Here is a 57,671-nt window from a genome sequence, read left to right on the forward strand (position 1 = left end):
CCATTCGACGACACCATTCCAGATGATCACTGTACAACCAGGCACAAACTCTGTCCGCAACCGTGCGGCTCCGGGCATCCTCATTTCACCCGATCATTCACTCATCCAGGAGAATGATAACAACGATGTGCCAGCCGACTCAGATAAGAAGACAAAAGCCGACTTTGTTGCTGTGGACATACTGGAAGATTTTCTCATCGGTTACGGTACTCAGGCCAGGAAGTAAAGATAAGTGAGATTCTCCCAGGAGCCTGTGAGGAAGGTTACATTAAAGCGGCCTTGCCCGGGAACTATCACCAATAAACCCGGTCCGACGATCTGGAAAACTGGAGTTAACGAACCATGAATACTGTAATCAATTACCAGCCCGGACCACAGGCCGTGTGGGGAAACAATGTTCAGCACTGTGACTTCTGTGAGAAAGAACGTGACAATTTGCAGCAGGTTGTCTGTATGGCATACAGCACGGCAATGTGCGTAACAGGATGCTGTACTCTGGGATGTGTTACTCCCGCCCCGAAGGCCTGTTTATACAGTGCAGCATTTACCGGCGCTTGCGCAGTACGTTGCTTGAACAAGGCCGAAAGTACGGTGGACAAGTGCCTGAAAGAACGGAAGTGTTGTCATTCTGATCATTTGCCATATCAATCTCATGCCCGCGAGTGGGATAATTATGGCTTTGGTGAAACTGATGTCATTGAAAAGCCTGTAGTTGACATCTATCCACCTACACAATTCCAGGTGCTCACGTTACAACCAGGCGCAAGTTCTGTCCGAAACCGTGCTGCCCAGGGCTGCCTCACTCCACCCGGGCAGGGCAATGGCACAGGTTCCTAATCGTTTCATCATGCCCGGTGGCCGACGAATCGGTCATGAACATTTGTGACACTCAGCATTGCTGCTAAGCTGATTGAAGTCTCCAGCCTTGCAGGCGGCCCGGTGTGGCCGATAGCCGAAATGCCTCCCCTGATCTGTATCCCCATGGGTGACCCTGCCGGTATCGGCGCAGAAATCATTATCAAATCACTATGTGACCCGGAGCTTGCCGGAACCTGTCGGCCAGTGGTGATGGGGGATGTTCGATGGCTGGAACAGGCCGCCAGCCTGTGCAGGGAGAAGGTCAGCTTCCGGTTGCTTCAACAAACGACTCCTGACTTGCATCAGCCCGGACAAATCAACCTGCTTGACTGCCCGATCACGAATATCGACCACATTATGTTCGGAAAAATCTCTGCAGAAACCGGAGTGGCAGCATACAAGTTTATTGAGCAGGCGGTTCACTATGTTCAACAGCAGAAAAAAAGTGCCATCGTTACCCCACCCATCAATAAGCTGTCGCTCAAAGCGGCAAAGATTCCTCATATCGGCCATACGGAAATACTGGCATCACTGACTCACACCCATGACCCTATTACGCTCTTCCAGGTTGCCGGGCTCAGGGTTTTCTTTCTTACCCGCCATCTGTCGCTCAGACAGGCCTGTGATGCCATTGTTGAAGACAGGGTTTTCAAGGGCATTGTCAAGTCTTACCAGATTCTCAAGTCCCTGGGCGTCCCTTCGCCATCACTGGCTGTGGCCGGTTTGAACCCCCACTGTGGCGAGAACGGGCTGTTTGGAGATGAAGAAGTCTGCGCCATTGAGCCTGCGGTGATGCGGGCCAGGAAGGAAGGGTGGAATATCACTGGCCCCATTCCCGCTGATTCCGTGTTCCATCAGGCGCTTAACGGCGATTATGATGGGGTGCTGTCCATGTATCATGACCAGGGCCATATCGCCACCAAGATGGTGGACTTTCAACGTACGGTTTCCATTACCTGTGGCCTGCCATTTCTGAGAACCTCGGTGGATCACGGAACCGCCTATGATATCGCCGGTACCGGTCAGGCCAGCGAAGTCAGCCTGACGGAAGCGATCAAAGTCGCCATACAATATACCGATGGAACCCACCGGAATCAGTAATCCGCCTTATGCTTCAGGATCTCACGACGCTGCTTTTTATCCGGACGGTGATCGGGTCTGGGCATGGCACCTCGCAGGGCTTTTCGATTCTCGGCGGCCTCTTCCCGGGCCTGAAGGCTCTCAGGTGTTTCTTCATAGAGCTGCTGGGCCAGTTCAGCCTTCTGCCGCTTATCACTGAGCTGCTTAACGATAACAATGCGCTCATCCCAGCCAGCACGAAGTTTTATCACATCACCCACCCGAGGCTCTTTGCCTGGCTTGCACCGCTGACCATTCAAGTGCACCTTGCCACCGTCTATGGCTTCCTTGGCGATACTGCGGGTCTTATAAAAGCGGGCTGCCCATAACCATTTATCAAGTCTGATCTTTTCACTATTACTCATTCGGTCCCCCCTTGGAGCCTGTCGGGATAACGGATGGCCAGCAGCTCGGCAATACCATAGGTTGAAAGTCTCATACTGACAAGTACTATGGATCTACTTTATTAGGAAATGGGATGACATTGCCGTTATGACCGCTGATCTTGGCTCGATAGGTGACCGACAGAAGCCGCCAGCCCTTATCAAACCAGTCGCTCTGGATTAAAGACCTGAGCGTTAGAATCCCTTGGCCTCCCGGATTTCTCCACCGCATTCCCGAACATTTCATGCGCTGAGTAACCAGTGTTTTGCATGCTGCTTCAATCACTCCGGAGCCGATGGGAAGACTTTTTGACAAATGCTCTACGTACTTCATCCGTAGGCTATTTTTTCTGAAGTATTCCAGTTCGGTCTTAAGCTTGGATCGGCGCGGGTGTTTTTTGTGTTGGTAAGCCAGGGCCTTGATGACTTTATCAATTCCGCCAGTTTCTTCTTTCAGAATATGCCGGTACGTTTTGAACTTCTCTTTAGCCTTTGGACTATTTTCACCGTACGACAGATCAAAGGCTTTCTTCAGGTGCTCTGCCGCATGGTAAAAGTCGATAATTTCATGACCTTCAGGTAAATCGCTGGAGAGATATGTCCAGTTGTCTTTGGCTCCATCTGCGACTTTCACCAATGTCAGACCCGGCTTTTGTTCAAGGACCTTATTCAGGTGATTTTTGATGGACTGTTTCAATGTCTCCTTCTTGCTCTCGGGCATTCGCCCCATCCTTATGGTGGATAGACGATTACCCAGATCATCATAAAACGACAGCGTCCCACAACTGGCTTCCTGACAACCCGCAGGGCCTCTGGTACGCTTGCCTTCAGCTGCTCCCTTGTCCCGTTTTTCCTGACGCTTTCCGTCCTTCATAGGCAGCATTACACCATCAAGAGAGGCCGCTACCGTCGCAGCATTGGCTGGAACCTGAAAGTTGTCTGCCAGACATATACTCAAAAGGTTCAAGATACTGTTCCCACCGTTCACTGAGTTTTGCAGGAAGACGAGCCAAAGTACTGGCCGACGGTTTCATATTTCCCAGCAACTCAAGAAGGCTTGCCACTTCGGTTGGTGGCAACTGAGCCACCATCCATGCCGCTTGCTTTGCCGCCCTGGGTAACCAGAACCCTTCAACAATCCCTGCCTGGAGTTCCAGGGGGACTATACATTTGCTTCCTGAGCCGGATCGATACAGGGTTCGCTTTACCCGGACAGAGCCAGCAGCAGATTGGTATGTTTGATGATTTTGAGCCACCCTGCGATAAACGGTGCCCTTGACCTCAATAGAAGGTTCATTGACGTCCAGTTTTTGGAGGTCTTCAGAGAGAATCTCCTGCTCTGCAAGAGCCATGAGGTTATGCAGTTCATTTTCGTAATCCTCCCAGTGGAGCTCATGGCATGACTGGCGAAGAAGAGATAACCGATGTTGCAGCATCTCGATTGCAGGGCAGTGATTACTAGCGGGAATGGTCAGTGGGTGACATACTTCCATGGAGGGCGGCCTCTCGCAGATGATTCTTTTGTCACATGAAAATCATAGCTGCGTTTGGTCGCCTTTCTTGTTCGGGTATTTTGGCTCTGGGACGTAAATTCTATGCTCCAGGGTCTGTAGTTGTGCTCAGTATGAGACTTTCACCCATTCCATTCCTGTTGGCAATATACGAAATCAGCCGCAACCCCCCCGATAAACCCCCCGGAAGCAGCACCGATGATCCCGGCAGCAGCCCCGACAACACATGCATCCCCGATACCCCCGGAAGCAGCCCCGACAACCCCGGCAGCAGCAACAGCAAGCCCGCCAATCACGACAGCAGCGCCGGCAGCAGCGCCGGCAGCAGTCCCGATATTCCTGGCAACCCCGGCAGCAGCTGTGACAGCCCCGGCAACAGCCCCGGCAGTAATCAAGGCGGTCGGGACAGTAATCAAGACAACCCCGGCAACAGCCCCGTCTTCAGCCCCGACAGCAGCCCATAAAGCAGCCCCTAAGAAAGCACCACAGACAGCAAACGCGGGGGCGAACTCCAAAATAGTTCGGCCAGTAAGTTTAATCGTTTTTTCCGAAATAATGACCACACGCTCCTGCAATGGGATATTTTTTATCTCTTTTAACTTGTTATCAGTTAATTGATTTGTACAGATAGGGCATTTTTTTTGGTTGGAACTTTCCACCCATTTCCGCATGCATGATTTACCAAAAGCATGTCCGCATATTAGCTCGATGCTTTTGTATTTTGTTGAGTCACAACATATTGAGTCATAACATATTGCACATTTAATAAGACCGTTAGCACTATTCATATCAAAACCGAACCATAAAAGGATTTTTTTCAATAGAACATTGGATAATAATATTTGGTTTTGGTTCCCTATGAATACTTAGACTTCAAGGGAAAAAAGTCATTAGATGAGACGTTTTCATTTGATCAGTTAATGACGCTGTGTGCCCGGCCGGACTTTACGGAAGCAAGAGTGATCGCAGCCCTGTTTATGGTTCGCGAGCAACTTCAAGCCGGGTTACTGGGTTGACCATTAACCGGCCTGATCCACCTTTGCCAGAGTGCGAGATATGAGCAATCCTGAGTCTTTAATTCCTGAGTTAGTACACATTGCCCGAGAGGCAGGAAAAGGTATTCTTGCCGTCTATCAGCAGGATGATCTCGGGGTACAAACCAAGGCGGATACCACGCCTGTCACCAAGGCTGATCTGGCGGCCAATGCAGTCATCGTTAATGGCCTGGAAGGTTTGCCGGTAACATACCCTCTGCTTTCTGAAGAGTCGGATCATCCCTCCTGGCAGGAAAGAAGAAACTGGCAGCGTTACTGGCTGATTGACCCTCTGGATGGAACCAAAGAGTTTATTAACCGCAATGGTGAATTCTCAGTCAATATTGCCCTGATTGAGAATAACTACCCGCTCCTTGGCATCGTGCATATTCCCGCGACGGATACCACTTACTGGGGAGGTAAAAGTCTGGGCGCGTGGAAACAGGTTAACGATGGTGTTGCTTATGAAATCCGCCCCAGAAAGTTCGCTCCCCAGAAGGAAGTCATCGTTCTTGGCAGCCGCAGTTATGGCACAGAACAGGCCAGTCACTACCTTAACGCACTGAAAGCGGTGTATCCGGGCCTGATATCCAGGAAAGTTGGCAGTGCATTAAAAAGCTGCCTGATTGCTGAGGGTCAGGCTGATATCTATCCCAGACTTGGCCCTACATCGGAATGGGATACCGGAGCTGTTCAGGCAGTTGTTGAAGGGGCAGGCGGATTGTTTCTTAATCCGGATGGCCAGCGGTTCAGTTATAACCTGAAAGAAAGCCTGATTAATCCAGACTTTCTCGTACTGGCTGATAAAACGATTCAATGGAATAATTTCTGGCCGCCGCGTTCCTGAGGGACTGTATGAGCGGCAGATAGCTATCAAAAGACATAATGAATATCATCCACCTCAACCCTGGGGGCTCTGTCGGGTGGATTATCCACCTCACCTTTAATAATGGTGGGAGAGTTCAGCTTAACCTCCTGATCGGGCAGGGCTGAATCATCAATAAGTACTTTAATCTCACCGGTTTCACCACGAAACAGGTATATTTTCCCTTTGATTTTCTTAACAATTTCACCGGAAATCCGAACCAGTTCTTCATCGTCTGAGGTGTTCAGAATTTCTTCAACACTTTGCTTGTGATACATGGGATTTTCGGACGTATCGCTCTGGTCAAGATTAAAACGTGTTTCCTGAGAGCAGGCCGAGGCAATAAAACCTGACAGGATTACTCCTGCTAACTTTCCTTTCGTCATAAGTCTTATCTCTATTCAATCCTTATGTGATTATTCGGCAGTGCCGGATTATGATGCAATATCCATTTAACCCTGTTAAAAACGCTATTTATTTTCGTAGCTATTTTTTCTGTAGCTAATCATAAATAAGATCCATGCTAATTAAGACCCAATTCATAATAGCAAATGCTTTCCGGGTTTGTTCAAAGCCAATAATTATCTATCGAAATAGTTAAACAAACGAAGACGGAACCGTTCAAAAAGAGCACAAAGAAAAGATTTCTTTGTGCTCTTTTTGAACTTCGTGGTTATCCAATTCCAAAACCCATTAAAAATATTGGGGTACCATTACAGTAAATTCGATCCTTTTTTGTGCAGTTCTTTCTGAACGCAACGGGATAATTATGCTAACTTGGGTACCTTGTTGCTGAAAAAAGCATCAAGCACCTTTTGAGTTTCCTCCAGGGGACCTAAATTCCCCAGGTCTTTTGCAATGATGGGTTTCAGTAGCTGCCTGGTATCTGCATCGAAGTAGTCTTTGTCATTCCATTGGAAACTATCCACAACCGAACGAGGGCCACCCCTTAAATTCTCACATGGCTGATCAATATAGTTGATAATATCTTGCAGAAAGTGCAAGGTTTTGATGGTCTTAGGAATAAACATTGACTCTACCCAATGACTGACCTGCATTTGCTGAACGCGACCCTCCGTCCATTGGTCATAACCTCTCATTAGCTCGCTTTTCTCACTTGAAAGTTCAAGGCTGATCAACTGCTGGAAAATATCTTTATAGTTTTCCTCCCATTTATCAGGGGCCGTAGCCAGCTGAAAGGCTAAAATTAACAAATCCTCATATCCCAATTTATGAGAATGGGCGCTACTTAACTGGTCGTCCAGAGAGTCGTGGTGTTTGGGTTTGGAACGATATTCAGACATTTTGTGTAAGACCTTCGTATACGACACCATCAAATGACTGACCCTTTCCATGGTTCCGGTATTATCAGTCGATAATGCGTCAAGCCAGATATCCTTGACCAGACGGAAAAAGACCGGATACTCCAGGAATGAACATTCCTCGATTTTGGGAAAATCTGGCGGAGGGTTATTAACCAACTCCTGAACTTGTTGGGCAAACTCACCAAAATAGTGTTGATAGTCATCTGAAGAATAATTCTTATAGTTGTTTGGATCAAAACTATGATAATGAAGATTTGTATGACCAGGAAATATCCGCGGATGGGCACCCGGGTATGATTCACGGTAGTGAGTGCAGACTTCTTTGGCAGACCCGAAGTCACATAAAAACTGTTGATTATAACCAATAGCCAGAACTGGCCAGCCATAACGGATGTAGGTTGCTGACTCCTTGAGGAACTCTGGCCAATTGCTGACAATCTCGGCCACTTTTTGCTGCTCCGGCCACGCAGAGGTAAGGTGTTCGTCAATTTTTTTGTCCAGACTTTTTTTCAGTGACTCGGCAAACCTGACGACCTCTTGGACTATTTGAGATTGATTACGGAAGCCGAGAGTCTTGTCCATCGCCTCTTTGATGTTGTGAAATGCGGAGGTTGTATCAACGCGTTTGCCGGCAAGCTCCTGGATAATATCAGCCGGAGTTGGTTTAATTGCCCGTTCATATAGCGCCATCTCTCCAGTAATAATATCCTTCTCAGAATACCCAAGCATCTTCAGTTGAAGGCGCTCAGATGAGGTGGTGGTGTGCCGGGAATCAAACGTCCCGGCTACTGCAGGTGTAGTGCCGAACGATAATTGATCAGCACCGCCGACGGCAGTGCGCTGGATAGATGTTTGTGGCTGGATGGAATTCGCCATGTAAACTCCTGAACGTAGAATGAAAACGAAATTCTTGTGATTGACCAGATTAAAAGCTGATATGTTGACTGACTGATCAGTTTTATGGACAACAGGACTAGAATTTTGTTCCCAAACTCTCCCGGTTGGCAGCAGTTCAGTTATAAAAAGCCTGATAAATCCAGACTTTCTCGTACTGGCTGATAAGACGATTCAATGGAATAATTTTGGCCACCGCGTTCATGAAGGACTGTTTGACGGGCAGATGACCATCAAAAAACATAATGGATATCATCCACCTCACCTTTCTCTCCTCAATGTTTGTTCAAATCCAACCATCATCTGTCGATATATTTTTAACCTTTTCATAGTGTTAGTTAATTAAAATTGATTTGGACATCATAACAGTCACTTCGCAATAATATGAGGCCCATTATGCCCCACCTTACCATCCGGAATGCATTCAAGAGCCTGATCTCTCTCGTTCTGGGCATAGTGTTCATGAATCAATGCCTGGCTTCAGAACAAGACTGCACCAACCTGCATGAACTCCAACACTACTCTGAACAACTATTGCCTCTGTGTGAAGCCGATGATTCGGCCACACCGATCCAACTGGCCTCCGATCAGGCTCTGGAAGTCTGTGATGAACCGGATGGCAGTGGCATGTGCAGAACCTATTTCAACGCTACCGGCAATGTGGCAGATGCGCTGGAAGACAATTTTTCCTATGCGCGGTTGATTCCGTTCAACCATCACGATTTTTATATGGCATTTATGTCAGACCCTCAGTACCCATGGTCATGTCAATCATCAAAGGAAAATTGTGATGACCAGGACAAAGCCTGGCAGGAAAATATGAATTATGTGCAAAGCCTGAATGCATTAATGGATGACCTGGGTAAAGAACAACTGGCCGGCGTCGTCATCAATGGCGACCTGACCGCGTTTGGTTATGACTGGCAGTTCGATGCCTACTACCGGCTATACCACAACGAATTAAAAATGAACGTCTATCCGGGCCTGGGAAATCATGATATTTCCAACAATGTTGATGGCTGCTTTTTGAATAACTGTGCTTCCAGAATGATGCTGTATTTACGAGATCATGTGCGTACGTTGAATGTCCGCAGTTTTGACTATCACAGCACGGGGACTTATTTCGAGTTTCCATCACTGAAAAAAAAATTCAGTAAAAGCTTTGCTTATTCCTGGGATATTGGTGACATCCATTTCGTTCAACTCAATAATTACCCAACCTATACGGCACAATGGGATGGCTGGAACTTTGCCCGGACCCGAAGGGATTATTTTGATATCCAATCCGCCAGAGAGTGGCTGGCCAATGACCTGGAACAGGCCAGCAGTGAAGGCAAACATATTATCCTGAACTACCACATATCCGGTTTTACCAATGAGATAAGAGATATCTTGCGGCGATATAAAATTTCTGCCATTTTTGCCGGTCACCTGCACTCTTTTGTAGGCCAGGTTGATTTTCACACCCTGTGGGATTTCTACGGACCAGGTGAGCATCTCCCTGTGTTTCTGGGAGGCGCAACGGTGTTCCAGAAATACATGCTGGTTCGATTTGAAGAAGATCAATTTGAGGTCAGTATTGTGAAAAGTAATCAGAGCGCAAGTTACGAGTTGGAGAGTGAGGGTGTATATCCCCTTTATTAAGTCGTTATTCGTAATGTGTCTACATCCTGATGATTTTAACGGTTTTCTCTTTTTTCAGTACCTGGTAAACCAGCCGGTGCTGAATATTAATTTTCCGCGATAATGCGCCGCTCAGGTCGCCCAATAGTGGCACTGCCCAAAATGGATCGGCCTGCTGTTCAAAAGTGACCACCTCTGCTGCTGATGGCACACCGTGCTGCAATGTGTCCATTCAGAAAAAATTTGTATCACTCGACTCTAAAGTTTTTGCCTGACCATTAAGTTAAATTTGAGCAGGTCTCACTGCTGCTACTCGGGCTTCACGGCTGCGCAAAGCCTTCATCGTGGCAACAGGAGGCCTGCTGTACCAAGCTTGGTTGCAAAGTAATGTATTGGCAACTTTTATATGACCATGCTTATACGTGTTCTTCCCTGCGCTACCCAATTTATTGATCATCTTGACCAGGCTTTACGTCAGGCTTCGCATGCTCAGCGACTGACTATGAAGCAACGCTATTTTTTAGCATTTGTCATTTCAGCAATGATTCTGACTCAGAAGCTCTGCTGGGCAACCATGGAACGTCGAAGTCTTGGCCAATACACATCAGCCGCCTTATGGTGGATGTTTTATCGATCCGAAATTGTCTGGCATCTACTGCTACGCATCAGTGTTCTGGTCATCATTGATCGTTATGGCTTATCAGAGGGAAATCTTCTTATTGACGACACTGGGCGCTCACGATCCAAGCGGACCAAAAAGATTGGCAAAACCCACAAGATCAAGGAGAAAAAGACCAATGGGTATATCAACGGTCAGGAGCTGGTCTTTCTGGTTTTACAGACTCCGCTGGTAACCGTTCCTGTTGACTTCAGGTTCTACATGCCCGACCCGGAGATGACCGAATGGCGGAAAACAAGAGACTTGTTAAAAAAACAGGGGATTCCTCCAAAGGATCGGCCCCCCAAGCCAAAGCCCAACAGTGAGTACCCAACAAAACAGCTGCTGGCACTGGATATGATCCAGGCTTACCAGCGACACTTTCCCAATATAAACGTCACTGGCATTCTGGCGGATGCTCTTTATGGGGATGCCAATTTTATGGATAGAGCTTCTTCGGTCTTCTCGGGAATACAGGTGGTTAGCCAGTTACGCTGGAACCAGTTGGTGATCTACAAAAACAAAGAAGTGAAGCTGAAGGCCTATTTTGACAGTTACCTTGGGCCTGGTGTCAAAAAAACGCTGGTTATACGAGGTGGAAAAGAGCAAAAGGTGACGGTGCTGTCTGCCCGGCTCAAGGTCAAAGCCCATGGGCAGAAGCGATTTATTGTTGCCTTGAAATATGAGGGAGAGGACGACTATCGCTATCTGGCCGCCACGGATGTTTCCTGGCGTCATGATGATATTGCCCGGCTTCACACGCTGAGGTGGTTGATCGAGGTGTTCTTTGAGGACTGGAAACTTCATGAGGGCTGGTGCAACAGAGCCTTGCAGCAAGGCATTGAAGGGTCTGAGCGTGGCGTGATCCTGAGCGTGCTGTGTGACCATATGTTGCTCCTTCATCCTGAACAATCTGCCCGCCTGGAACACAAACAGCCCCGGGCGGGTAGCCAGCGCTTACCGTTGGCTGCCTGGTCGAGAAACTCAGAATTGATGCGTTGCTGGATATCATCAAGATAGTTGTGGAGTCAGAAAATCCTCAAGAGAAGCTCAAGAAACTGACGGAGTCTCTCGAAGACTATCGCCCGTTGAGAATATCCAGCAAGCATATGGCAGGCAGGGAGCTGGGGAGAATGATGCCAACTGCCTCACTCAAGTACCGTTTGCCGGAGTATCAAACACTCGTGCATTAAAAACTTGAGAGTCGAGTAATAAAGTACGTCTTATTTGATTGTGCCAAGGTTGGGAGCCAATTTTTGCTCAGATCAACTCCGAGAAAAACAACCTGACCTTTCTGGTTTGCTCCTGATTTGTTAACCTCATGCGGCTGTCATTAAGAGTGGTGGTCGTGAGCGCCCAGCGGCCTTCAGGCCAAACCAGGCACAGGGAACTTTCTGACATTTTGGAGTTCTAAGATATGGCATAAACTAATGTCGTTCGGTCTGCTCTTTTATAAATGCCATCATCACTCACACCAAAAGCAGCAACCATTTAATATAGGAAAGTTCTAAGCAGGTTAAGTTCAATTCACTACATTGCTTATTTACACTCAGCGATGTACGCAGCCATTCAGAGAAAAGCAGGGACTTATGGATATATCCGCAGCAAAGCAGGATTTTTTCACTCCACAAGCCTCTCAGAAAAAAAAGCCTGGGGGTCGACAGGGGAAAAAAAAATCCACAATGGGTTATGCACTAGAGTGCAATAATGTGACCAATCCAAGAAAACGTCACAACACCTCTCAGGACTCAGACCAACTCCCCCACCCTGCAAAGATATTGAAAACACGTAAAATTACCCCGCCCATAACAATGCAGGCAAACAATCTCCATGACCAGATTTTTACAGATCTGACCGAAGACCCCAAACAAGGCAAGGGTAAGAAAATTTTTGGGGATTTCTGGGGTGCTTTTAAAAGTATTCTGGATGCATTCTGTAACCAATACCATGGTGATGATACCCCCATAATTGAAGAAAATATCCTGGCAGCATGGATGCCCTGCAAAGATATAACCAGAGAAAATGACAAGAAGTTAGTCAAAATTGTCTGGGGTGATCGTTATTGCAAAATCACAACGGTTAATTATTTTTGGGATCAGGCAAAGAATATGGTTTTACGAGGCATCAAGGAAGGTGTAAATTACTTCTCTTATGAAACTGAATACAAAACCGGTAAAAAACCAATAACTGCATGGGAATGTCTGGACATATTTTTAACACAATTCATAAGCCGGAAAGGATGGAAAGGATCAGCAGCATTGCTCAGAGAGAAACTGACTTCATCGTTGAAAGACCCAAAGCCAACCGAATCAGACAAGAAAAAAATCAGTATTAGACACTGTGACCAATTTCTCAAACCTGAAGACATTGACAGCAAGGGTCTGCAGCTTTTTGGTAAATATCAATGGCGAGCAATCACTAAACTGATTGCAACATCCTACAATGGTTATAGACCATCCCAACAGGAAAACTGTACACCCGAGGTTCATGATATTTTCCACCAGGCATTAAAAGACTTTATTCAGATAATGCCAGAAATGCCCGGTATGGATGAAGTAGATGATCTTCATCCTGAAACTGGAGCGCCTATAAGAAGGACAATCGCAACGACTGAATTTAACATAAGTTCATCAGCTAATAAGCTTAATTCTGAACAAACGTTTGCTACATTGATCTATCCATTTATTCATGCTGAAAAATACGATCTGATGACAAAGGATATTGAGAAATATGAGTTCCTGCTAGCGGCGGTAATGAATTTAAAGCACTACTACTTTATCGTGGTAGACCCCAGAAACACCAGTAAAGAAGAATTTAGAAATGATGAATTATGGAAAAAAGAGCATAAGTACCATAGTATTTTTCCTTTTCTACTTTCATTTAAACCAGGTGTTAGCTCTATACCCAGCAGTGAAAATCCTGAAATTGGAGAAGATATAAATTATGATGCTTTAAAAAATTGTTTTTCTTCAGAAAATGAATTATCCACAGTAAAAAATATAAATCTTGAACTTGAATCAAGACTTACTAACTCTGAAAAAAATATATCAAATCTTATAAACGAAAAAAAATATCTGGAAGAAAAAATAGAGTTACTTTCTTCAGATAATACAGACATAAAAGATGAAAACAAAAAATTAACTGATCAACTACAAAATCACAAGAAAGAAATCTCTGAATATAAAAAACAAATACAATCAACAGAAGGAAAACTGCAAGAAGCCAATCAATTACTGTTAAAAAAAGAAGAGGAAATTAAAGAAAAACTCACATTAACTAAAGAAAATCAACACCTGACAGAAGAGCTAAAACTATCAAAAGAGTCAGCAATATCGTTAGAGGGTGAAGTAAAATCACTGACAGATACCATAGGATTTCTAAAAGACAAACTAGGCAAACTTGAAGAAGAACATAAAAGCATTGAAGAACAATGCAAGAAAAACATAAGTGAAATATACCCGCAAAAAAAAGAAACAAAAAAAAATAAATCAGGAGATAAAGAGCCGCCCACCCCATTAAGATCAATGAAAAACATGGTAGAATCCATGTGCTTGATAACAAGAGAAACACAGGAAGAGGCTGCCTATCTGCAACAAAAATTAATGAAAGAAAAAATCACAAGCCAAAAGTCAATTAAAGAAGCAAAATCATTTAGAGATACCCTTTCTGACAGGGAAAAACAGATTAAAAAACTGGAAAAGGAGATCCAATCAGCAAGAGAAGAAAGTATAGCTTCCAATGATACATTACTTGAAAGCAGTACAAAGATAAAGGAGTTAAAAATTCACCATCAAAATGAAATAAAAACAAGAACAAAAAAAATAGAAGAACTAAAACAAAATTACACCAAAAAAATAAATCATCTGGAAGAAGAAATCAACAACCTTAAAAAGCAGAAAAAAACAAACCAGGATGAATTAAAAAACCTGAAACAGTATCTCAATGAAGCAAATTCAAAATTAAAAAGAAACAATGATATTTTGTACAAAAGTTTAAGGAACAAAATCACAGAACTCTCAAAAAAGATCAAAGAAAAAGAAAAAGATATTAAAGAGAAAGATAAAGGGCTGACATCTATAAAAGACCAGATTACAGAACACAGAACAAACTCAGAACAATTAGTAGGTAAAGTTAATGTTCTGGAAAGCAATATTAAAACTTTAGAAAAAGAGAGAGAACTTCTTTGTCAATTACTCAGAGAATCCAGCAACCAGGATGAAAAAATCAAGTTTGAATCCGAAATCAATCACCTTAAAAAAGAGCTATTAAGTTCTAAGGAAAGCATCAAAGTGTATGAGAGTGATTTGAAAAAAATGAAAGACAAGCAAGACTCTCTGTTATCCGAATTAGAAAATATTAAACACGAACTAGCCAGAAAAGAAACAGAGGAACGTGAACAACTAATAAAAAAAAAGAATCTAGAAGATAAATTGAAATTGACTGAGGTAAGTGCTTTACAGTCACAATCGGAAGTAAGTAGCCTGAAAAAGGAATATGAAAGACGTATTAAAGCATATGAGAGTGATTTAAAAACATTAAAAGACAAACAAAGTTCTCTTTTGTCTGAATTAGAAAATATTAAATCTGAGCTTACCAATAAAGAATCAAATGAACGTGAACAGCTAATAGAGAAAAATAATCTGATAGATAGCCTGAAAGAGAGTAAAGCAAGTATTTTACAACTGCAAACAGAAGTCACTTCCCTGAAAAGACATGAAGATTGTTTAAGTACAGAAAATAAAAAACTTAATACCTGGTTGACTGAGATCAGATCAGATCTTAAACAGTCAATATTGGAAAAAGAAGCTGTTGGGCAAGACCTGAGTCTTGCCCAAGATGCACTGACCAAGCAAACAGAACTCATTAAAATAATACGTCAAGAGTCTAGCCATACACAAAATGAATTGGAAAGAACTCAAGATAAAAACAGCCAATTGAAAGACCAGGACATCCTTTTTATCCAGCAACAGGCATTACTGCTGGATGAAGACCAACGTTTAGAACAAGTACAGAGAGAACTCATTTGCACAAAAGCTCTGGCAGACGCGAAATGTCGTGAAGTCGATGAATTAAAGAAAGAAATGAATAACCTGAAAACAAATGTTCCTGCAATCAATCATACTGTTAATCAGCAGCTCAATATTCTCCAGATGACGCCTGATCAACTACTGGACTACCAAACGGGAATGGAAACACTCCTCAGGCAGAAAGATATTACCATTGATCTATTACATGAGATGTTGGCTGCAAATGCACAGACAGCAAAAATCCAACCCGGGCCTTCTCAACTGGCACCGTTAAATCCTGAGGCCGTTGTTCCTGTCGGGACCAGCACCAACCCAGCTAAGGTGAATAGCCCTACTGGCATTAGTAATGAAACCGGTATTGCATTTTCTGTCCTATGCCAACAATTATTGCAAGACGAAAACCCGACATCTGAGCCTGACATCGTTCAGCCACCATTGACCTCAGCAGGTACAGAGTCAGCACGAGCAGTGGCAACAGTCACACCTCAACAACTATCAATGTGTGGTCCGGGGACTTTCAATTCAGGTTCACAGTGGCCCGTACCCGGAGGACAACTCTCAACTATATCGATGAGCACTCCTGTGCAGGAGAGCACCGGGTCAGCCCCAAATACCAACGAATTACAATACAGAAGGTCAGCTTTAAATACCTCCGGATTACCATTCCCCAGGCTAGAAACCACATCCCTTCGCACTTCAGATGCTGACACACCATGGAACTTTGAATCTATTCCCTCCCTGCTTGGCATTATCACTGATTTAGACGATATGTCCTCTGTAGAGCCTATATTTAACGCACCAGTCCCTGACCAACCCGCATCGCCAAAGTCCAGAGATAGTTTTCCTTTCAATAATAATTCCCGGGAGCTTGTCAGACTTAAGCATCTGTAGCGAGGATTGCGAGAAATTGAGCCTAAAAATTTCAGATTCTGAGGAGAATAGCGGGGCTATTTAATGAAGAAGCAGGGATTTTAGACCAATTTCGCAACCGCACGACTGCATGGATGCAGGAGCTCGGAGCAGTTGCCGCGTAGGACAGTCTTAAGTCCGACAGGACGTCTAACTCCTTGAGGGCCATGCCGGTATCAGGAATAATACTTCTCTCAATCACCTGAGGTTACCACCACGAACAGGATTGAATGAGCATATGGACGCAGTTGCGAAAAAATACCGTCCCGGGAAAATCCGGGAAAATAATAAAAAAAGCATTCTGGCCGCTGCCGAACAGGAGTTTGTGACCCATGGCTTCAAAGGCACTACCATGCAGCGCATCGCGGAACGGGCAAACCTGCCCAAAGCCAACGTTCACTACTACTTCAGCAATAAGCTCTCGCTCTATGCTGCCGTTCTGTCGCATATCCTCAAGCTATGGGATCAGAGCTTTAACAGCCTCAGTCCTGAGGATGACCCGGAAGAGGCGCTGGCCGCCTACATCCATACCAAAATCATGTTCTCCCGGAAGAATCCCCTGGCCTCCAGACTCTTTGCCCAGGAAATCATCAATGGCGGTCCGCACCTGACAGAGTATTTTGGCGAGGACTATCAGATGTGGTTTCGGGGACGGGCACAGGTGTTCAAGGCATGGTCTGACCAGGGAAAAATGGATGCGGTCGATCCTGTGCATCTTATCTTTCTGCTCTGGTCATCCACACAGCATTATGCAGACTTCTCTTACCAGATAGCCCGGGCCATTGGAAAAGATACGCTTGAGCAGTCTGACTATGACCAGGCAACAGAGACATTAACCCGGATAGTCCTGAAAGGTCTGGGTATTACTCCAAACCAGCGTTAAACCTAACTGGCAACATCGACCTTTTCTCTCCTCATTCCAGCGATGAAAGGTTGATATCATTGAAAGCCAGAAGAGGAACCTAATAATCATTTTGAGGTCAAACTGCGGTATTTATAGTTGCAGGGTTTTATTCTGAAAGCATCCCCATCAAGCCACCCCCATCGAAGGCCTGCTGGCCGGGTTAGTCACCAAGCCGGATCAAGTGGAATTCCAAACCGCTCCACAAGTACATTTAATGGTCAGAGAGTATCAAAACTGCAGTCCCATAGAGATAAAGCCTCCACCACGGATCATGGCAAGCAACTTGAAGACGACTTCTGGAATAATAAACCATTACAAGGACGAAAAATCACCCCGGCTCAAGTGCTCAGAGCCTATGGAAATGACAGGACTTCTCTGAGACGTGGCTTCTTCCTGCAAAAGCTCTGCTTACAGAACATTTTACAGGGCAATAGAAAAGTTACCCCGGAGCAGGTCATTCAGGAATTCAACCGGCAACCAGGCCAATATAATAAGCACAAATTACCAATAGCACGCTTCAAGGCGGAATGCTGCCTGAAGGGCCTGACGCTAAATGGTCATAAGGTCTCAACGGATGCGGTGGTCAAGAATTTTCAGGCACTCAAAGCCCCCCTGGAGCTGGCGCGTTTTAAAGAACAATGTTGCCTGAAAGACCTGACAGTAAATGGCCAGCGGGTCACACCGGAGGCGGTGGTTCACGATTATCAGGTGACCAATGCAACACTGGAACTGGTGCGCTTTAAGGAAATGTGTTGCCTGAAGGGCCTGTTGTTGAATGGCCATCACGTCACACCGGAGGCGCTGGCCAGGGATTATCAGGCAATCAACGCAACACAGGAGTTGGCATACTTTAAGGAACTGTGTTGCGTGAAGGGCATAATGTTGAATGGCCAGCCGGTTACACCGGATGATGTGATTAAGGGGTTCAGGGGTACCCCGGAAAGCAAACTGTCAATAGCACGCTTCAAAGCGGAATGTTGCCTGAATTGCCTGCCGTTGCGTGGCCAGCCGGTTACGCCGGAGGCGGTGGTTAAGGATTTTCAGGCAGTCGGCGTCCTCCTTGATCTGGCGCACTTTAAGGAACAATGCTGCCTGAAAGGCATGACATTGAATGGTCAGCTGGTTGCACCGGAAACGGTGGTTAAGGATTTTCAGGCCGCCGGAGCAACCCTGGGGCTGGCGCGCTTTAAGGAACATTGCTGCCTGAAAGGCATAACATTGAATGGTCGTCTGATCACACCGGAGGCGGTACTTAAGGATTATCAGGCAGCTAACGCAACACTTGAGTTGGCGTGCTTTACCGAACTCTGTTGGCAGACAGGCCTGCCGATACATGGCCAGCACGTCACACCGGAGGTGGTGGTTAAGCATTATCAGATGGCCAGCGCCACACTGGAGCTGTCCCGTTTCAGGGAGCAATGTTTCCTGAAAGGCATAATGCTGAATGGCCAGCCGGTCACACCGGATGCGGTGGTTAAGGGTTATCAGGTTGCCAATGCACAACTGGAGCTGACCCGGTTTAAGGAACAATGCTGCCTGAAGGGCCTGAGGTTAAATGGCCAGTGGGTAACATCGGATGAAGTGGTGAATGACTATCAGGCAGCCAGAGCAACAACGGAGCTGGCGCTCTTTAAAGAACGATGTTGCCTGAAGGGTCTGCCATTGAATGGCCAGCCAGTCATACCAGACACCGTGGTTAAGGATTATCTGGCCGCCAGGGCAACACTGGAGCTGGCTCGCTTTAAGGAACAATGCTGCCTGACAGGCTTGTTGTTAAATGGGCGGCCGGTCACGCCAGAGGCGGTGGTTAAGGCCTTCCCGACTACTCTCGATGGCAAACTGGGAATAGCACGCTTTAAGGAACAATGTTGCCTGACAGGCTTGATGTTGAATGGCCAGCCAGTGAAACAGGATGCGGTGGTTAAGGATTTTCAGGCCGCCAGGGCACCACTGGGGCTGGCACGTTTCAAGGAACAATGTTGCGTGATGGGCCTGGCATTAGCCGGTCGGCAGGTCACACCCGATGAGGTGGCCAGGGATTTTCAGGCAGCCAGAGCCACTCTGGAGCTGGCACGCTTTAAGGAACTATGTTGTCTCAGGAACCTGGCATTGAATGGCCAGCCGGTCACACCGGATGCAGTGGTTAAGGATTTTCAGGCCGCCAGGGCAACACTGGAGCTGGCACACTTCAAGGAACTGTGTTGCCTGAAGGGCCTGGCATTGAAGGGTCAGCAGGTCACAGCGGATACGGTGGTTGAGGCGTATCCCGATAGTCCGGAGGGCAAACTGGGGAAAGCGCGCTTCAAAGCGGAATGTTGTCTGAAGGGCATGGCGTTGAATGGCCAGCCGGTCTCACCGGATGCGGTGATTGAGGATCTTCAGGCAGCCAGGGCAACACTGGAGCTGGGTCGCTTTAAGGAAGAATGTTGCCTCAGGGGCATGTCACTGAAGGACCAGCAGGCCACTCCGGATGCGGTGGTCAGGGGTTTCCCGGATAGTCCGGAAGGCAAACTGGGGGTAGCGCGCTTTCAGGAGCAGTGTTGCCTGATGGGCCTGCTGTTGAATGGCCAGCCGGTCACACCGGATGCTGTGGTGAAGGGTTTCCCGGATAGTACCGCAGGCAGACTGGGGATAGCGTGCTTTAAGGAAAAATGTTGTCTCAGGGGCCTGGCGTTGAATGGCCAGCCAGTGACACCGGATACAGTGGTTAAGGGCTATAAGGCAGTCAGAGCAACGCTGCAACTGGCGCACTTTAAGGAAAAATGCTGTCTGAGGGGCTTGCTATTGAATGGCCAGCCAATCCAACCGGATACGGTGGTAAAGGCGTTCCCGGAGAGTATGGAAGGTACACTGGGGATCGCACGATTTAAGGAGAAATGTTACCTGAGAGGCATTACTCTGCGAGGCCCGCAGCTCACATCAGATGAGGTGGTCAGGCATTTCCCGAACAGTCCGGAAGGCAAACTGGCGATAGCGCACTTCAAGGAACTGTGTTGCCTGAAAGGCCTGCTGTTGAATGGCCAGCAGGTTACAACGGACAGGGTGGTTGAGGATTTTCCGGACAGTCCGGAAGGCAAACTGGGGATAGCGCACTTTAAGGAAAAATGTTGCCTGAGGGGCCTGGCGTTGAAAGGCCAGCCAGTCACACCGGATGCGGTGGTTAAGAGCTTCCCGGATAGTCCTGAAGGCCAGTTGGGGGTGGCGCGCTTCAAAGCGGAATGTTGTCTGAGGGGTTTGCTGTTGAATGGCCAGCTGGTGACGGCGGACGCGGTAGTCAACGATTTTGAACGCATTGGCAGATTGCTGGAAATCGCTATTTTTTATGCTCAGCTGGCATTGAATGCGAAAAAACTGAATGGCCGTTATCTGGGTAACAAGGACGTATTGGAAGCGTTTAATCAAGTCCCCGGGGATCAATCGGCAAGGCAAACCAGATACCTGATTGAAAGGCTGAAACACTCTCAGTGGTGGGATGAAAACAACGACGCTCAGGATTTGCTGCAAGAGGCCTGGCAAATCCTGAACAACGCATCAGTCAAAGGGGATGAGCAACACCGACTGCAATGTATATTGAAATTCATGGCTATGCAGCATGAACTGTCCATTGATCAACAGAGCGTGTCGGCAGAGCAGGTATTGCAATCCATCAACACCCTGAGACACTCATTTCAGAAAGCACGGCTGCATTTCTTCTTCCTGGCCTACTGCTATCTCACCAGCCATGGGGTTAATGGACATCAAATCGAAAAGGATCAGGTTCTGGAGTGCCTACAGAGTTTTACTGAAGTCAGCAAACTGCAACATGCTTTAGGCTGCTGGTTTGAGCAATGCAAATCCGAAGCCGATGTAATGGGTAATCTACTGCTTCAAAAGGAAAATATTTTTACTCCGGGGAGTAACAGCGCACAAGGATACGTAGCCACTCAGGCAACAAACGCCGGTGTAGCGCACACCCGGCAGCTATGGCCAAATGGACCGGTTTTTTTGGACAAGCAGGTTCCGCAGTTAACCGCACTCACACTTAAAGCACTGGATATTATTCAGGAAATCAATATTTCCTGTACCGACTTCCCCATTCTGATTACCGGTTCTTTCGCACGTTGTTTGCAGAATATGTGTTCAGTATTTAATGACATTGACATTATCTGCGCGACAGAAAAGTCGGCCAGAATACTCTGTGAAAAGCTGCGGGCACTGATCACAGACAAGGGTACAGACATTCCCAAAAGTATTGTCATCTGGGAAGTCCCGGGGTGTCAGGAGATCAGACTGCCAAATGGCTTCAATATTCATCTTAAAGACGGTGATTTCGGGATAAAAGCCATGGGGCTTCAGGTCAGTGTTGATGCCAGAGTCGTCCATGAAAATGCCCCACAATTGGCCGTTCACGTCCACGGTGTTCAGAGACCTGTACAATGTTTGTCGTTTACTGAAGAAACCCGATTACTGAACGATACGCTGGAATACCTCGCTGAGAGCCTTGATCCGCTCACCGTAAGGCTACAAAAAGGGGAGGTATTTAAAATACCACGAACCATTCTTTTTAATGCCCCTCAAAACAGCAATGAGCGTATTTATGGCTTGCTGTTACGCTGCCTGCTTACTCTGAATAAAGCCAGGCAATTCATCACCCTGAACTGTGCAGGCAATCCCGGGAAACCGGACTGCCGCAGTCATCAGCTGCAAAAAGAACAACTACGGCTTTATGCACTGACTGAGAATCTGCACATGAAATTGACCAGCCATGTTTGCCGTAATGATTTTGAGCACAGAATTAACAACTGGCTATCGACAACTCAGTCTGTTAATGATTGTCCGACCGATAAGAAAGAGTTTATCCAGGCACTGCTGGCGATGATGCACGCTTAATAACTCAAATCGGTATTGTTAAGTAGTTGGCCAAATGGAACTTAATGATCATTTTTCAGTCAAAGGGAATGTTTTTCGTTCAGGTGTGCAGGGTTATATTATGAAGCCAACTACCTCAACCTTCTCCCCCCCAGAGTCCGCTGGCTATGTTGACCAACGAGCCGGTTCAGGCGAGATATCTGGCCGATCTGCAAGCACCTTTAACGGTATGGAAATATCAACCCTTGAGTCTTGCGGACGAACAGCCACCACTGCATATGAACGCATCAGTATGGAGATTGCCTTTTGGCAAAACAAACCATTACAAGGACGTCAAATTACCCCGGCTGTGGTACTTAACGCCTATGGAAATGATACAACATCCCTTAGAAGTGGCGTCTTCCTGCAAAAACTCTGCCTGCGAAACATTCCCCATAACAATCGACAAGTAACCCCGGACCAGGTCGTTCAGGAGTTCAACCGACAGCCAGATCAAAACGATGAGTACAAATTAGCCATCGCACGCTTCAAAGCGGAATGTTGCCTGAGGGGGCTGCCGTTGAATGGCCAGCAGGTTACACCGGATGAAGTGTATAAGGACTTCATGGAGAGTCCGGCTGGCAGCGAGGAGATAACGCTCTTCAACACCAAACGTTATCTAAATGGTTATACTGATCGTCAGGTCGACCCGGGTCATGATCCTGAAGGATACGCAGCCTCTACCTTTCAGCATCAGGCTTCTGCTGCCGTTAGAAGAGCGCTTCCCTTATCAGACAATCAGGTTCCGCAGTTAAATGTGCTAACTCGCAGAGCACTGGAGATGATCCAGGAAATCAATGAGTCTTATAACACGCCCCCCATTCTGGTTACCGGTTCATACGCGCGTTTTTTACAGAACCGTCGTGCATCATTCAAAGGTATTGACATTATCTGCTCGACTGAAGATTCGGCCATGAAACTCTTTAAAAAGATGCAAGCGCTTATGGAAGCACTTGACATTGACCGGGATTTAGGTGCCAACGACGACTTCTTCATCCTCCCAATACCCGGATGCCGGGCGATTCAACTACCAAATGCTTACACTATTCATCTTAAAGACACCAGCTCAGACATCCCGGGTCCGGGGCTTATGGTCAGTGTTGACGGCAGAGTCATCAATGGACATTCAGCACCATTGGCCATTCGTGTTCCTGGCGTTGAGAGGCCGTTATGGTGTTTGTCGTTTGCTGAAGAAACCCGGTTACTGAACGATACACTGGAACACCTCATAGGAAACCTTAACCCGCTGACAGTTGAACTGAATCAAGGGGCAGCGTTTGAGTTACCTCGCACCATTCTTTTTGGCTTCCCAAAAAACGGCAAAGAGCGTATTTATGGCTTGCTTGTTCGCGCGCTGCTTACCCTGGATAAAGCCAGGCAGTTTATCTCCATATTCGCTGAAGAAGAGCCTGACGGCCAGCTGCAAGCGCAACAACAGCGCCTTCGTACACTTGCTGCGATTCTGCAGAGGAAATTGAGCAGGCATATTTGCCGCAGTGATTTTGAATGCAGAGTTTCCTGCTGGCTATCGACGGTTCCGCATGTAAGTGACTTCGAGATCAAGAAGGTGGAATTTATCACATCACTGTTAAAGATGATGCATCCTGAGCTACATCGGATAGACTCAACTCATTGAATATTTGATCGCCGGTAACTCAATCAGAATCTTTCAACCTTCTGTCTCAGGCCAGGTTATGTCAAACACTTTCCAGTTCTTGCAGTTTGGTTCCTGCGAAATATGTGGCCTTGCTCAATTACCGGAGCAATTGGCTTGCCTTATGGTTCCACTTGATCAGAACAAGATGCGTTTTTTCACTCTCTTTTATTGCGCCGATAACCCTCAATGCCACCTGAAAGCCATTGATAAGTTGTCAGAAAAAGAAGGTAAGCGATATTCAGGAATCCAATGCCGCTGACTATTTTGACTTTGCACATGTTGAACTCAAGGTTTCTTGTTCAAATTGCAGGAGGTATGACATCAGATGAACTTTAAAATAGCGCCGATGCAGTCTCGTATGCCATGGGATAATCCTTATGGCATGTGTCGAATCAATTCTGCCGCAGTATGCACTTTCAATCAGTTTAATGTCCAGCAAATTGACACTCAATTCCAATACTCCATACCAACCACAGAGGAAAGTACAAATCCCCCCCGACGTAGTTATGTTGAACGAAAAAACAGGCGCGCCGATAATGAAAAAAGACGCAGGAAAACCATGAATCAAGCCTACCAGGCACTTCGAAATAAAATTCCCGGAGCATCCAATCAACAATTAACAAAGATAGAGATTTTGATACAAGCCACGGCATACATTCAACAATTACAAGACCAACTTGGAGGCTGACCTATAAAACAACATTTAGTCTTATAAAATCGGATTTTTAGACCAATTTGCTGTCGCTGCAGTAGGGCAGTCTATTCTCGGATAGCCTCCCGGGCAGCTCAATCAGGTTAGAAATTAAGCAGTTAACCAATATCATACTGCTACTGACTTATCAGTCAGTTTTAAAAGCAGGCAAGACGGAAGTAGCAGAATCTGATTCAAGCTCATTTTTTGTTGCCTTGTCAGACACTCTTATAAGAGCGCCAGCTTGCTGACCAGCGCTTCTTGCCAGTTGCCTGTCACCGGTGCTCATGAAAACTTTATAGTAAGCCTTATGATAAGCATGTTGGTAAGACTTCAAGACAACCTGCCCTTTTTCGGACTGTGCCCAGGCCAGGTAAGTAGCCTTCCGTTTCGCAGACACACGGTAAGCCTTCCCTTTCTCGGACTGTTCCCAGGCTCGTTTGACAGCCTTCCCTCTCTCAGACTGTGCATAAGCCCTGCGGCAAGCCTTCCCTCTCTCAGACTTTGACCAGGCATTCCTGGCAGCCCTTCCTCTCTCAGACTGTTTGTAAGCCTTCTGGCGTGCCCTCCCTTTCTCAGACTGTGCGTAAGCCTTCTGGGAAGCCTTCCCTCTCTCAGACTGAAACCAAGCCTTTCGGACAGCTTTCCCTCTCTCGGATTGACGGTAAGCCTTTGTGTAAGCGTTCCTTCTTTCCGACTCCGCCCGGGTTCGTTTGGAAGCCTTCCCTTTCTTAGACTGTGTGTAAGCCTTCTGGCAAGCCTTCCCTTTTTCAGACTTTGCGTAAGCCTTCTGGCAAGCCTTCCCTTTTTCAGACTTTGCGTAAGCCTTCTGGCTAGCCTTCCCTTTTTCAGACTTTGCGTAAGCCTTCTGGCTAGCCTTCCGGACAGCTTTCCCTCTCTCGGATTCACGGTAAGCCTTCCCTCTTTCGGACTCAGTACGGGCTCGTTTGGAAGCCCTTCGTTGCTGAGGTTGTACGTAAGTCTTATCATGATCGATGTTCAAAGATTCGCCAGCTCCTGAAACAGACGCTTCAACATCCAACTCATTTCCTGCTGTTTCTTTCAACGTTGTGATAAGTGGAGGAGGATGATTACTTAAACCGTATGAGTGAGAGCTCACTTCATCGATCATACTCCAAACCTGCTCAATTCTTATTTCTGATTGATTGGATAGAATTCTGTTATTTTGTTCGGCCTCCTGATATTTCCCAGGTTTATGTGATATGTCTAGCGGCTTGATTTTTTCAGGTTCTTGCGAATAAATAATCCTGACGGGCATTTTTTTAAAACGGGAATCATTGAAAGGGTTATGGAAGTTTTCACCATATGGAATCAAGGGGTTTATATAATTATTTGGTGCAGTTTGATCAACTCGCAGCCCGAATACCAAACCACTTTGCTGCGACCAGTCTTTAACAGTGAATCCACTGCCCGACATAACAGACTCATACGCTTTTCGGGATCCCGAATACAAAAAGTGTGAATTAAAATACGGAGTAGACATTGAATTATTGAGTTATTGAATTAATGACTAGGACTATGCTTTCTTATAAAAGTTCCTACCTGAAAGATACTACTCCATATTTATGTCAGCCAGGCATAGCTATCAATAATTGAGGTTGATTCAAGCTCATTTATTTTTTGTTTTATTTGATTTTTTTATAAAGGCGGTAGCTTGCCTGCCTGCAATTCTTGCTTGCGCTTTATCACCGGTATTCTTGAAAACTTCACTGTAAGCCCTTCTGTAAAGCATCTGGTAAGCCTTACCCCTCTCTGAATTTCTCCATATCCGTTTAGACTCCTTCCCTTTCTCGGAGTTTGCCCAGGCCTGTCTGGCAGCCTTCCCATTCGCAGACTCACGGTAATTCTTCCGGTTAGCCTTCCCTTTCTCAGAGTCATCGTAAGCCTTCCGGAGAGCCTTCCCTCTCTCAGACTGACGGTAAGCCTTCCGGTAAGCTCTATGGTATGCCTTACCTTCCTCGGACTGAGACCAGGCTCGTCTGGCAACCTTCCGTTTGTCGGTCTGTTCGTATGCATTCCGGGAAGCTTTTCGTTTATCGCTCTGTGCATAAGCCTTAAGGAAAGCCTTCCCTCTTTCGGACTTCACGTAAGCCTTCTGGTAAGCCCTATAGTAAGCCTTCCCTGCTTCAGACCGATCCCAGGTTCGTTTTTTCGGAGGCCTCCGTTTCCCGGTCTGCTCACAGACCTTCCGGGAAGCATTCCCCTTTTCGGATTCATGGTGAACCTTCTCTTTCCCAGACTGTGTGCAAGCCTTATCAGGAACTACGGCCAGAGATTCACCAGATCCTGAAGCGGGAGCTTCAGCATCCAAACCATTTTCAGCAGTTTCTCTCAACGCTGAGGTAAGTGGAGGATGATCAGTATTTACAAAGTATGAGTGAGAACACGCTTCACCGGCCATACCCAACACCTGATGAGTTCTTGAATCTGATTGACTGGTAAGAATTCTGTTATTTTTGTCGTCCTCCGGTTGTGCCTTGGGTTTAGGTAAGAAGTCTAACGGCTGGCTTTGTTCAAATTCTTGAGAATAAACCACCCTGACCGGCACTGTTTTAAAACGGGAATCATTGAAAGGGTTATGGAAGTTTTCACTATATGGAATCAAGGGTTTTACATAATTATTTGGTGCAGTTTGATTAACTCGCAGCCCGAATACTAAACCACTTTGCTGCGGCCGGTCGTGAAAAGGCAATCCACTGCCCGTCACAACAGTTTCATACGCTTTCTGAAATATTGAATACAAGGAGTGTGAGTTAGAATAAGGAGTAGTCATTGATTTGTTGAATTATAAGATTGTTGAATTCATGATTAGGACTGTGCTTTCCTGTAAAAGTTCCTATCTGACAGACCAAACTTAATATTTAACCTGGCACTTAAAGGTTTATTCAAGCGCATTATTTTTTGCTTTATTTGACTCTTTTATAGAAGCAGCAGCTTGCCTGCCAGCAAATCTTGCCTGTTCTAAATCACGGGTATCCCTCAAAGCCCTATAGTAGGCATTCTGGTAAGCCCTCCGCACAGCCTTACCCTTTTCGGAGTTACGGTAAACCTTCTGGTAGGCCTTTCGGGCAGCCTTCCGTTTCTCGTCCTGTTCATGAGCATTATCAATAATGATGGTTAGAGATTCGTCGGATTTTGCAGCAGAAGCTGTAAAGTCCAACTCATTACCAGCAGGCAATGGATCAGAACTTTCACCAGCCATACTCCAAACCCGATCAGTTCTTAATTCCGGCTGGCTGGCAGGAGTTCTGGTATTTCGACCAGCCCCCTGGCATGCCCCGAGTCTATATGATAAGTCTAACGGTTTACTTTGTTCATATTCTTGAGAATAAATAACCCTGACTGGCATTTTTTTAAAACGGGAGTCATTTAATGGGTTATGAAAGCTTTCACCATATGGAATGAAGGAATTCATATAATTACTTGTTGCAGTTTGACCAACTTGCAGCCCGAATACTGATCCATGTTGCTGTACCCTTGCTGTAAAAGCCGATCCCCTGTTCGACATAACAGACTTATACGCTTTCTGAAATTCCGAATACAAGGGATAAAAGTTAGAATGCGGATCAGACATTGAATTGTTTAATTACTGAATTATTTATTGTGACAACTCCTTCTTATAAAAGTTCCGGCCTGACGCAACAACATTTAATATTTATGTTGCAGAGCATCACTGGGGCCAGAAGCAGAACCGCTAAAATCCAACTCATTTCCTGCAAGTGATCTATTTCGTTGCAACTGCTTACTGTCCAGTTGAGGATCAGTAATTTCACAAGGATTTTGTACATCAACAACTAATGAGCTTTCTGTGTTTGATTGCCCTAATGCTAAAATAGACTGGATAGAAAAACGCTCTTTATCAGGAATATAGGCGGGGGCATGATCATTTTTCTGCATTTTTGTTCTGCCCGGTAAGTAGAGTGGCTGATCTTTTTCAGTATCGTTATCGACAATGGCTATCGATCTTTTTTCAAACCGGGGGTCATCAAATATATTTTGAAAAGATGCCATTGGCTGATAAAGGCGGCTTTCAGTCGTATCATCAGCATGCATAGTATATAGAGCAGAGCTACTTCTGAAACTTGGCGGGAGAAAGCCTGACATAGCGATATAAACTGCTTAAAAGTCGGCAACTCACGGATAAACAATAGTTCATTTGTCGTGCAATATTTTTCCTGGCTGACGATCAAGAACCTGTTTACTCTCTAAAAGGCTCATTATTGTTTGCTTTATTGGATTCTTTTAAAAAGACGGTAGCTTGCCTACCAGCGATTCTTGCCTGTTCAATATCACCGGTAACCCTTAAAACCTTATTATAAGCGTTACGGTAAGCCTTCAGGTAAGCACGTCCTTGCGGAGACTCACGGTAAGCTTTTTGGTAAGCCCTCCACTTCTCGGTCTGACGGTAAGACTTCTGGTAAACCCTCTGATAAACCTTCTGGAAAGCTTTCACTCTCTCGGACTGATTATAAGCCTTTCGGTAAGCCTTTCGCTTCTCGGTCTGTTCGTAGGCTTTGAGGTAAGCCTTTCGGTAAGCCTTCCGCTTCTCGGTCTGTTCGTAGGCTTTGAGGTAAGCCTTTCGGTAAGCCTTCCGCTTCTCGGTCTGTTCGTAGGCTTTGAGGTAAGCCTTCCGCTTCTCGGTCTGTTCGTAGGCTTTGAGGTAAGCCTTCCGTTTTTCCGACTGCTCGTAAGCCTTCCCTTTGCTGGACTGACGATAAGCCTGCTGGTAGGCTCTCCGTTTCCAGGACCGCGCGCAAGCCTTCCCTTTCTCAGACTGCGCCCATGCTCGTCTGCGAGCCTTCCCTTTTTCGGACTGACGGTAAGCCTTCTGGTAAGCCCTCTGATAAGCCTTTTTTCGCTCAGACTGTGCGTACGCCTTCCGGACAGCTTTTAATTCCTCGGACTCACAGTCATCCTCATGGGTGCTGGTCAGAGATTCATCAGAGCCGGAAACCGTAGCTTTATCATCCAACTCATTTCCTGCAGGCGATGTATCTCGTTGCAGCTGTTCACTATCCAGTTGAGGATTAGCAACTAATGTGTTTTGTGAGGTTGATTGCTCTAACCCTAAAATAGACTGGATCGAAAAACGTTCATTACCAGGAATATATTTGGGAACATGATCATTATTCCGAGGTTGTATTCTGACAGGTAAGTAAAATGGATGGTCTTCTTGAAGATGGCTACTAACCATTAGTATCGACCTTTTTTCAAGCCGGGGATCACCTGATGGATCATTAAAAAGCACCTTTGGCTGCTGGAGACGGTGTTTAACAGTTTCATCAGAACGCATAGCACATTGAAAATTTGCTACGTCCACAACTTCACGAAAGAAAGCCTGACAGGATGTGGCAGACTGCGAATAAGCACTATCTCGAAAATAAGAAAAGTGATCTGCAGCTATATTAAAACCAGCAAAGTAGATAGGCATATTCATTGAATTATTGAATTATTGAGTTTCATACTATGACCTCTCTTTCATATAAAAGTTCAAACAGCTTTTAAGAAAAAACTATGTCCATCAGTTCCGTGATCAAATCCATCCAGAACATCATGCGCAAAGACGCCGGTGTTGATGGTATTGATTTTTCCCCCTGACAAGGTATCGTATTGAAAGCGGGCCAGACATTGGTGACTTTTTGATTACTCGAATATCCGGATTAACGTAAACCACCACCCCAACAGCACTCTGCCGGTGCTATGGTTGAACCATCATTCCCCAAACATTCAGAGAGCCGGAGTACTGCTGTGTTTGCCGATCATCCGTTGCTAAAGCCCTTTCTCAACCTTGAACCCGACACCTTCCCGGCGGAAGCTATCCGCCAGGTTATCGCCCATCAATAGGAAATGACCCCGTTACTGCTGGAAGTACTGCGGGATTTTGCCGACGACCCCATCATCGACGACAGCAAGCCCGCTCGTATCGCCGACAACAAGCGGGTGTCCCTGGATTCCACCGACAAGGTCTTCAGTGTCCTGAACAAATTCCGGGACCGGGAAAACGTGCGCCTGAAAGGGGGCCGGGTGGAAATTGGTGACGGGGAAAATACCGTCAGTGTTCGGTTTGCGGAACGGGAGGTCACCTCGGCCATTATTGCCAACGCCATCGACAGCCTGCGCTCCCTGCTGAAAGAGGAGCAGGCACCGGTGAGCATTATTATCAGCAGCGGCGTCAGCTTTGATAACGGGTTTGCCGCCAGAGAGTTTGCAGAGCTGGGCGGAGTGGTACTGAAGCCCGGTGATATTATTCAGGATGTACAATAGTTCAATGATTGCACCAATGTCAGGTAATTCATGATCGACAATGCATCCACCACCGGCAAGCGAACTTCCAAAGGCGAGACGGGCAAATCCCGTTTTGCCCACCCGACGCTGGGGTTCGGGGTGCCTGCCAATCCCCATCACTTGCAGGTGATCATCCCGAAAGAGAATCACGGTGCCGTGCTGATTACCGAACAACTGGGCATGCAGGCACAAGACCAACACGCAGCCATGATCGACCGCTGTCTGATGGACCTGAGCCACTTTATCAGCAATAAAGCATTGGACCGTGATGTGCGGGATGCGGCGGAAATACTGACCGGTCGGTTGCGGAATTTGCGGCTGGCATGACCAGCACTACCATCACAACAGTATGATAGTTTGTACCAGTCACCCTTCGACTTCGCTCAGGATGAACGGAGTGAGTACAATATGTCGGGATAGCCTAAGGTTAATTACTTAGTTGCTGTCATTGGGAAGCAGCTGGCGAATCAGGAGTTCCAGCTGGTCAAAGCGCTTATCGTGTTGATCAAAGCGCTCCCGGGTTTCTTTGACAAAGTCGTCGTGTCGTTTATCGGCTCGCTCAAACCCGGCTCGTGTTGCTTCCGCCAATGCAGTAATACTGAACTCCATTTTTTCCATACGGCGATCTTGTTGATCCAGCCTGCAGTCTTGCTGATCCAGCCTGCGTTCAAGCAGGTCAAAACGCACTCGGTTCTCACGCTGGTTTTCCAGAACAATCTGGTGCGTTTCGCCTGTAATCTTGACCAGGCTGCGAACCGCACTGTCAAGAGAGTCAACGTGCGATTCCAGCCGTTCTACCCGTTTCTCCAGACTCATAACAGCTTCTCATTTTTATTGGTTGGGCGTTGAATATAGCAGAAGTTCATGCCGACAAACCGGCAATAACCCTTTACCAACGAGGCCACCGTGATCAAACGCTTTTCTTCCCGCACCCACCAACTGGACAGAACCTTTCTGGCGGAACACCTGCAGGGGGCGGAAATGAAATAATAGGGATGCCGGTGAAAACCTCGTCTGTTACCCGTTCGAATATGACGGCCAGTGACACCCAGCGTCGAGAGGAGCGTTACTGATATAAATCAAAAAAGATTACACATCAACATGCAATTTTTTTGCCCCGGGTTCAAAGAAGTTAATGCTGTATCTAAATCAATACGATCAGCAGCGGGCCAATAATACCGACTTACTCTTTTGTCACTAAGGTCGTTAAAGTATTTACTTGTTTTATGCCTGGCTATATTGGTAACAAAGGCAGACTGCCACTTTGCTCCTTTCCCATTATCAATGAGCAGTTTCATAAATGCCACTGTGGTCACGTAACTCACGGCTATGTTATTCGTTGCCAGGCAGTCTTTAGCTATTGCTAATTGATCCTTTTTTGAACAGTCCTTCCAGTATTTATGGAAATCAGCTCGGAAATCTTCCAGACTTTTGTCCAGAAATCGCTTAAGAGAATCGCGGTTCAGTTCATCAAAGCAGCCCATCTCAAGGCGTAACTTTTTATTGATAGATGATAATTCCATATATGACAGTTTCTCTGCTGTAAGTTCGTCTGGATCAGTTTTTTTGCAATGCTTTTTATCTCCCTTCTTCGTAATTTTTGAATCATTCCCATACTCTATGTATGATTTTTTGCCCTCTGGCCACATCATGAACTCAAGACAATTTAAAAGCAAAGTCAGGGTAGCTTTCCCAGATAATTTGCCTCTATTGTTGCATTGTAAAAAGTATAAAATACCACACGAAAATTGATTACTGTAAAATTTACGTTTGAAATCAAAATATAAAAAACTCAGATCATTAAATTTCTGCCTATGGAAATCAGGGTTGTTTTTTACGAAGTTTAATGAACCGTAAATGGATTCAAACTGATATCCCAAAACCTCCCTAATAAGAACATGAGCATCAGAATCTGATGTAATCATTTTTTTGAGATGTTGATCCAGGATTTCCTGACTAAAACCATCCAGAGAGTCACTACAGATTCTCAGAAAATCATTCTTTATCATAACCTGCAGCCATTGCTCCGGATTAACAGTGCGAGTCTCAACAGTATTTATGCCATTAACGGCAACAGAGCCATCACTTTGCTGAGCGAAACACGACTGATAGATAAGTTGAGACAAATGACTCCGCTTCCCAACCCAGGTAAAAAATTTCGCACCTTTTAACACCGATGGTGAAAAGCACTTCCCTGCAAAACCGCAGTTGATGAAGCTGACATCTTCAAAACTCGCACTGTTTAACGGCTCCATATTGAATTTACATTCCCTGAATTGGGTTGCTTTGAACACAGTGCCATTCATTGAGCAATCGCTGAAATCCAATTTTTCCAATTCATGATTGTGATTTTGCACAGCAATCTCCAAACCATCCAGCGACTTGAGTTTTCCCTCCAGCAGCTGCGGATTTTGTTGCATCAGGCGCTGGATACCTTTTTTACCGCAAGCTTGAACAAGAGTTTTCACATTTTCTGGAACCCCCATGTTGTGTCCAGAGGTTAGCTCAAGGTAACAGACTAACCAGGAGTGGAGAAAAATCTGCTCCAGTGGGCGACCGTCTGGCCAGTGGCTATAGCGCCTACGGAGTATGTACAACAGTTGCAGCTGATCTTTGGCAGAGCCTATAGTGAAAACATCCAGTTCATCAGGTAACGACAGAGGGAGGGCAAAGAGGGTCTCCTGACTAGTGCAACACTTAATTAATTGCTGGTAGTCACCGGCGGACTGCACAATGACTTTCTCATTAGGCCGGATGGCTTTCAGGCCCGGGTAAGAAACGTCCAAAGAACGGACTTTCAGAAAAAAATCTGCATCCAGGCGCATCAGTGCTGCTGGTTTGAACGTCATGGACAATGCCCCCGCGTATTGACTATGGGCGAATTCACCGCAGGGCTGGATACGGGTATATACATCATGGCCAATAGCGCATTTAAACCGATTGGCTGTGGTAGCAGTCTCCTGGAAGGGCTCCAGCCCAATGTCAGTACGTCGTACGAAGGAAGTCAGGGCTCTCTCATTGTTCAGCATACCAGCCACAATTCCTGTCACTGGTTGCCCAAGGGCCGTATAGTTCAAACCGTGTACCGGGCAAAATCCCCGGGCCGGGCTCCCGTCAACGCCGTTGGGCTGACCGGGGTGGTAAAATACCAGGCGCCCGGCACGTATACGACAATTTTCATACCAAGGCCCTGGCGTAAGTCCCAACCGGTTAGCAAGAAAGTTTTTTTTGCCGTTGATGAGTGCAACACGGGTGCCGACACCAGCATCGACCGCTGCTGCCACGGCACGGTTCATCTCACCAAGACAGCCGTAATAGTCGGCCAGGGAGTCCAGCCAGCGCTCCTCCAGGTCAACAGCATCGGGGCGCCCATGGTCGATGCCCAGCTCCGCCAGCTCCCTGAACAGGGCCTCAACCACCGCTTTTTCGTGACCGGGAGCGGTCAGCACCATCTTATGGTCAAAGGTTCGGGCATTCGGGTCCCGCTCGGGATAAAACTCAATACTGCCTTTCTCGATGAAGGTCGGCGCAAGTTCAATCACTCGCACCGGTGAGGCCGTCAGATTGGCGTGTTCAAGCTGTTTCTGATTCACATAACTGACGCTCTCACCGGTCAACTTGGCAAAACCGTGGCTGAATTCGCTCAGGCGCACTTGCGCTTCTCTCTCTTCACCAAGCCTTGAGCTAACCCTTGCAGGCAAGGCTGGTGCAGGTAGCGGGGTCTGAATTAGTGGCAGTGTTTCAATAGACGGCTGGTCTGCGGTTAAAGATGCACGACAGCTTTTGGCAATGCTGTGCAGATTGTTCACAACATCCTTGATGGTCTGATGATCCTTTTTTTTCCACCGCTCTATATCCCAAGTCAACTGCTTTGCCTGTTTGTCACACTCATCGGCCAGACTGGTCAGGTCACTGCGCCAGTCGCAGTATTTGCCGTTCAGATGCATACTGACGTATTGGCTCCAGGTGCTCAGATGGTGCAACCCTCGCTCCAGCGCCAGATTGTCAGCCACTCTGTTGCCTGCATCCCGTGACAGCCTGAGGGTCATCCGGGTTATTGGCTGACCATCCTGATCCAGCAACTGAGTGAGGCAGACCTGGCCAGTGCGGATGTCCTGACCTTTAACCTGCAACCAGCCCCCACGGATACCTGCTGCCCTTATGGCCTGGTATTCCGCCATGGATACCCGTTCACCCGGCTCTAGCGTGTCTGGCAAGCGGGTGGTGAGCCAGGCTATGCGATCATGGATAGTTTGCCGTAACCAGCTGCGGTCACCGGCCAGATAACCGCTTTGTTCAATCAGCTGGCCCAGGGCCTGCCAGTCAACCTGGTGCAGCAGCTCTTTCAGGGTCTGGCCCAGCAGGTTGTCGTCCAGTTTAGTCATACTATCGACGCAGGGACTGGCAATAGGGTGGGAGTTCATTGCCGGGGCTTGTGGGTCCCGCAGTTTGTTCAACAGCAACGGCATGGAGGAAAAATCGTCCTCGCCAGACGCTGGCTCTGGTTTGTGGGCACAGGGGTAACGGGTGGCCAGTCCGGCGTGACTCCAGTTAAGCACCACCGGCTCCCCTTCCGAGGTCAGTGCCATGTTCTCCCAGGTTAGATCTTCATTACCCACAATGGTATTGATCAGCAAAAATCTGGCCCACTGCTTTGGCGACAGGGATTGCTGATGTTCCTTTGCGCTTTTCAGGTTACCCAGCCAGTCACTGGCTACATGGCTGACCACGTAAGACTGGCCCGCTTCCTGATGGGCAAAGGTCTCGGGTACCTTCATGCCCAGGAGTCTGGCGATGTTAGCCATTAGTACCTGGTTGCAGGCACTTAGCTCACAGGATGCCGGGTTCAGGTAAAAATGCCGGTTACTCACCGGGTCCAACCGTGTTTGTAACTGCGGGCATCCTGCCATTGCCACGCCCGGCTGCAGTTGGTTCAGGGAAAAGGCCGGTTCTGGCCCTGCCCGATGGTTGATGAAAGGAGTGATCAGCCCCCCGATAACAGCGGACTCCTCAATAATGCTGGAAAACTGATACCACAATGGCGAAGGATGGTGCTCAAACTGTTTTTTGATGCGCTCACTCCCGGTCACTCCTTGTATCCGGAAAAATCCCCTGCCTTTTTTTGCACTGTCGCTCAGGGATATGGAGTGCCACAAATCACCCTGGCTGGCAATCACCTGGCAAATCGCCTCAGCCAGCTGGCGCCACGCTTTTCGGCCGTGTTCATTCTGACAAGCAGCAAAACAGTCCAGCTTATTCATAAAAAAACAGCTTCTTACCCGCATCACATCGAGGCAATCGGCATCGTGGAGCAGACTGCGCAGGGTCTGTATCTCCTCAGGCAGATACTTACAGGCATCCGGATAATCTTTATTGCGAACCGCTTCGCCGCACTGCCAGGCCAGGTTCTGGGCAATGCCACAATTACGCAGGTGCTCCATCAGGTTGTCAGCACTGGCCCGCTCCCACTCAGTCTGGTCTTCCCCATCATCCTCACGGCCGGAGTCATGGAACAGGCAGGCCTTGACCAGCAGCGGTACCATGCGATCGGGAAATGCCAGTGCCGGGCGATCTTGCTGCTCTTTACGCAGCTGCAGTACTGCCAGTGCCCAGGTGGCTGTCCGGCAGCTGTGCTGAAGGCCGTGATGAAGCCGGGCAATCTCCTGGCCACTGGTCGCACCGGGCCTGTAAGGTTGGAGCAGTGCCGTTTTTACTGGTGTCTCAGTGGCTTTGATCCACTGTCTGTCGAGCTTGCTGTCTGTTGATAACCCGGACGATTCCATGATGCCTGCTTTTCTGACCGACTGGTCGCCAACAGTATGGGTTGTCGACCTTTTGAGGCCATCCACAGCGATATCTGGCTCAGTAGCAATAACCGTTCTGTTATGCCCGGCTTTGCCCCCAAAGGAGGAGTTAATTTCGGCAGCATTATTGGAAAGATCGGCGTACAGGGACTTTACATCTCTTTCCGTACCAACTTTTCTGACGAAAGCTCTGGCTTCCTCAAGCTTGTGATGATCATTGTTGGCGCTGCTGGCGGCCGCCGTATTGCTGATATTGGTACTAACGTCATAAAGACCTGTTGACATAAACATATACTTATACTTATAAACTGTTGTTATTAAAGAACTTGTACGTTTTCTGATCATCAGGTAAAGAAAAAGTTCCATCGAAACAGTATTGAGTACCTTGTCTTGCACTTAATGCTATAGCTGCAAGTGTCGCTCTGCTTGCGAATTCCCAGCAACTTGGGCACCCCACCGGTCGGTTGCTGCTTTGGTCCCCCTGCGGCTGTTTGAAGGGTTCAGCGATTACCTGAAAACTGACGTTTATGCCATTTATTGAATTCACGCTTTTTTTCGTTGTTCATGAAACTAAGAAATCAAGCTTTCTGTTGATTTGGATCAATTACCACGATTCAGGATTTCATTTGGTTAACTACTTATCTGCCCTGCTCAATTCTGCAGCCAGTGAATCCGGATCCAGCGAAGAGCAAAACTCCCGGGCCATCGTTGTCAGCTCAGCTGATGTCAGCACCAAGGCATTACTCAGGTTCAGCGCTTGCTGTAAACAGGAGCGATCAGAATGAGATAATTTAACACGTGCATCTTTTGTCACGTTTGTTATGCCAATCAGTTCCTTTGGAGAAGATAACTTACGGGTGCCCTGTATTAATTGATCATCACCAAGTCGAGTATCGCCATTCCTGGCTTCCCAGCAGACGGTCAGGCTCCCACCATTAGCGTTGGTCTTGTGATACAGATATTGAAAAAATGCTTGTTCGACAGATTGCCAACAATGTTTCTTCAAATCTTTCAGCTTCTGTTCCTCTTCACTTGAGATTTGCATGTGCCTCCATTCCCAGTCGGGCCATTCGCAGTCGGGATGGACGGAGTACAGAAATCTTTTTGCTTGCAAAGGTAATTCAAGATAAGCCTGAATAGACATAACAGATTCTTCCATTATTGCATGAATCTGCAAATCGCTTAAGATCGATAGTCCATTCGTTTCATCTTTATTTTTCAAGTTCCAAAGTCTGGCTTTCCGATGTATTTCAAGATCATGAAATATCACCTGCTTTTGTCTCAGCTCGTCAAACTCCGAACTATCCCGAAATACCCGTGGCAAAATGGCGTTGGCCATATCAAAAATGTTAGTTTTATTCCAATCTGGTTCACCGATCATAATCACTGGGCGCTGATGGTTTTTTCCAGCCCGCATCATGGGAAAGGCGGCCTTGTGTGCCAACATGCGTCCTATATCCGGAACTCCCGTTGGATTATTGGTCCAGGAATCATTCAGCGATGAGCAGGTGATCAAGGACTCAAAGGAATCTGAATGCCCACTGTGGCCGTGGGTAACCAAAACGGGTTCTGCCAAGGCCTCAAGTTTTTCCTGGTCATTCGACTTGCCCGTTTTTTCATAGCCATAAAGATACGTGTACCATTTTTTCCGGGCATCGGCTATGTAAGGCTTCAGTTCATCAACGCCCTCCAGACAATCCAGGAATGTGTGATATCCGTTTAGAAAGCGGATAGGGTTGTTATACGCCGGTATTTCATTTTTGTTTCGACAATAGGCTGTGTCCGGGTCCAGTAAACCGGATGCCAACGCCTCCCGGACAAAATCGATAGTCGAAGGCTTCGAGAAATCAGCGCCTTCCAGTGCTTTGTCTAAAGCAGAAAGCCAATCGTTAATGTCACTATTACCATTTATAAACAGTTTTTTGATATCCATGAGTCGTTTTATAATCTGACCATCTGCTATGTCCTTGATGCTGTTGTGCAAGCCGGAGTGCAAGGTATCTGCCAATATTTCCCTTTTTCCCCCACCAGATAAATCCGCTTCATCTTCGAAAAAGAGCTTACGTACTATGTCATTGCCAAGCTGCGCAGCCATTTGTTTCAGTAGAGCATCACTGTCGAGCAGCCCGGTTAAGTCCTCTTGATCGCACAGTTCTTCGATTTGAGAACTCTTTGGCGTTGCCTTTTGAATCGGTTTATCGGGCTCTAATATTTCCAACTGGGTAGGGGCACCACCCAAATCCTGCCTCGACTGCCAGCTGCGACCGTCATCCAGGGAGTACTCGGGAAATACATGGACGGTATTGCTTACCAATCGGGAGGCAATGCCAAAATAGCGGCAAAACGTTACAAATATCACGGAGCGATGCACGCAAGCCCCTTGCCGATTTTGCAAGAGATACTGGAAGAAGCCTTTACTCTGCTCCGGTTTGGCCTTACCGGTAAACTGTTGACAATAATTGGCAATTGCCTCAATGCGTTGCCTGGGAGACTCTGCCTGTTGAATAGCAACCAAGTCTTTACGCAGCCCTTTCGGAAATCCCTGAATTTTCTCAAACAGGGGATCAATGCTGGTTTTTATGGTGCTTGAACAGCATGTTTCCGGACGATCTGTCCAGTCTTTCACAAGCTGCTTACCAGTAAGCGACGTATGGCGTTTACTTGACTGTCGTTGAACCACGTAAGTAAAGGCTATGGTTTCGTTTCTTTTGGCAGCAGGTACCACTACGCTGTGCAGCCCGGAATAGTCGTCTCTGCGCAGATGGAATGGCAGGTCGGGCTCAAGGCTCATATCGATAATGTCTTCATGGGCACTCAGACCCGGGAGCCTGAACAGGCCATTGACCGCTTTCAGGCGGATATGTGCCTGGCTTTGATTAACACCAGTCATCATATTTTTCCCACTGGCCGGATGCCTGGGTAACGTGACCTTAACCGGCACTGGGGGCAAATCATTAATGATGATGGAACCGTCAGCCGAGACAATGACATCCAGGCAACGGAATCGATACTCTGCTGGATGGTATTCGCTGTCAGCAAAGTAGCTGCCAATCACCCGGTCTGCCTTGATTCGGCGCTCATAATCGGTGTTTAAGTTCAATAGCTCTTGTGTGATTTGCAAAGATTCCAACAATATTTTGTCTCTGCGTTTTCGTTTTCTCTTGTCTTGACCGGTAATGAGCCTCGCTGTCAAGGCCCCTGCCATGCGCGATAATGTGGACTTTTTTCCGGATCCGGCATGACGGCTGCGGGCTGATTGGCAAGCGGCTTCGACGGTTTGTTTTTCCGAGCTTGATGCTTCACTGATCGGTCCGCAATGGCCACCGGGTTGTACGTCTTTGGTTTTATCTCCGGTTTTCCCAGCGGCTAAAACCGTCAAGGCCCCTGCTATGCGCGATAATGTGGACTTTTTTCCGGATCCGGCATGACGGCTGCGGGCTGATTGGCAAGCGGCTTCGACGGTTTGTTTTTCCGAGATTGATGCTTCACTGATCGGTCCGCAATGGCCACTGGGTTGTGCGTCTTTGGTTTTATCTCCGGTTTTCCCAGCGGCTAAAACCGTCTCTGGCGTGACCTGATCAGATGGCGGGCTGACAGGACGAGTCAGCAGTTGTCGCAGCTCTTTCCAACAAGCGGGCCACAGATGAACCGGCTGTATACCGTGATGGGCAATCAACCGGTCAGCATGCGGCAGATATCCCTGCCCTGTTTTTGCCATGGCTTGTTGTTGGGCGGCTGTTAATAGAAACGCGGTGTCCGGGGCCATGCCGGTATGCCCGAAGCGGTGGTTAAACCACTGTTGTTGCCAGTATCGGTAACAGGCCTGGGTCAGGACATCGTCGGTAATATCCGGTGCCAACGACAGGCCGGACGCTTGCCACTGCGCCCGGGCCAGCAGAGCGATGATTGCCTGCCGGGCCTGCGTGCCATCCAGATCCCTGTGGACAGTGATCTCATGGCGATCTTCCCTGAGCAGGGTGCACGCACCGAGGCGAACCAGCCAGGGACGCTCCAGGTTGGGTATGGTGGTATTAAGCCAGGTGCACAGGGCTGGCTCAACCGTACCTTTATACTCTGTTGCCACCGGCAGGCCCGATAATTTGTCCAGTGTCGTTTTTGCTGCCAGTAGATAGAGCTGGTAGTGCTGGCTGAACTGTTGCCTGATTGCCCTGTTGCTGAAGTCGCCACCTTCGGCAACGGCCCTGGCCAGTCTTTGCAGATCCAGGCTGGTGGGGCGCAACGCCAACTTTTGCTTCTCCAGGCATGACCGCAGTTGACAGTGCCACCGGGCCAGTAACGCGGCCACAGCTGTCGCGGTCTGCGGCAGCACTTTACCGGCAATCGCCTGCAGTTCCGCTGGCTGGTACTGACGGATGGGCAGATAGCGGAATCGCCCTGCCAATGCCGGTGACAGGGCTTTGCGACCACCGTAGTGCGGCGGGTTGATGGTGGCAAACAGATGAAAGCCCGGTTGGGCATCACCGGCCAGAATATCATTCAGCTCACCTTCCAGATGTTGGCTGCCGATCCGGTTGAGTTCGGCAATGACCACGATCTCACCGCGGATTTTTGCCCGGTCGATAGCGTTGCGCACGTCGTCCCAGGTGCAATCGCAGGCGTTCAGGCTGTGGACTTCAGGCAGGGTTTGCTGGCGTGCGCTTAACTGCTGTCGGTAACTGTTGATCAACAGTTGCAGGATAACATCTTTACCCCGGCCGGCCGGTCCCTCAATCAAGGTGGCCAGACGCCCGCTGTGTTGCCGTTGCTGTTGGTTCGCCTGCTGGCAACGGCTCAGATCCTGCCCCAGGCAATGCACCAGTTCACTAACGGCAGCCCCGGATGTATCAAATTCGGGTTTGAACTTAGCCACTGTCTCGGTAAATGTCCGGTTGATGTCAGTCAGGGTTTTGTCCCTGACTTGTTCGGTCAGGGTCTTGTCCACCGGGTATTGACTGGCAAACCAGATCGCCAGGGCGGTCCGGGCATCCTGGTGGGTTGCGCTGATGGCCGGGTCAAGCACATCGTGGAAGCCCTGCAAGACCAGCCCGTGCAGCTGGGCAGGGGTAACTGGTCCGGAGGTTACCGGCTGGCTCTGATCCAGATACCAACTCACCCAGGCGCAGATATCCGTCAGGTCCCTCGGGGTAAACTCGTGATCCGGCAGCAGCTCCGGGTAATACTGCCAGAGAGCCATGACACTGTCGGCGGCCTGCTGTGCCAGCGCCTCTGCCTGGCTTTCGGGCAGATGCCATTGCAGCGAGGTCAGCAAGGCAGGGGCCACCACCCGGTCGCGCAGAAAAGCCCGGTCCAGAGGCGGGTAGTAAACCGTGGGCATGAGTGCTTTCAGGGTCGGGTCCAGCTGTCGTCCGTCGTAGTGATCCGGGTTGCCGGTGAGAATCACCCGGTGGTTGAGGCTGACGGTGACCGGATGACCATCGACATAGACACAGGGGGTCGGCTCCCATAATCCGTTCAGTGCCGCCAGCAGGCCGGTTCTGGCCAGGTTGGCTTCGTCCAGCACCAGGGTAACATACTCCCCTTCAGCGCCGGGCTTGGTGTTGGCCCACGCCATCAGTGCCTGATCCTGCTGCATCATAAAGCGGTCATTACTGTCCGGTTGCTGCCGCCACTGCCAGCATTTCATCAGGGTCTGCTCACTGTCCGAGGGTCCCAGGGAGAGCACCCGGACTGGGCCGCAAGCCCTGGCCATCTTAGCTGCAAAATAACTTTTGCCGGTGCCGGTTTCACCCTGCAGGAAAATCACCGGTGCCTCGGCCAACCGTGCCCGTAATCGCGCCAGACGACGGCTTTCACGATCCTTCTGGTGGGCTCGGGCGTGACAGAGATCACTGGCCAGTGCCCGCAAGGGCTCTGCTGTGGAACCCTGCCAAACCAGTGACCGGCTTAACTGCTCACTGATACGCGCTGATGCCGCTTCGCTGGGGCCTGCCGCCCGGGCCAGGGTAAAGCAGTCTCTCGCCAGGGTGTGGATGGCATCGGAGCGTGTCTGCCCGGACATCAGAGGCAGAGACCAGCCCGCCGTCAGGGCATCTTCCAGCCGTTTGATCTGGGCCGATGGCCGGATGGGCAAGTTGCTGTGGGTGCAAAAGTCCCCGGGGTTGATCTGTAACTGGCAGGCCATCGCCTGTTGCTGTGCCTGAGGTGCCTGGGCAACCAGCAGAGCGCAGAACTGGTCAAGTACTTGCTGTTCGGAGTCGGAATCCAGCGGTTCGTCAAAGGATAATGACCACAATCCAACTTTGCCGGGGGCAGGCAGTGCCGGGCCAAAGGCTCTGGCCAGCTGCCACAGGTGATCTTTGATAAACGTCCGGTCCAGTGGCCGGGCACTGGCAATAACGCCTTGCAAACGGCCGGGATCTACCCAGTGGTTCCCGTCAGCATCGGGTAGCAACCGTCGGCAGGCTACCTTGATGAAATCACGCACGGAGGCCGTCTGTCGGGTACGGTGGGTCAACAGGCTGTCAATGCCCTTGCGCCAGTGTCGGGGTGCCAGCGCAGAGGCATTATCCCGGTGCTGCACCTGCCGGGCGGCCAGGATCAGACTGTTCAGCAGGCCTTCGGTAAGGGTGGGCAATGGCTCACACAGAGAACGGGGGATCGTCCTGAACGCCTCGTAGAGTTTGGTGATGGTCTGTTCAGGCAGGTCGGCGCGGTTGATGTCGTGCCGCCTGGCACAGATGGCCCAGATATCCGGCTCGGGACACGGCGTTGCTCTGGCCAGTGCGGCGCTGAGCAAGGGTGACGGACTACTGTCTGACGCCGACCAGAGCACAGTGATGCGGGCTCTCGGGTAGCTGAGCAGCTCGCCGTTCACCAACAGGGGCTGGGGCTGCACGCAGTAGAGTGGCTCCAGCGCCTGCAGCAGCTCCGGGTTGCTGGCCAGCCCTCGAAAGACTACGGGAGTTCCTGCTTGCAAGGCCCTGTGCAACCGGGTCGGACAACGACCAAACCGGGCCTGTTGCTCTGAAGTAACGTGGATATTGTCAAACAGCTGGCTAAGGGTGGTCTGTTCGTTGACCTGAATCACCAGTGGCGGTTCCGGCTGAGCGGCAAGCCAGGCAATGGCTTGTGGGGCTTGTTGGTAAAGCACGGTGGCGCAGTACCGGTTCCCGGTGAGCGCGGCAAGTAACGCTTGCTGTCTGGTGCTCGCTGACTTGCCCGGTAATTCCGATTGCCACTGTGGGGCAGCAACCTGCAGTACCGGTTTTATCCCCGTTGCCTCCCAGATGCCCTGCAAAGCACCCAATAGCCGGAACCAGAGCGTGGTACTGAGGGGGGCGGTGACAATAACCGCACCACCGGCCCGGATCTGCTGCTCCAGCAGGTTATTGGGGACGGCATAACCCTGCTCAATACGTATCGGATTCAGCCACTGGGCCATTCTGACCGGATTGATAAGGATATTGTGCTGCCCGGCAGTCCTGTCAGGTGCCTGGTCATCCTTGCTATCAGGGTTGCTATCCAGCGAACGGAACAGCGTGACCAGCTCCTGCTCAGCAACGGGCATCCGGTAAAACTGGATACCCCGGGCTAATTGGCGAGTCTCACCATTGCATGGGTACTCCTTGCGCACCAGCAGCTGGCGGATGGACTGTTCAAAGGACAAATCGTGCCAGTCAGCCCCCTTCAGAATGACCTGTTGGCCAGGCCGCAGCTGCTCAAGCTGGCCGGGTATGTGCCGGATACGCCCCTGGTGATCGACACCGGGACCACCAAACAGCAGCGAACGCCAGTGGCTGTGCAGATGGCAATCAATGGTAACCACATCGCCATCGTCCCCCGGGGTGCCGTGGTATTCAGGCAGCAAAGCGGTGTCAATGGCATCCGGAATCTCTTTATCGGAGGTTTGGGTCTCAAACTGCCAGCTGTTACCCGGGCGATTGACGCGGCGCCAGAAGTCAGCCCCCGGAGCCTGATCGTTGCTGCCCATTGTGGTTAGCTGCTCAGGGCTGGCCAGTACCAGCAGCGAGACATGGTTACCCAGGGGGCACTTCTCTTTTTTTGTCCGGTCGTATAGACAGGGATTCTCAGGGTCCAGCAGTTCATTGAACGCTGGCAGCTCCTCGCTGGTGAAAGAACGGATGTCCAGTACCAGCGTCAGCGGGGTATCGCTGGCAAAGAGTCGGCCAGACTCAAGGGTGGGCTGGCTGTCAGCCGCAATGTGCAGACGCTGCACCAGGTTGTCTTCGCACAAATCATCGGGATGGGTGATAAGCAGCACATTCCCGCCGCTGTCACGGGTCCGGGCGTGCAGCAGACTGCGTACCTCTTGATCAGAGGCTACAAAATGAAAATCGAATGATCGGCCAGGCTGTGCAGTGGGATACTGCCGCACCGCTCTGGTTTTTCCGGTTGTCTGGTGTTTTGCACCAGGGGACGTTGCGGGGGATAATTGCCCTGGTCCAGCAGTCATCTGAACCTGAGGGGGTACTTCCTTGATTTTGTGCTGTATTTCGGGCTTGTTGTTTTTACCTGGACATAAATTGTCAGTGATTAACACAACGGATTGAGAAGCGTCCTGAATATTCATAAAAATCCTTTTTTTCTTGTATTTCCCTGCCTCCTTGGACAAATAGACACATAAAAAGTTCAAAGTCCCGGGACCAGAACAAGAGTCTGTAACAGACCACACGATAGATGATATGACCCAGATCCGTCAGGAAGTGAAACTGCGGGATGGCAAGGTAGTGGTGCGTGGTCAGGCGGCTGCCCGCAAAAAAGTGAAGTCGGCGGATATTGTTCTCTACCACAAGCCCGGTTTGCCGCTGGCAGTGGTGGAAGCCAAGGCCAATCAGCATGAAATCGGCAAGGGGATGCAACAGGCGCTGGATTATGCCCGTCTGCTGGATGTACCGTTTGCCTTTGCATCCAATGGTGATGGTTTTATCTTCCATGACAAAACCAATCCGGCAACCCTGGAAACCGAAATCCGGCTGGAAGACTTCCCATCACCGGAACAGCTCTGGCAAAAGCTCTGCCTCTGGAAAGGCTATACCGAACAACAATTGCCCATTATCACCCAGGATTACTACGACGATGGCAGCGGCAAGTCGCCCCGTTACTATCAGCTACAGGCCATCAACAAAACCGTAGAAGCAATCTCAGCAGGCCAGGATCGGGTACTGCTGGTGATGGCAACAGGCACCGGCAAAACCTACACCGCCTTCCAGATTATCTGGCGACTGTGGAAAGCCAAGAGCAAGAAGCGCATTCTGTTCCTGGCGGATCGCAATGTGCTGGTGGACCAGACCCGCATCAACGACTTCCAGCCCTTCGGCACGGCCATGACCAAAATCACCGGCCGCAAGGTAGACCCGGCTTACGAAATCCACCTGGCGCTGTACCAGGCACTCACCGGTCCGGAAGAGCACCAGAAAGCCTACAAAGTGGTCCGTGTCGATCTGGATGTAGATCTGCAAGGCTGGCGCCCCACCAAGGGCCAGACGGACAAACACGGTGAAGTGATCGAAGACCGTATTTACAACCAGAAAGACTTTGACCGCACCCTGGTGATCGACGAACGCACCCAGCTGGTGGCACAGACCATCACCAGCTACCTGAAACGCACCGACCTCATGGCCAAGACCATCGTCTTCTGTAACGACATTGACCATGCCGAACGGATGCGTCGTGCACTCATCAACCTGAACCCGGAACAGGTGGCCAAAAACGACAAATATGTGATGAAGATTACCGGCGATGACGACCTGGGCAAGGCGCAGCTGGACAACTTCATCAACCCCAAAAAGCCCTACCCGGTGATCGCCACCACTTCTGAACTGATGACCACCGGCGTCGATGCCAAAACCTGCAAACTGGTGGTTCTGGATCAGTCCATCCAGTCCATGACCAAGTTCAAACAGATTATTGGCCGTGGCACCCGGATTGATGACCGTTACAACAAGTTGTGGTTCACCATTCTGGATTTCAAAAAGGCGACAGAGCTGTTCCGTGATCAAATCCATCCAGGACATCATGCGCAAAGACGCCGGTGTCGATGGTGATGCCCAGCGTTTAGGCCAGATGTCCTGGCTGCTGTTCCTGAAAATCTTCGATGCCCAGGAAGAAGAGCTGGAGTTTGAGTTGGACGACTACCGCTCACCCATTCCCGAAGAATACCTCTGGCGCAACTGGGCGGCAGACAAACAGGGCATGACCGGTGATGAGCTGCTGGGCTTTATCAACAACGACCTGTTCCCGGACCTGAAAAACCTGATCGCCCCTGTGGATAAAAACCCCCGGGGCTTTGTGGTAAAGGAAGCCTTCAGCGATGCCTTCAACTACATGAAAAACGGTACCCTGCTGCGTCAGGTGATCAACAAGCTGAACGAGGTGGATTTTACCGACTCCAAAGAACGACACCTGTTCGGTGATATCTACGAGCAGATTCTGCGGGACCTGCAAAGCGCCGGTAATGCCGGTGAGTTTTATACGCCCAGAGCCGTCACCCGCTTTATGGTCAATCGCATCAACCCGCAGCTGGGCGAAAGCATTATGGACCCGGCCTGTGGCACCGGCGGCTTTCTCGCCTGCTCGGTGGATCATTTGAAAGACCAGGTGAAAACTGCTGCTGATCATCAAACCCTGCAACAGCAGATCCATGGTGTCGAGAAAAAGCAGCTACCGCACCTGCTCTGCACCACCAATATGCTGCTCCACGGCATCGAGGTGCCGGTGCAGATCAAACACGGCAACACCCTGAACAAGCCGCTTTCCAGTTGGGATGATCAGGTAGATGTGATCGTCACCAATCCACCGTTTGGCGGCACCGAAGAAGATGGCATTGAGAAAAACTTTCCGTCAGAAATGCAAACCCGGGAAACCGCCGACCTGTTCTTGCAGTTGATCATTGAGGTTTTAAAAGACGGTGGCCGTGCGGCAGTGGTACTGCCCGATGGCACCCTGTTTGGCGAGGGCGTCAAAACCAAAATCAAAAAACTGCTGACGGAAGCCTGCAACCTGCACACCATCGTGCGCCTGCCCAACGGCGTGTTTAATCCGTACACCGGCATCAAAACCAATATCCTGTTCTTTACCAAAGGTCAGCCCACGAAGGAGATCTGGTTCTATGAGCACCCTTACCCGACAGGTGTAAAGAACTACAGCAAAACCCGCCCCATGAAGTTTGAAGAGTTCCGGCAGGAGATGGACTGGTGGGGTAATGAGGCGGACGGTTTTGCCACACGGGTAGAAAATGAGCAAGCCTGGAAGGTCAGCATCGACGAGGTGACCGTGCGCAACTTCAACCTGGACATCAAAAACCCCCATGTGGGCGAAACCATCAGCCACGATCCGGACGAACTGCTGGCCAGCTACCAGCAACAGCAGCAGGAAGGGCTGCTTGGACAGTTGCAAACTATCCTTGGCGAAGCGCTGACCAACCGGAGCGGGAGATAACGTGGCCGACACCGACCTTAACATTGCCATTTATGAAGCCAGCCAGGGGAATATTCAGGTACTGCTGGACCAGGAGACCATCTGGCTGTCCCAGCGGCAACTGGCAGAGCTGCTGGAAACCAGTATTGATAACATCAGCCTGCACCTGAAAAACATCTACAAAGAGGGCGAGCTCACTGCCGGGGCAACTACCGAGGATTACTCGACAGTTCAGCAGGAAGGCCAGCGGCAGGTACGCCGGAAGGTCAAACATTACAACCTGGACGCCATTATCTCCGTGGCTTACCGGGTTAACTCCCGCAAAGGCACCCAGTTTCGCCAGTGGGCCACCAGCACCCTGAAAGAGCACCTGACCCGTGGTTACACCATCAACCAGCAGCGGTTCGAGCAGAATGCCCAGGAGCTGGAAGCGGCCCTGAAGCTGGTGCGCAAAGCGGCGGCCTCCCCACAATTGCAGGCGGACACCGGTCGTGGGCTGGTGGAGATTATCAGCCGCTATACCCAGACCTTTCTCTGGCTGTCAGGAACAGAGCCCTTCATTAACTTCCCGATGACACTCGATCTCCGTTCACCCTGAGCGTCCTTCGGCTCCGCTCAGGATGCACGGACGAAGGGTGTTTGGTATGATCCATCAGTCTGGAGCCTCTCCCTTCTACTCTTCCTCAGAACCCAGGGTGAATGTGTTATCCTTGCCAGCCTTTAACCAACTACCGAGGATTCCTCAGAAGTTCAACGGGAACCATTCATGTCTTTCTTTGTATACATCCTGCAATGCGCAGATGGCAGTTATTACACAGGACACACAGACAACCTGGAACAGCGACTGGCCCAGCATCAGTTGCGGTATTTTGCAGACTGTTATACAGCCAATCGCCTACCCGTTGAATTAAAGTATCAACAAGCCTTCCCTTCCCGTGAGGAAGCCCTGGCGGCCGAACAGAAAATCAAGGGCTGGAGCAGGAAAAAGAAAGAGGCCATGATGCGAGGAGATTGGTCACAGGTGTCCCATCTTGCCCGTTCTTATTCAGCGCCTTCCGAACCGCAAAACCCCGTGCATCCTAAACAACCAAACCCCGTGCATCCTAAACAACCAAACCCCGTTCATCCTGAGCAACCAAACCCCGTTCATCCTGAGCCTGTCGAAGGATGTGGACTCCGAACCAACAACGAAGACCGTGCCAATCACCCTTCGACTCCGCTCAGGGTGAACGGAGATTGTACAAACAATGACTGAGCAACTGATCGTAAATCACCTCTCTACGCTGGCGCTGGCGGTGCAGAACAAATCCGCTTCTGGCCGAGGTTCCGGCAAGAAGATTGACCTTTATGGCATTAAGAAACTGCGGGAGCTGATTCTGGAGCTGGCGGTCCGGGGGAAGCTGGTGGCGCAGAATCCGGAGGATGAGCCTGCTTCCAAGCTGTTGGAGCGGATTGAAGCCGAGAAGGTGAGGCTAGTTCAGGAAAGGCAAATAAAGAAACAGAAGCCTTTGCCATTAGTTACTGAAGATGAGAAACCATTTGAACTTCCAGTTGGTTGGGAATGGGGGAAGCTGGGAAATTGATCCAGCAATATTCATTATGGTTACACAGCTTCAGCCAAACATGATTCTGAAGGAGTTAGGCTACTTCGAATAACCGATATTCAAAACGATAGAGTTGATTGGGAAACAGTACCAGCCTGCGAGATTACAACTGAAAACTCTGAAGCATATAAGCTGGAAAGCGACGATATATTGATAGCCCGAACCGGAGGAACAGTAGGAAAATCCTACTTAGTTGAGAACATCAGTGTTCATGCAGTTTTTGCGTCATACCTGATTAGAGTAAAGAGAATCTCTTCTATGTATGCGCCATTTATCAAAACTTATCTCAGCAGAAACGCATCGTCACCAAAGTCGATGAACTGATGACCCTGTGCGACCAGATTGAACAGCAGACCGAAGCCAGCTTGTCCGCCCATACGACACTGGTAGAAAACCTGCTGGCAACCCTCACCAACAGTGCCAATGCCGAAGAACTGAAGCAGAACTGGCAGCGCATCGCCAGCCACTTCACCACCCTGTTCACCACCGAGGCGAGCATCGACCAGCTCAAGCAGACCATCCTGCAACTGGCTGTGATGGGCAAACTGGTACCCCAAGACCCCAACGACGAACTCGCCGCCACACTGCTGGAACGCATCGCCGCCGAAAAAGCCCGGCTGGTCAAAGAGGGTAAAATTAAAAAGCAGAATCCGCTGCCGCCAATTGCGGAGGATGAGAAGCCGTTTGAATTGCCGGTTGGGTGGGAGTGGTGTCGTCTGGAAGAGTTGACTCAGATAATAACCAAGGGCTCGTCACCTAAGTGGCAAGGAGTTTCATACACTGAAAACCCTTCTGATGTACTCTTTGTCACCAGTGAGAACGTCGGTGCTTTTGAGCTTATGCTTGATAAAAAAAAGTATGTTGAGCAAAAATTCAACGAAGTTGAACCTCGCTCCATACTGGCGAATGGTGACTTCCTAATGAATATTGTTGGTGCATCGATAGGAAGAACCGCGATTTATGACATTGATGATCTAGCTAACATAAACCAGGCCGTATGCTTGATTCGTATCTTTAAAAATCTTCTTTGCAGCTCATTCTTCCTTCAATTTTTCAATAGCTCTATCTGCATTGGCTATATGTTTGACAAGCAAGTTGATAATGCCAGAGCCAACTTGAGCATGGGCAACATCGCTAAGTTCTTAATACCTGTTCCACCAACGGCAGAACAACACCGCATCGTCACCAAAGTCAACCAACTAACAACCCTCTGCGACCAAATCAAAACCCACCTGCAACACCAGCAGCAAACCCGCCTGCATCTGGCCGATACGCTGGTGGAGCAGGCCGTCAGTAACCGTTAAAGTACACTTACCAGAAGCGCTCGCCAGTCAACCAAAGGAAGACATGATGCTAACCCGACTAAAACTATCCAACTTTAAGGCCTGGCGGGAGTCCGGTGATGTTCAGCTCAGGCCAGTGACTTTGCTGCTGGGGGAAAACTCCACAGGTAAGTCCAGCCTTTTGCAAAGCCTGTTGCTGATGAAGCAGACGGCCATGTCTCCGGATCATACGGTTCACCTCAATCTGGGAGCTGAAGCGAATGACTATGTGGATATGGGCTCATTTGAGGACCTGCTGACCCGAAACCCGGAGAAGCGTAAGGTCGGTATTGAGCTGGATATGGATGACAGTAAAAGCCTCTGTTTCTTTTCGGTGGAATATGCCCAGGATTACAAAAAAAGTCCGGTCATTGAAAGCATGAAACTGAGTACGGATAACGAGCACTGGTTTCGTGTCGCACGGACTGAACGGAGTGCATTTGGCATCTATCTTCCCGGTGAGACACGCACCACCTTGAAGGCACGCTCCTATGCGCCAGAGCGTGGTATTGCCTTTTCAGCAGATGCGATTGCAGCCATGGGTGAGTCGGGAAAAACGGTTCAGAACCTGAGCCTGCAACTGCGCCGGGAACTTGAAGCAATTTCCTACCTTGGTCCACTGAGAAACAAGCCTAAACGGACCTATATTTGGAATCGCACCCGCCCGGGGATCATTGGTGACGATGGTAGCAATGCGATACCCGCGCTTCTGGCCAGCGCTCAGGCCGGAAGGAGAAACGATGACAATCTTGTTGGCTCCGTATCCCGCTGGCTGAAAAAAATGAAGATCGCTGACAAGCTGGAGGTAAAACAGCTCAGTGCCGGTCATTACAGCGTGCTGATTCACCGGGATGGTGTGGTCGCTAACCTTCGGGATGTAGGGATTGGTATATCTCAGGTGTTACCGGTGCTGGTGCTGGCTTATTTTGCTCCGGCATATTCTACCGTTCTTCTGGAAGAGCCAGAGATTCATCTGCACCCGCAGGCTCAATCTTTGTTGGCGGAGTTATTTCTTGAGGTCAGCAAAAAGCGTCATGTGCAGTTTATTGTGGAAACCCACTCAGAGCACCTGTTCCGACGTATGCAGACATTGGTCGCTAAAAAGAAAGCCTCGCCTGAACAGTGCGCCCTGTATTTTGTCGAACGCCAAAAATCCGATGCTGTTCTGAAAACATTAACCATGGATGATTTTGGCAGGCTTTCCTACTGGCCAAAGAACTTCTTCGGCGATGCGACAGGGGAGGTGCGGGAACAGGCAAAACAAACCATGCTCCGGATGAAAGAGGAACGTAACCAATCATGAGTCGGCATGTTGTTGATACCAATGTTTTGATTGTTGCCAGCGGCGAACACCCTGACTCACCGTTTTCATCAGACAGGCATCCTGTCGAGGATGCGGGTGAGGCAGAAAAGGTTCTGGAGTGGCTGATGGACTTTGAGCTCAGCGGCGGTCGTATGGTGTCGGACTACGACTATGAAATTTTTGGTGAGTATGAAAAAAAGCTCACTGAACAAGATTATGGTCTGATGGTTCGGCGTACGAAGTTCGATAGGAATGAAATCGATTATGTTGCGCTTGAATGGGAAGATGATCCAGCCAATCCCGACAAGGTTGCCGTACTACCCAAACAACTAAAAGATGTTGTCCACGATCTTGCCGATAGAAAAATGATAGCTGCCTGCTTAAAAGCAAATGAGGATGGTATGGCCTGCACCCTCGTGAATGCCTGCGATACAGACTGGTACGACTGGCAAAAGCAACTTGAAGTAGCGGGCGTAGAGGTTGAGCAGATTATAGAAGAATGGTCCCGCAAAAAATGGAAAGAACACCATGACCGATGATTTCTTCCGCTTTCCCCACACGCCACACATTCAATGGTTGGGTTCTGGTGAACCACGGGGCGATAAACTGTTATCAGATTCCGAAGTCTATGAACTGCTGCATGCAAAGCTGACCGTGGAAGAAAAAGTCGATGGTGCCAATGTCGGCTTCTCTGTCGGCCCTGATGGGAAACTCAGGGCTCAGAATCGTGGTGCCTGGATTGAACGGGATATAGGCGGTCAGTTCAAGCACCTTTGGCGATGGGCAGCCCGTTACGAGGCAGATCTGATCAACCTGCTGGGTGAGCACCTGATTCTGTTTGGGGAGTGGTGCTATGCCCGTCATTCCCTGGCTTATGAGTCACTGCCAGACTGGTTTGTCGGGTTTGATATTTATGACTGTAAGGCAGACAGATTCTTCTCGGTTCCTCGCCGCGATGAGCTAGTTGCCCTTCTGGATCTTCAGCCAATCAAACCGCTTGCCGTGGGTACCTTTTCAATGGAGAAGTTAGAGGCACTGCTGAGCAGGCCATCTCACTACGGTGCAATCAACATTGAAGGTATTTATCTGAGGCAGGATCAGGGGGAATGGCTGAAGCAAAGAGCAAAACTGGTCAGAAGCGACTTTACCCAAACGATTGGTGAGCACTGGACCAGAAAAGGCATTATTCCCAATGAGGTTTTCGGCCAGAGATAACGGTAGTCTGTCGCTCGATTCCCTGTGATTTTTTGCCGCCAAAACGGTTCAATCTACACCACTAAAAAAGGGAGGGAGAAATCTACTTAAGGTTTTTTGACGACTGAGCATGCACAAAGGAAAATTTATCCGGCGAGTCTTTGATTACTGAAGACCGTAAGAAGTATTTGTTTATGAGTGACAGAAGGCTGCATTGCAGGTCAGAGCCTGATACCGATTAGTACCGTTACAGCCCAATCGAAAGTGGGGGCAATAGTGGGGGCAAACAGACAGATACAAAAAAGCCCGTAGTGTTTACTAACGCTACGGGCTTTGCTGTGTATGGTGCCGGCACCAAGAGTCGAACTCGGGACCCACTGATTACAAGTCAGTTGCTCTACCAACTGAGCTATACCGGCAAGGAACGAGGTGAATAATATTTATGCCGGGTGTGTTTGTCAACTTCCATGTGTACTCTGATCTTTATTTTGTCGCCAACCCTAAAGCCACTATTTTGCTGTGCGTTCGAAGGAGGAGCCCGGGAGCTGTTAACAGCTGAGAATACCGCCGGTTCATGTCTAATCCATCCTTTCAATGGAATTTTCTCAGGCCAGCAGTTTTTTATAGCGTCCAAACTGGAGCAGCGCTGCCACCACCTTATTGTTAAAAGGCTTATTTACATGCATTTGCTGCAGCCGGAAGTGATGGGTTGTGATTGAGTCCTTATCCAGGCAGCTGTTGATATAATCGGCCAGGGCTTTATCGGAAGGGTCTAGCGCTTCGAGTAACGCTTTTTTTTCAATACTGCCCAGTTTTGCTCCTTTCTGTAACAGGCTCATAATGGTGACTGGTCGCAATTGCAAAGGTGAGGGTTGAGGATCATTCCAGACAAAGCATAAAGGTCCATTTTCAACGTCTTTGGTCTTTATCTTGTCGGTATAAGAGAGTGCCTCTGCGTAGCCGCCTTTCCTGGCAAGGTCTGACAATTTTTTCAGGACTTCAATCTCGGCTCCATTCTTTTCTATCTGCAACTTGCAGGAAAAGGCCATGGCCTTTAAAGCCTCCAGCGGCACTCCCATGTCCTGGGCCACTGGCGTTTGTCCGTAGGGAAGGAGAGAAAGATGAGGTTGGCCATTTTGCAACAGGGTCGTGGTCAGGTTGGCACCTTCACTTAACACCGGGAACCGGGAGCTTTGCACCAGTTTGTTGAAACTCTGCCTTGGCACACTGGGCATAAGACACAGAAGCAATTGGCCCTTGCCTGCCGCCATCAGAGAGGCCCGGTCTTGCTGGTCCCGAAAGTCAATCAGTGTGAAACCTGCGGTTCTCGCGATTTCGCTTAGCACACTCTTGCCATTTTCTGCCCTGTCTTCATCTCTGAAAGCGCTGGTGGTGGTGGTCACCACCACCGGGAGAGCATCCGTTACCTGACCCTGGTTTAGTTTTATAGCACCAAGCCAATTGGTTAATATCGTTTTTTTAAAGTGGCGCAGTGCATTATGATGCAAACCATAAACTACAGCGGTTTGTATTTTCCCTTTAGTGGATAAATCACAAAGCTGGTTAATAGCAGAGACTAATGTCAGTTGATGGCTATCGAGGGATTCGGTCGATATTTCAGTTTCCTTTGATTGCAGATCACCACTGGGGATAATCGAGTTTACCGGTAGATGCAAAGGGTGGATATTACAGTCGGGCATTGAACTATTGTCGTTATTGATATAAGTGAAAATGGACAAAAAAAAGTTGTAAAGCAGTGACCATAGGAGTTGGCCGCTATTATTCTTTGTAACTGATGTATCGGTATCCAGACACATCGCTTCAAATTCAGAGTAAAAACGATAGGGTTTTAAACTAATATGGGACTCTTGCACATAGCCTAATTCTCGGTACATTGCTTCGGCCTGGAAAAAGGAGAGGGTAACGGCAGCATTGATTTTATTCTCACCACGCAGGTTACAGCTGGAAATAATAACTTTGGTGTCGTCTATGTAAATTTCCTGAATGCCCAGTCTAATCTTTATTCCCGGCAGTAAGTAAGCCAGCTTGGATAACGCTATACGCTGTTTCTTGACATATCTTATCTGCTCTTCACTATTAAATCTTTGTCGTGTAATAAAATCACTGTCATCCGGTGGTGACAGTTGTGCATGGATCGTTTTTGCACCCAAAGCAACAAGGGCCTTAATCAGTTCGACAGATGCCGTGGCATCACCCATGGCCCAGAATCGACCTTGTTCTTCATTTTTATTTTTATAGACGGGGCAACGTACATAAACCCCTATTTCCGGCAATGCGCTTATTAAAGCTTTAGCCTGTGACAGATATTCGGTGGACGATGCACTCCCGGACAAGCTGTCATCCATGTGATCAAATAATGGGGGTGGATATTTTCGTGAGGTTTGCTGTTCTATTTTATTGGCAATCTTATTTTTTTCCCGCTGCCAGGTTTGCTGGAATAGTGTTTTATCAAAATTCTTTACCGGGCGAAAAGGTTGCTTCACTTTCTCCCGGGCATCTCTGATCAGTTTTGCACAGACTCCATTCTCTTTACTGCTAAATTCAGCAGCATATTCCATTTTCGTCAGTCGCTTGATAAAGAACGGTTGCTCAAGAAGGTATTGTAAAATGTCATCATAGCCATGTTTTACCGCTAATTGGGTCAGAGAACTTAAGCCTTTTAAATCAGGATCTCTCGGGGTGAAAGAGTCTGGATAGTTATGTACAAGCCATTTGACACAATCCAACTGGCCACACTCAACAGCATAGCGAAGAGCGCAATATGATTGATAAAAAGCACCACCACTATGTAAACAGTGGAGAATAACGGCCACGCACTCTATGTGCCCATTTTTTATCGCAACCCAAATAGGGGAATCAGGCTTGGACAACAAATACTTGCCAATTTCATAATCCAACATGGTCATTAAACCAGCTTTATTTCCGTATTGAGCCGCCAAGTGTACCGGTGTTAGTCCTGATTTGTCAGGATACACCAGTGTATTTTGCAGTATTAAGAAGTTGGGGTAGTTATTCAATAAAAAGTTCAAACAATTGTTTTGTTTTGCTCTGGCTGCAATATGCAGAGGTCGTTCGTCGTTGTCATTGGTTGCCTGCCACAGGTGTTGAGCTCGATCAACCAACAGTCGGCATAGGTGTTCATGGCCGTGTAACACGGCCAGATGCAGGACGGAGTTACCCTCTGCATCTTCAATGGCCAGGGAAAAGGGGTTATTGGTAATGCACTCTGTTACTTTGTCTGTATCCCCCTGTTTTATCAGGTTTATCAGGTCCAGGGATGAATTATAAAGATGGTTGTGTTGATCCCATGAAGCCTCCTTTGAAAGTAATGGCAGGCCTGGTATATCCATCACCATTTGATGTGTCGTCAGTTGATCAGATGATTCCAAAAATGCTTCTTTATCACAGGATTTGGCAGAGTGGTGACTAAGAATAGGGTGAACCTGGTTTAGTTTTACCATTCTTTTGGTGTGTAAACTCTCTGGTGGCGCTGGATTTTCCGCACGCGGTAATGACATGCTCTGGGCAGAGGGTATGCTAATTTCTACACCCGTTTGGGGATTGTCCTTTTCAACTTGAACTCTGGTGGTTGTATCAATCCCCCCCGGGGGATTAGGTAATATCGGTGTTATTCCCCCGGCAGGCTGCATTGCTCTAACTCTCCTAAAGATCTTGCTACATTAATGGTGTTTTTTCTTTTTGATGAACGCTAGGGCCGACTAAGGAGTTGTCTGGAAACAACTTACCTATTTTCATTGCCTGACTCCGTTCGGACTGAGTGCTGAGCTTGTCGAAGTATCGAAGTTCGTTGGCACGCCCCGTCGATACTTTGACAAGCTCAGCACTCAGGGTGAACGGAAATCGGGAACTTGTTAAAAGACAATTCCTAACCACTTCTTAGGGTAGATATTAAGGAATTTATGTCAGAAAACCACTTAAAAGCTCTCATTCTAGAAAGAAAAAAAGATACCCCTCTATTTTGTGGCAATTATCAGTACAACAAAACTGCATCTTGTTTAATACGCTCGCCCTTCATTGATGTTTGGTGCTCCATCGTAAGGTATTTTAGCAGGTCTGCTGTATTGATAGTGAAAATCTGCCCGATGGCATGCTGCAGCGCATTCATACCCTCAAAAGTTAAAGAAATTCTCGTGCCGTCAAGCAGGACCTTGCGAACCATCAAAGCATTTAAGGCCGTTAGTATTGCCAACCACTTTGTTATTTTTAACCTTTCATTTACTCGGTATGGTTTGGTATTAGGCAGCCAACAAGGAGGTGGGCATGAACATTGCTCAACACTTTTTTATACCAAATACTGATAACTACCACGATCTGAAAGATACTACTTATCAGGAAATCCTTACATTTATCGACA

At 48.5% G+C, this 57,671-nt stretch carries 42 protein-coding genes, 1 tRNA gene and 1 pseudogene (1 of these 44 cut by a window edge); 25 read left to right on the forward strand and 19 right to left on the reverse strand.

All coding sequences use genetic code 11. The features are described 5' to 3' along the window. The first annotated feature begins 22 nt into the window (after nt 1–22). From ACO6UX_RS00455 to pdxA, 3 genes are all read left to right on the forward strand, one after another. On the forward strand, nt 23–226 hold the full coding sequence (locus tag ACO6UX_RS00455) for a hypothetical protein (protein ID WP_422443848.1): 204 nt from the start codon (nt 23–25) through the stop codon (nt 224–226). Between the two features lie 116 nt (nt 227–342). Further along, entirely contained in the window at nt 343–837 is a 495-nt protein-coding gene (locus tag ACO6UX_RS00460) for a hypothetical protein (protein ID WP_422443850.1), read from the forward strand. 45 nt (nt 838–882) lie between these two features. Then, entirely contained in the window at nt 883–1,959 is a 1,077-nt protein-coding gene (gene pdxA, locus ACO6UX_RS00465; RefSeq protein ID WP_422443852.1) for a 4-hydroxythreonine-4-phosphate dehydrogenase PdxA, read from the forward strand. On the opposite strand, the gene hslR is transcribed toward pdxA, so the two are convergent. The 4 genes from hslR to ACO6UX_RS00485 form a co-directional block, all read right to left on the reverse strand. Further along, complete coding sequence (gene hslR / locus ACO6UX_RS00470; protein WP_269672396.1) at nt 1,953–2,342, reverse strand: ribosome-associated heat shock protein Hsp15; 390 nt, start codon at nt 2,340–2,342, stop codon at nt 1,953–1,955. The two genes, pdxA and hslR, sit on opposite strands and share 7 nt — an antisense overlap. Nucleotides 2,343–2,427: 85 nt before the next feature. Then, entirely contained in the window at nt 2,428–3,234 is an 807-nt protein-coding gene (locus ACO6UX_RS00475) for a hypothetical protein (protein WP_422443855.1), read from the reverse strand. Between the two features lie 16 nt (nt 3,235–3,250). Then, the gene (locus ACO6UX_RS00480; protein WP_422443857.1) at nt 3,251–3,853 is read right to left on the reverse strand and encodes a hypothetical protein; all 603 of its coding nucleotides are present in this window, start codon (nt 3,851–3,853) and stop codon (nt 3,251–3,253) included. A 140-nt stretch (nt 3,854–3,993) separates the two neighbouring features. Next, nucleotides 3,994–4,659, reverse strand: a complete 666-nt coding sequence (locus tag ACO6UX_RS00485; RefSeq protein WP_422443859.1) for an RING finger domain-containing protein — start codon at nt 4,657–4,659, stop codon at nt 3,994–3,996. 268 nt (nt 4,660–4,927) lie between these two features. On the opposite strand from ACO6UX_RS00485, the gene cysQ reads away from it, so the two are divergent. Continuing rightward, entirely contained in the window at nt 4,928–5,752 is an 825-nt protein-coding gene (gene cysQ / locus ACO6UX_RS00490; RefSeq protein WP_422443861.1) for a 3'(2'),5'-bisphosphate nucleotidase CysQ, read from the forward strand. Between the two features lie 26 nt (nt 5,753–5,778). Here the strand turns inward: cysQ and ACO6UX_RS00495 are convergent, their stop codons facing one another. From ACO6UX_RS00495 to ACO6UX_RS00505, 3 genes are all read right to left on the reverse strand, one after another. Continuing rightward, nucleotides 5,779–6,156 carry a NirD/YgiW/YdeI family stress tolerance protein gene (locus ACO6UX_RS00495; protein ID WP_269672392.1) on the reverse strand — a complete coding sequence of 126 codons (378 nt, stop codon included), beginning with the start codon at nt 6,154–6,156 and terminating at the stop codon, nt 5,779–5,781. 381 nt (nt 6,157–6,537) lie between these two features. Then, nucleotides 6,538–7,971 carry a hypothetical protein gene (locus ACO6UX_RS00500; RefSeq protein WP_422443863.1) on the reverse strand — a complete coding sequence of 478 codons (1,434 nt, stop codon included), beginning with the start codon at nt 7,969–7,971 and terminating at the stop codon, nt 6,538–6,540. A 136-nt stretch (nt 7,972–8,107) separates the two neighbouring features. Beyond that, entirely contained in the window at nt 8,108–8,245 is a 138-nt protein-coding gene (locus tag ACO6UX_RS00505) for a hypothetical protein (RefSeq protein ID WP_422443865.1), read from the reverse strand. A 140-nt stretch (nt 8,246–8,385) separates the two neighbouring features. Here ACO6UX_RS00505 and ACO6UX_RS00510 point away from each other — a divergent pair, with 140 nt between their 5' ends. Next, nucleotides 8,386–9,633 carry a metallophosphoesterase gene (locus ACO6UX_RS00510; protein WP_422443867.1) on the forward strand — a complete coding sequence of 416 codons (1,248 nt, stop codon included), beginning with the start codon at nt 8,386–8,388 and terminating at the stop codon, nt 9,631–9,633. 19 nt (nt 9,634–9,652) lie between these two features. Here the strand turns inward: ACO6UX_RS00510 and ACO6UX_RS00515 are convergent, their stop codons facing one another. Beyond that, nucleotides 9,653–9,844 (reverse strand): hypothetical protein, encoded by a 192-nt coding sequence (locus ACO6UX_RS00515; protein WP_422443869.1) that lies wholly within the window; start codon nt 9,842–9,844, stop codon nt 9,653–9,655. A 174-nt stretch (nt 9,845–10,018) separates the two neighbouring features. Between ACO6UX_RS00515 and ACO6UX_RS00520 the strand changes: the two genes are divergently transcribed. The 7 genes from ACO6UX_RS00520 (at nt 10,019) to ACO6UX_RS00550 (ending at nt 24,342) form a co-directional block, all read left to right on the forward strand. Then, a complete protein-coding gene (locus tag ACO6UX_RS00520) occupies nt 10,019–11,290 on the forward strand; it encodes a transposase (protein WP_422443871.1) in 1,272 nt (423 codons plus the stop codon). Next, nucleotides 11,269–11,463 carry a hypothetical protein gene (locus ACO6UX_RS00525; protein WP_422443873.1) on the forward strand — a complete coding sequence of 65 codons (195 nt, stop codon included), beginning with the start codon at nt 11,269–11,271 and terminating at the stop codon, nt 11,461–11,463. The genes ACO6UX_RS00520 and ACO6UX_RS00525 overlap by 22 nt, the downstream gene beginning before the upstream one ends. A 396-nt stretch (nt 11,464–11,859) precedes the next feature. Next, a complete protein-coding gene (locus tag ACO6UX_RS00530) occupies nt 11,860–16,188 on the forward strand; it encodes a hypothetical protein (protein WP_422443875.1) in 4,329 nt (1,442 codons plus the stop codon). A 256-nt stretch (nt 16,189–16,444) separates the two neighbouring features. Further along, nucleotides 16,445–17,089 carry a TetR/AcrR family transcriptional regulator gene (locus tag ACO6UX_RS00535; RefSeq protein ID WP_101748170.1) on the forward strand — a complete coding sequence of 215 codons (645 nt, stop codon included), beginning with the start codon at nt 16,445–16,447 and terminating at the stop codon, nt 17,087–17,089. 117 nt (nt 17,090–17,206) lie between these two features. Continuing rightward, nucleotides 17,207–21,979: a hypothetical protein gene (locus tag ACO6UX_RS00540; RefSeq protein ID WP_422443877.1), complete on the forward strand. Its 4,773-nt coding sequence runs from the start codon at nt 17,207–17,209 to the stop codon at nt 21,977–21,979. Nucleotides 21,980–22,079: 100 nt separating this feature from the next. Continuing rightward, on the forward strand, nt 22,080–23,633 hold the full coding sequence (locus ACO6UX_RS00545) for a hypothetical protein (RefSeq protein ID WP_422443879.1): 1,554 nt from the start codon (nt 22,080–22,082) through the stop codon (nt 23,631–23,633). Nucleotides 23,634–23,979: 346 nt separating this feature from the next. Then, complete coding sequence (locus ACO6UX_RS00550) at nt 23,980–24,342, forward strand: helix-loop-helix domain-containing protein (protein ID WP_422443881.1); 363 nt, start codon at nt 23,980–23,982, stop codon at nt 24,340–24,342. 151 nt (nt 24,343–24,493) lie between these two features. Here ACO6UX_RS00550 and ACO6UX_RS00555 read toward each other — a convergent pair whose 3' ends face one another. The 5 genes from ACO6UX_RS00555 to ACO6UX_RS00575 all read right to left on the reverse strand — a co-directional run bounded on the left by ACO6UX_RS00555 (nt 24,494) and on the right by ACO6UX_RS00575 (nt 29,338). Next, a complete protein-coding gene (locus ACO6UX_RS00555; RefSeq protein ID WP_422443883.1) occupies nt 24,494–25,477 on the reverse strand; it encodes a hypothetical protein in 984 nt (327 codons plus the stop codon). 498 nt (nt 25,478–25,975) lie between these two features. Then, the gene (locus ACO6UX_RS00560) at nt 25,976–26,767 is read right to left on the reverse strand and encodes a hypothetical protein (protein ID WP_422443885.1); all 792 of its coding nucleotides are present in this window, start codon (nt 26,765–26,767) and stop codon (nt 25,976–25,978) included. Nucleotides 26,768–27,247: 480 nt separating this feature from the next. Next, nucleotides 27,248–27,940: a hypothetical protein gene (locus ACO6UX_RS00565; RefSeq protein ID WP_422443887.1), complete on the reverse strand. Its 693-nt coding sequence runs from the start codon at nt 27,938–27,940 to the stop codon at nt 27,248–27,250. A gap of 74 nt (nt 27,941–28,014) precedes the next feature. After that, nucleotides 28,015–28,419 (reverse strand): hypothetical protein, encoded by a 405-nt coding sequence (locus tag ACO6UX_RS00570; protein ID WP_422443889.1) that lies wholly within the window; start codon nt 28,417–28,419, stop codon nt 28,015–28,017. A gap of 145 nt (nt 28,420–28,564) precedes the next feature. Continuing rightward, on the reverse strand, nt 28,565–29,338 hold the full coding sequence (locus tag ACO6UX_RS00575; protein WP_422443891.1) for a hypothetical protein: 774 nt from the start codon (nt 29,336–29,338) through the stop codon (nt 28,565–28,567). 728 nt (nt 29,339–30,066) lie between these two features. On the opposite strand from ACO6UX_RS00575, the gene ACO6UX_RS00580 reads away from it, so the two are divergent. From ACO6UX_RS00580 to ACO6UX_RS00590, 3 genes are read left to right on the forward strand one after another with little or no spacing between them, the layout of a single operon-like run. After that, nucleotides 30,067–30,210 (forward strand): hypothetical protein, encoded by a 144-nt coding sequence (locus ACO6UX_RS00580; protein WP_422443893.1) that lies wholly within the window; start codon nt 30,067–30,069, stop codon nt 30,208–30,210. 3 nt (nt 30,211–30,213) lie between these two features. Beyond that, entirely contained in the window at nt 30,214–30,630 is a 417-nt protein-coding gene (locus tag ACO6UX_RS00585) for a hypothetical protein (protein ID WP_422443895.1), read from the forward strand. 30 nt (nt 30,631–30,660) lie between these two features. Continuing rightward, the gene (locus ACO6UX_RS00590) at nt 30,661–30,978 is read left to right on the forward strand and encodes a DUF3780 domain-containing protein (protein ID WP_422443897.1); all 318 of its coding nucleotides are present in this window, start codon (nt 30,661–30,663) and stop codon (nt 30,976–30,978) included. A gap of 108 nt (nt 30,979–31,086) precedes the next feature. Here the strand turns inward: ACO6UX_RS00590 and ACO6UX_RS00595 are convergent, their stop codons facing one another. The 3 genes from ACO6UX_RS00595 to ACO6UX_RS00605 all read right to left on the reverse strand — a co-directional run bounded on the left by ACO6UX_RS00595 (nt 31,087) and on the right by ACO6UX_RS00605 (nt 45,006). Next, the gene (locus ACO6UX_RS00595; protein ID WP_422443899.1) at nt 31,087–31,467 is read right to left on the reverse strand and encodes a hypothetical protein; all 381 of its coding nucleotides are present in this window, start codon (nt 31,465–31,467) and stop codon (nt 31,087–31,089) included. A 263-nt stretch (nt 31,468–31,730) separates the two neighbouring features. Continuing rightward, nucleotides 31,731–36,740, reverse strand: coding sequence for a hypothetical protein (locus ACO6UX_RS00600; protein WP_422443901.1), 5,010 nt, complete (start codon nt 36,738–36,740; stop codon nt 31,731–31,733). A gap of 349 nt (nt 36,741–37,089) precedes the next feature. Continuing rightward, a complete protein-coding gene (locus ACO6UX_RS00605; RefSeq protein ID WP_422443903.1) occupies nt 37,090–45,006 on the reverse strand; it encodes an AAA family ATPase in 7,917 nt (2,638 codons plus the stop codon). A gap of 106 nt (nt 45,007–45,112) precedes the next feature. Between ACO6UX_RS00605 and ACO6UX_RS00610 the strand changes: the two are divergent. The 9 genes and pseudogenes from ACO6UX_RS00610 to ACO6UX_RS00650 all read left to right on the forward strand — a co-directional run. Continuing rightward, a pseudogene (locus tag ACO6UX_RS00610) lies at nt 45,113–46,447 on the forward strand (DEAD/DEAH box helicase family protein); the annotation flags it as partial. Continuing rightward, nucleotides 46,428–47,873 carry an N-6 DNA methylase gene (locus ACO6UX_RS00615; RefSeq protein ID WP_422443905.1) on the forward strand — a complete coding sequence of 482 codons (1,446 nt, stop codon included), beginning with the start codon at nt 46,428–46,430 and terminating at the stop codon, nt 47,871–47,873. The pseudogene ACO6UX_RS00610 and the gene ACO6UX_RS00615, both read left to right, overlap by 20 nt. 1 nt (nt 47,874) lies before the next feature. Beyond that, nucleotides 47,875–48,450 (forward strand): virulence RhuM family protein, encoded by a 576-nt coding sequence (locus ACO6UX_RS00620; RefSeq protein WP_422443907.1) that lies wholly within the window; start codon nt 47,875–47,877, stop codon nt 48,448–48,450. Between the two features lie 168 nt (nt 48,451–48,618). Then, nucleotides 48,619–49,107, forward strand: a complete 489-nt coding sequence (locus ACO6UX_RS00625) for a GIY-YIG nuclease family protein (protein ID WP_422443909.1) — start codon at nt 48,619–48,621, stop codon at nt 49,105–49,107. Then, the gene (locus ACO6UX_RS00630; protein ID WP_422443911.1) at nt 49,100–49,435 is read left to right on the forward strand and encodes a hypothetical protein; all 336 of its coding nucleotides are present in this window, start codon (nt 49,100–49,102) and stop codon (nt 49,433–49,435) included. Before ACO6UX_RS00625 ends, ACO6UX_RS00630 begins: the two co-directional genes overlap by 8 nt. Before the next feature lie 344 nt (nt 49,436–49,779). After that, entirely contained in the window at nt 49,780–50,760 is a 981-nt protein-coding gene (locus tag ACO6UX_RS00635) for a restriction endonuclease subunit S (protein WP_422443913.1), read from the forward strand. A gap of 43 nt (nt 50,761–50,803) precedes the next feature. Then, nucleotides 50,804–52,081, forward strand: a complete 1,278-nt coding sequence (locus ACO6UX_RS00640; protein WP_422443915.1) for an AAA family ATPase — start codon at nt 50,804–50,806, stop codon at nt 52,079–52,081. After that, nucleotides 52,078–52,620 carry a hypothetical protein gene (locus ACO6UX_RS00645; protein WP_422443917.1) on the forward strand — a complete coding sequence of 181 codons (543 nt, stop codon included), beginning with the start codon at nt 52,078–52,080 and terminating at the stop codon, nt 52,618–52,620. The genes ACO6UX_RS00640 and ACO6UX_RS00645 overlap by 4 nt, the downstream gene beginning before the upstream one ends. After that, nucleotides 52,610–53,296, forward strand: coding sequence for an RNA ligase family protein (locus tag ACO6UX_RS00650; protein WP_422443919.1), 687 nt, complete (start codon nt 52,610–52,612; stop codon nt 53,294–53,296). Before ACO6UX_RS00645 ends, ACO6UX_RS00650 begins: the two co-directional genes overlap by 11 nt. A gap of 322 nt (nt 53,297–53,618) precedes the next feature. Here ACO6UX_RS00650 and ACO6UX_RS00655 read toward each other — a convergent pair. From ACO6UX_RS00655 to ACO6UX_RS00665, 3 genes are all read right to left on the reverse strand, one after another. Next, nucleotides 53,619–53,694: transfer RNA gene (locus ACO6UX_RS00655), tRNA-Thr, on the reverse strand. Between the two features lie 186 nt (nt 53,695–53,880). Beyond that, nucleotides 53,881–56,685: an ankyrin repeat domain-containing protein gene (locus ACO6UX_RS00660; RefSeq protein WP_422443921.1), complete on the reverse strand. Its 2,805-nt coding sequence runs from the start codon at nt 56,683–56,685 to the stop codon at nt 53,881–53,883. Nucleotides 56,686–57,287: 602 nt separating this feature from the next. Next, nucleotides 57,288–57,506, reverse strand: a complete 219-nt coding sequence (locus ACO6UX_RS00665) for a hypothetical protein (RefSeq protein WP_422443923.1) — start codon at nt 57,504–57,506, stop codon at nt 57,288–57,290. 71 nt (nt 57,507–57,577) lie between these two features. Here ACO6UX_RS00665 and ACO6UX_RS00670 point away from each other — a divergent pair, with 71 nt between their 5' ends. Next, a protein-coding gene (locus tag ACO6UX_RS00670; RefSeq protein WP_422443925.1) for a hypothetical protein crosses the window boundary here: on the forward strand, nt 57,578–57,671 show its beginning. The gene runs 1,043 nt beyond the window's last position; only the first 94 of its 1,137 coding nucleotides appear in the window; the start codon lies at nt 57,578–57,580; its stop codon lies off the right edge, out of view.

The sequence above is a fragment of the Endozoicomonas sp. ALB091 genome (assembly GCF_049310265.1).
In the GTDB taxonomy this organism is placed as follows: domain Bacteria; phylum Pseudomonadota; class Gammaproteobacteria; order Pseudomonadales; family Endozoicomonadaceae; genus Endozoicomonas.

What these genes read in the sequence shown, in the direction of transcription:
- ACO6UX_RS00455 (WP_422443848.1), top strand. Translation starts at nt 23, where the DNA reads ATGATCACTGTACAACCAGGCACAAACTCTGTCCGCAACCGTGCGGCT.
- ACO6UX_RS00460 (WP_422443850.1), top strand. Translation starts at nt 343, where the DNA reads ATGAATACTGTAATCAATTACCAGCCCGGACCACAGGCCGTGTGGGGA.
- hslR (WP_269672396.1), bottom strand. Translation starts at nt 2,342, where the DNA reads ATGAGTAATAGTGAAAAGATCAGACTTGATAAATGGTTATGGGCAGCC.
- ACO6UX_RS00475 (WP_422443855.1), bottom strand. Translation starts at nt 3,234, where the DNA reads ATGAAGGACGGAAAGCGTCAGGAAAAACGGGACAAGGGAGCAGCTGAA.
- ACO6UX_RS00480 (WP_422443857.1), bottom strand. Translation starts at nt 3,853, where the DNA reads ATGGAAGTATGTCACCCACTGACCATTCCCGCTAGTAATCACTGCCCT.
- ACO6UX_RS00485 (WP_422443859.1), bottom strand. Translation starts at nt 4,659, where the DNA reads ATGAATAGTGCTAACGGTCTTATTAAATGTGCAATATGTTATGACTCA.
- cysQ (WP_422443861.1), top strand. Translation starts at nt 4,928, where the DNA reads ATGAGCAATCCTGAGTCTTTAATTCCTGAGTTAGTACACATTGCCCGA.
- ACO6UX_RS00495 (WP_269672392.1), bottom strand. Translation starts at nt 6,156, where the DNA reads ATGACGAAAGGAAAGTTAGCAGGAGTAATCCTGTCAGGTTTTATTGCC.
- ACO6UX_RS00500 (WP_422443863.1), bottom strand. Translation starts at nt 7,971, where the DNA reads ATGGCGAATTCCATCCAGCCACAAACATCTATCCAGCGCACTGCCGTC.
- ACO6UX_RS00505 (WP_422443865.1), bottom strand. Translation starts at nt 8,245, where the DNA reads ATGATATCCATTATGTTTTTTGATGGTCATCTGCCCGTCAAACAGTCC.
- ACO6UX_RS00510 (WP_422443867.1), top strand. Translation starts at nt 8,386, where the DNA reads ATGCCCCACCTTACCATCCGGAATGCATTCAAGAGCCTGATCTCTCTC.
- ACO6UX_RS00515 (WP_422443869.1), bottom strand. Translation starts at nt 9,844, where the DNA reads ATGGACACATTGCAGCACGGTGTGCCATCAGCAGCAGAGGTGGTCACT.
- ACO6UX_RS00520 (WP_422443871.1), top strand. Translation starts at nt 10,019, where the DNA reads ATGACCATGCTTATACGTGTTCTTCCCTGCGCTACCCAATTTATTGAT.
- ACO6UX_RS00530 (WP_422443875.1), top strand. Translation starts at nt 11,860, where the DNA reads ATGGATATATCCGCAGCAAAGCAGGATTTTTTCACTCCACAAGCCTCT.
- ACO6UX_RS00535 (WP_101748170.1), top strand. Translation starts at nt 16,445, where the DNA reads ATGGACGCAGTTGCGAAAAAATACCGTCCCGGGAAAATCCGGGAAAAT.
- ACO6UX_RS00545 (WP_422443879.1), top strand. Translation starts at nt 22,080, where the DNA reads ATGAAGCCAACTACCTCAACCTTCTCCCCCCCAGAGTCCGCTGGCTAT.
- ACO6UX_RS00550 (WP_422443881.1), top strand. Translation starts at nt 23,980, where the DNA reads ATGAACTTTAAAATAGCGCCGATGCAGTCTCGTATGCCATGGGATAAT.
- ACO6UX_RS00555 (WP_422443883.1), bottom strand. Translation starts at nt 25,477, where the DNA reads ATGATCGATGAAGTGAGCTCTCACTCATACGGTTTAAGTAATCATCCT.
- ACO6UX_RS00560 (WP_422443885.1), bottom strand. Translation starts at nt 26,767, where the DNA reads ATGGCCGGTGAAGCGTGTTCTCACTCATACTTTGTAAATACTGATCAT.
- ACO6UX_RS00565 (WP_422443887.1), bottom strand. Translation starts at nt 27,940, where the DNA reads ATGTCTGATCCGCATTCTAACTTTTATCCCTTGTATTCGGAATTTCAG.
- ACO6UX_RS00570 (WP_422443889.1), bottom strand. Translation starts at nt 28,419, where the DNA reads ATGCATGCTGATGATACGACTGAAAGCCGCCTTTATCAGCCAATGGCA.
- ACO6UX_RS00580 (WP_422443893.1), top strand. Translation starts at nt 30,067, where the DNA reads ATGGTTGAACCATCATTCCCCAAACATTCAGAGAGCCGGAGTACTGCT.
- ACO6UX_RS00585 (WP_422443895.1), top strand. Translation starts at nt 30,214, where the DNA reads ATGACCCCGTTACTGCTGGAAGTACTGCGGGATTTTGCCGACGACCCC.
- ACO6UX_RS00590 (WP_422443897.1), top strand. Translation starts at nt 30,661, where the DNA reads ATGATCGACAATGCATCCACCACCGGCAAGCGAACTTCCAAAGGCGAG.
- ACO6UX_RS00595 (WP_422443899.1), bottom strand. Translation starts at nt 31,467, where the DNA reads ATGAGTCTGGAGAAACGGGTAGAACGGCTGGAATCGCACGTTGACTCT.
- ACO6UX_RS00600 (WP_422443901.1), bottom strand. Translation starts at nt 36,740, where the DNA reads ATGTCAACAGGTCTTTATGACGTTAGTACCAATATCAGCAATACGGCG.
- ACO6UX_RS00605 (WP_422443903.1), bottom strand. Translation starts at nt 45,006, where the DNA reads ATGAATATTCAGGACGCTTCTCAATCCGTTGTGTTAATCACTGACAAT.
- ACO6UX_RS00625 (WP_422443909.1), top strand. Translation starts at nt 48,619, where the DNA reads ATGTCTTTCTTTGTATACATCCTGCAATGCGCAGATGGCAGTTATTAC.
- ACO6UX_RS00630 (WP_422443911.1), top strand. Translation starts at nt 49,100, where the DNA reads ATGACTGAGCAACTGATCGTAAATCACCTCTCTACGCTGGCGCTGGCG.
- ACO6UX_RS00635 (WP_422443913.1), top strand. Translation starts at nt 49,780, where the DNA reads ATGACCCTGTGCGACCAGATTGAACAGCAGACCGAAGCCAGCTTGTCC.
- ACO6UX_RS00640 (WP_422443915.1), top strand. Translation starts at nt 50,804, where the DNA reads ATGATGCTAACCCGACTAAAACTATCCAACTTTAAGGCCTGGCGGGAG.
- ACO6UX_RS00645 (WP_422443917.1), top strand. Translation starts at nt 52,078, where the DNA reads ATGAGTCGGCATGTTGTTGATACCAATGTTTTGATTGTTGCCAGCGGC.
- ACO6UX_RS00650 (WP_422443919.1), top strand. Translation starts at nt 52,610, where the DNA reads ATGACCGATGATTTCTTCCGCTTTCCCCACACGCCACACATTCAATGG.